Annotated in this window: 51 protein-coding genes and 1 pseudogene (1 of these 52 cut by a window edge); 27 read left to right on the top strand and 25 right to left on the bottom strand. The window is 66.7% G+C overall.

What is annotated here, in order from left to right; translation table 11 throughout:
• Positions 1 to 1992, bottom strand: partial view of an excinuclease ABC subunit UvrC gene (gene uvrC / locus ACQR13_RS30995; RefSeq protein WP_316174352.1) — the 5' portion only. It extends 72 nt beyond the left edge of the window; 1992 of the gene's 2064 nt are visible here — the first part of the coding sequence; the start codon lies at positions 1990 to 1992; the stop codon falls past the left edge of the window.
• A 243-nt stretch (positions 1993 to 2235) separates the two neighbouring features.
• Between uvrC and ACQR13_RS30990 the strand changes: the two genes are divergently transcribed.
• The gene (locus tag ACQR13_RS30990; protein ID WP_315713602.1) at positions 2236 to 2871 is read left to right on the top strand and encodes an outer membrane protein; all 636 of its coding nucleotides are present in this window, start codon (positions 2236 to 2238) and stop codon (positions 2869 to 2871) included.
• A gap of 255 nt (positions 2872 to 3126) precedes the next feature.
• Here ACQR13_RS30990 and ACQR13_RS30985 read toward each other — a convergent pair whose 3' ends face one another.
• The 4 genes from ACQR13_RS30985 to ACQR13_RS30970 all read right to left on the bottom strand — a co-directional run bounded on the left by ACQR13_RS30985 (position 3127) and on the right by ACQR13_RS30970 (position 5891).
• Positions 3127 to 3342: a cold-shock protein gene (locus ACQR13_RS30985; protein ID WP_006612991.1), complete on the bottom strand. Its 216-nt coding sequence runs from the start codon at positions 3340 to 3342 to the stop codon at positions 3127 to 3129.
• Positions 3343 to 3594: 252 nt separating this feature from the next.
• Positions 3595 to 4455, bottom strand: a complete 861-nt coding sequence (locus tag ACQR13_RS30980) for a 23S rRNA (adenine(2030)-N(6))-methyltransferase RlmJ (protein WP_315713601.1) — start codon at positions 4453 to 4455, stop codon at positions 3595 to 3597.
• Positions 4456 to 4589: 134 nt separating this feature from the next.
• Complete coding sequence (locus tag ACQR13_RS30975) at positions 4590 to 5294, bottom strand: ribonuclease T2 (protein ID WP_315754447.1); 705 nt, start codon at positions 5292 to 5294, stop codon at positions 4590 to 4592.
• Positions 5295 to 5426: 132 nt separating this feature from the next.
• On the bottom strand, positions 5427 to 5891 hold the full coding sequence (locus ACQR13_RS30970; protein WP_315713599.1) for a hypothetical protein: 465 nt from the start codon (positions 5889 to 5891) through the stop codon (positions 5427 to 5429).
• Positions 5892 to 6059: 168 nt separating this feature from the next.
• On the opposite strand from ACQR13_RS30970, the gene ACQR13_RS30965 reads away from it, so the two are divergent.
• Positions 6060 to 6365: a hypothetical protein gene (locus ACQR13_RS30965; RefSeq protein ID WP_316166178.1), complete on the top strand. Its 306-nt coding sequence runs from the start codon at positions 6060 to 6062 to the stop codon at positions 6363 to 6365.
• Between the two features lie 83 nt (positions 6366 to 6448).
• A complete protein-coding gene (locus tag ACQR13_RS30960; RefSeq protein WP_315754445.1) occupies positions 6449 to 6997 on the top strand; it encodes a DUF3617 domain-containing protein in 549 nt (182 codons plus the stop codon).
• A 46-nt stretch (positions 6998 to 7043) separates the two neighbouring features.
• On the opposite strand, the gene ACQR13_RS30955 is transcribed toward ACQR13_RS30960, so the two are convergent.
• The 5 genes from ACQR13_RS30955 to ACQR13_RS30935 form a co-directional block, all read right to left on the bottom strand.
• Entirely contained in the window at positions 7044 to 8036 is a 993-nt protein-coding gene (locus tag ACQR13_RS30955) for an NAD(P)H-quinone oxidoreductase (RefSeq protein ID WP_316187097.1), read from the bottom strand.
• An 18-nt stretch (positions 8037 to 8054) separates the two neighbouring features.
• Entirely contained in the window at positions 8055 to 9260 is a 1206-nt protein-coding gene (locus ACQR13_RS30950; protein ID WP_434863540.1) for an ABC transporter substrate-binding protein, read from the bottom strand.
• Positions 9261 to 9342: 82 nt separating this feature from the next.
• Positions 9343 to 10194, bottom strand: coding sequence for a fumarylacetoacetate hydrolase family protein (locus ACQR13_RS30945; RefSeq protein WP_434863539.1), 852 nt, complete (start codon positions 10192 to 10194; stop codon positions 9343 to 9345).
• 31 nt (positions 10195 to 10225) lie between these two features.
• Positions 10226 to 11749, bottom strand: a complete 1524-nt coding sequence (locus tag ACQR13_RS30940; RefSeq protein ID WP_434863538.1) for a bifunctional 3-(3-hydroxy-phenyl)propionate/3-hydroxycinnamic acid hydroxylase — start codon at positions 11747 to 11749, stop codon at positions 10226 to 10228.
• Between the two features lie 69 nt (positions 11750 to 11818).
• Positions 11819 to 12610: a DNA-binding transcriptional regulator gene (locus ACQR13_RS30935; RefSeq protein ID WP_315754435.1), complete on the bottom strand. Its 792-nt coding sequence runs from the start codon at positions 12608 to 12610 to the stop codon at positions 11819 to 11821.
• Positions 12611 to 12750: 140 nt separating this feature from the next.
• On the opposite strand from ACQR13_RS30935, the gene ACQR13_RS30930 reads away from it, so the two are divergent.
• A complete protein-coding gene (locus tag ACQR13_RS30930) occupies positions 12751 to 13734 on the top strand; it encodes a VOC family protein (protein ID WP_316171640.1) in 984 nt (327 codons plus the stop codon).
• A 13-nt stretch (positions 13735 to 13747) separates the two neighbouring features.
• On the opposite strand, the gene ACQR13_RS30925 is transcribed toward ACQR13_RS30930, so the two are convergent.
• The 3 genes from ACQR13_RS30925 to ACQR13_RS30915 all read right to left on the bottom strand — a co-directional run bounded on the left by ACQR13_RS30925 (position 13748) and on the right by ACQR13_RS30915 (position 16539).
• The gene (locus ACQR13_RS30925) at positions 13748 to 15136 is read right to left on the bottom strand and encodes an ATP-binding protein (protein WP_315713591.1); all 1389 of its coding nucleotides are present in this window, start codon (positions 15134 to 15136) and stop codon (positions 13748 to 13750) included.
• 126 nt (positions 15137 to 15262) lie between these two features.
• A complete protein-coding gene (locus ACQR13_RS30920) occupies positions 15263 to 15994 on the bottom strand; it encodes a response regulator transcription factor (RefSeq protein WP_315825365.1) in 732 nt (243 codons plus the stop codon).
• Complete coding sequence (locus ACQR13_RS30915) at positions 15991 to 16539, bottom strand: MarR family winged helix-turn-helix transcriptional regulator (RefSeq protein ID WP_315754431.1); 549 nt, start codon at positions 16537 to 16539, stop codon at positions 15991 to 15993. The genes ACQR13_RS30920 and ACQR13_RS30915 overlap by 4 nt, the downstream gene beginning before the upstream one ends.
• Before the next feature lie 346 nt (positions 16540 to 16885).
• Here ACQR13_RS30915 and ACQR13_RS30910 point away from each other — a divergent pair, with 346 nt between their 5' ends.
• From ACQR13_RS30910 to ACQR13_RS30895, 4 genes and pseudogenes are all read left to right on the top strand, one after another.
• Entirely contained in the window at positions 16886 to 17965 is a 1080-nt protein-coding gene (locus ACQR13_RS30910) for a branched-chain amino acid aminotransferase (RefSeq protein WP_434863537.1), read from the top strand.
• A 363-nt stretch (positions 17966 to 18328) separates the two neighbouring features.
• Positions 18329 to 19888, top strand: a complete 1560-nt coding sequence (gene hisS, locus ACQR13_RS30905) for a histidine--tRNA ligase (protein WP_316201710.1) — start codon at positions 18329 to 18331, stop codon at positions 19886 to 19888.
• 124 nt (positions 19889 to 20012) lie between these two features.
• Positions 20013 to 20219 (top strand): annotated as a pseudogene (locus ACQR13_RS30900) (tautomerase family protein); the annotation flags it as partial.
• A gap of 217 nt (positions 20220 to 20436) precedes the next feature.
• Positions 20437 to 20832: a thioesterase family protein gene (locus ACQR13_RS30895; RefSeq protein WP_315713585.1), complete on the top strand. Its 396-nt coding sequence runs from the start codon at positions 20437 to 20439 to the stop codon at positions 20830 to 20832.
• Positions 20833 to 20842: 10 nt separating this feature from the next.
• Here the strand turns inward: ACQR13_RS30895 and ACQR13_RS30890 are convergent, their stop codons facing one another.
• A complete protein-coding gene (locus ACQR13_RS30890; protein WP_315713584.1) occupies positions 20843 to 21247 on the bottom strand; it encodes a DUF4864 domain-containing protein in 405 nt (134 codons plus the stop codon).
• Positions 21248 to 21485: 238 nt separating this feature from the next.
• On the opposite strand from ACQR13_RS30890, the gene kynU reads away from it, so the two are divergent.
• From kynU to ACQR13_RS30870, 4 genes are read left to right on the top strand one after another with little or no spacing between them, the layout of a single operon-like run.
• The gene (kynU, locus tag ACQR13_RS30885; RefSeq protein WP_434863536.1) at positions 21486 to 22679 is read left to right on the top strand and encodes a kynureninase; all 1194 of its coding nucleotides are present in this window, start codon (positions 21486 to 21488) and stop codon (positions 22677 to 22679) included.
• Positions 22676 to 23515, top strand: a complete 840-nt coding sequence (kynA, locus tag ACQR13_RS30880) for a tryptophan 2,3-dioxygenase (RefSeq protein WP_434863535.1) — start codon at positions 22676 to 22678, stop codon at positions 23513 to 23515. The genes kynU and kynA overlap by 4 nt, the downstream gene beginning before the upstream one ends.
• A 34-nt stretch (positions 23516 to 23549) precedes the next feature.
• Positions 23550 to 24374 carry an alpha/beta hydrolase gene (locus ACQR13_RS30875; protein WP_434863534.1) on the top strand — a complete coding sequence of 275 codons (825 nt, stop codon included), beginning with the start codon at positions 23550 to 23552 and terminating at the stop codon, positions 24372 to 24374.
• Between the two features lie 57 nt (positions 24375 to 24431).
• Positions 24432 to 25553, top strand: coding sequence for a hypothetical protein (locus ACQR13_RS30870; RefSeq protein ID WP_434863533.1), 1122 nt, complete (start codon positions 24432 to 24434; stop codon positions 25551 to 25553).
• A gap of 63 nt (positions 25554 to 25616) precedes the next feature.
• On the opposite strand, the gene ACQR13_RS30865 is transcribed toward ACQR13_RS30870, so the two are convergent.
• On the bottom strand, positions 25617 to 25919 hold the full coding sequence (locus tag ACQR13_RS30865; protein ID WP_315754417.1) for an ArsR/SmtB family transcription factor: 303 nt from the start codon (positions 25917 to 25919) through the stop codon (positions 25617 to 25619).
• Positions 25920 to 25974: 55 nt separating this feature from the next.
• Here ACQR13_RS30865 and ACQR13_RS30860 point away from each other — a divergent pair, with 55 nt between their 5' ends.
• Positions 25975 to 26928 (top strand): threonine/serine dehydratase, encoded by a 954-nt coding sequence (locus ACQR13_RS30860; RefSeq protein ID WP_315754415.1) that lies wholly within the window; start codon positions 25975 to 25977, stop codon positions 26926 to 26928.
• Between the two features lie 61 nt (positions 26929 to 26989).
• Here the strand turns inward: ACQR13_RS30860 and ACQR13_RS30855 are convergent, their stop codons facing one another.
• From ACQR13_RS30855 to ACQR13_RS30830, 6 genes are all read right to left on the bottom strand, one after another.
• Positions 26990 to 28585 (bottom strand): gamma-glutamyltransferase, encoded by a 1596-nt coding sequence (locus tag ACQR13_RS30855; protein WP_315754412.1) that lies wholly within the window; start codon positions 28583 to 28585, stop codon positions 26990 to 26992.
• 137 nt (positions 28586 to 28722) lie between these two features.
• On the bottom strand, positions 28723 to 29106 hold the full coding sequence (locus tag ACQR13_RS30850; RefSeq protein WP_315801983.1) for a RidA family protein: 384 nt from the start codon (positions 29104 to 29106) through the stop codon (positions 28723 to 28725).
• Positions 29107 to 29298: 192 nt separating this feature from the next.
• Positions 29299 to 31632 carry an acetamidase/formamidase family protein gene (locus tag ACQR13_RS30845; RefSeq protein ID WP_316184122.1) on the bottom strand — a complete coding sequence of 778 codons (2334 nt, stop codon included), beginning with the start codon at positions 31630 to 31632 and terminating at the stop codon, positions 29299 to 29301.
• Between the two features lie 282 nt (positions 31633 to 31914).
• Positions 31915 to 33156 carry an acetamidase/formamidase family protein gene (locus tag ACQR13_RS30840; RefSeq protein WP_315713577.1) on the bottom strand — a complete coding sequence of 414 codons (1242 nt, stop codon included), beginning with the start codon at positions 33154 to 33156 and terminating at the stop codon, positions 31915 to 31917.
• 58 nt (positions 33157 to 33214) lie between these two features.
• A complete protein-coding gene (locus ACQR13_RS30835) occupies positions 33215 to 34855 on the bottom strand; it encodes an amino acid ABC transporter permease/ATP-binding protein (protein ID WP_316193643.1) in 1641 nt (546 codons plus the stop codon).
• A 317-nt stretch (positions 34856 to 35172) separates the two neighbouring features.
• Entirely contained in the window at positions 35173 to 36063 is an 891-nt protein-coding gene (locus ACQR13_RS30830; protein ID WP_315713575.1) for an ABC transporter substrate-binding protein, read from the bottom strand.
• A gap of 454 nt (positions 36064 to 36517) precedes the next feature.
• Here ACQR13_RS30830 and ACQR13_RS30825 point away from each other — a divergent pair, with 454 nt between their 5' ends.
• The 6 genes from ACQR13_RS30825 to ACQR13_RS30800 all read left to right on the top strand — a co-directional run bounded on the left by ACQR13_RS30825 (position 36518) and on the right by ACQR13_RS30800 (position 43220).
• Positions 36518 to 37342, top strand: coding sequence for an ABC transporter permease (locus tag ACQR13_RS30825; protein WP_316193644.1), 825 nt, complete (start codon positions 36518 to 36520; stop codon positions 37340 to 37342).
• Positions 37342 to 38406, top strand: a complete 1065-nt coding sequence (locus ACQR13_RS30820; RefSeq protein WP_315713573.1) for an ABC transporter ATP-binding protein — start codon at positions 37342 to 37344, stop codon at positions 38404 to 38406. The genes ACQR13_RS30825 and ACQR13_RS30820 overlap by 1 nt, the downstream gene beginning before the upstream one ends.
• 29 nt (positions 38407 to 38435) lie before the next feature.
• Positions 38436 to 39467 (top strand): ABC transporter substrate-binding protein, encoded by a 1032-nt coding sequence (locus tag ACQR13_RS30815; RefSeq protein ID WP_315754406.1) that lies wholly within the window; start codon positions 38436 to 38438, stop codon positions 39465 to 39467.
• A gap of 81 nt (positions 39468 to 39548) precedes the next feature.
• Complete coding sequence (locus tag ACQR13_RS30810) at positions 39549 to 40379, top strand: ABC transporter permease (RefSeq protein ID WP_316193645.1); 831 nt, start codon at positions 39549 to 39551, stop codon at positions 40377 to 40379.
• Between the two features lie 229 nt (positions 40380 to 40608).
• Positions 40609 to 42213, top strand: coding sequence for an amidohydrolase family protein (locus ACQR13_RS30805; RefSeq protein WP_410052334.1), 1605 nt, complete (start codon positions 40609 to 40611; stop codon positions 42211 to 42213).
• On the top strand, positions 42210 to 43220 hold the full coding sequence (locus tag ACQR13_RS30800; RefSeq protein WP_434863532.1) for a CobW family GTP-binding protein: 1011 nt from the start codon (positions 42210 to 42212) through the stop codon (positions 43218 to 43220). The genes ACQR13_RS30805 and ACQR13_RS30800 overlap by 4 nt, the downstream gene beginning before the upstream one ends.
• Before the next feature lie 192 nt (positions 43221 to 43412).
• Here the strand turns inward: ACQR13_RS30800 and ACQR13_RS30795 are convergent, their stop codons facing one another.
• Positions 43413 to 44234, bottom strand: a complete 822-nt coding sequence (locus ACQR13_RS30795) for an IclR family transcriptional regulator (RefSeq protein WP_316184117.1) — start codon at positions 44232 to 44234, stop codon at positions 43413 to 43415.
• Between the two features lie 179 nt (positions 44235 to 44413).
• Here ACQR13_RS30795 and ACQR13_RS30790 point away from each other — a divergent pair, with 179 nt between their 5' ends.
• From ACQR13_RS30790 to ACQR13_RS30760, 7 genes are read left to right on the top strand one after another with little or no spacing between them, the layout of a single operon-like run.
• Entirely contained in the window at positions 44414 to 45469 is a 1056-nt protein-coding gene (locus ACQR13_RS30790; RefSeq protein ID WP_315713567.1) for an ABC transporter ATP-binding protein, read from the top strand.
• Positions 45466 to 46320, top strand: a complete 855-nt coding sequence (locus ACQR13_RS30785; RefSeq protein WP_316165860.1) for an ABC transporter permease — start codon at positions 45466 to 45468, stop codon at positions 46318 to 46320. The genes ACQR13_RS30790 and ACQR13_RS30785 overlap by 4 nt, the downstream gene beginning before the upstream one ends.
• A 5-nt stretch (positions 46321 to 46325) precedes the next feature.
• Positions 46326 to 47120, top strand: coding sequence for an ABC transporter permease (locus tag ACQR13_RS30780; protein WP_315754392.1), 795 nt, complete (start codon positions 46326 to 46328; stop codon positions 47118 to 47120).
• A 4-nt stretch (positions 47121 to 47124) separates the two neighbouring features.
• Positions 47125 to 47418 (top strand): (2Fe-2S)-binding protein, encoded by a 294-nt coding sequence (locus ACQR13_RS30775; protein WP_316195605.1) that lies wholly within the window; start codon positions 47125 to 47127, stop codon positions 47416 to 47418.
• Positions 47411 to 48805, top strand: coding sequence for an FAD-dependent oxidoreductase (locus ACQR13_RS30770; RefSeq protein WP_434863531.1), 1395 nt, complete (start codon positions 47411 to 47413; stop codon positions 48803 to 48805). Before ACQR13_RS30775 ends, ACQR13_RS30770 begins: the two co-directional genes overlap by 8 nt.
• On the top strand, positions 48789 to 49961 hold the full coding sequence (locus tag ACQR13_RS30765) for an NAD(P)/FAD-dependent oxidoreductase (RefSeq protein WP_434863530.1): 1173 nt from the start codon (positions 48789 to 48791) through the stop codon (positions 49959 to 49961). Before ACQR13_RS30770 ends, ACQR13_RS30765 begins: the two co-directional genes overlap by 17 nt.
• Entirely contained in the window at positions 49958 to 51004 is a 1047-nt protein-coding gene (locus ACQR13_RS30760) for an ABC transporter substrate-binding protein (protein ID WP_434863529.1), read from the top strand. Before ACQR13_RS30765 ends, ACQR13_RS30760 begins: the two co-directional genes overlap by 4 nt.
• 323 nt (positions 51005 to 51327) lie before the next feature.
• Here ACQR13_RS30760 and ACQR13_RS30755 read toward each other — a convergent pair whose 3' ends face one another.
• Positions 51328 to 52050 (bottom strand): pyridoxamine 5'-phosphate oxidase family protein, encoded by a 723-nt coding sequence (locus ACQR13_RS30755; RefSeq protein WP_434863528.1) that lies wholly within the window; start codon positions 52048 to 52050, stop codon positions 51328 to 51330.
• A 64-nt stretch (positions 52051 to 52114) separates the two neighbouring features.
• On the opposite strand from ACQR13_RS30755, the gene ACQR13_RS30750 reads away from it, so the two are divergent.
• A complete protein-coding gene (locus ACQR13_RS30750) occupies positions 52115 to 53563 on the top strand; it encodes a PLP-dependent aminotransferase family protein (RefSeq protein ID WP_315825343.1) in 1449 nt (482 codons plus the stop codon).
• A gap of 719 nt (positions 53564 to 54282) precedes the next feature.
• Here ACQR13_RS30750 and ACQR13_RS30745 read toward each other — a convergent pair.
• Together ACQR13_RS30745 and ACQR13_RS30740 are read right to left on the bottom strand one after the other, a co-directional pair.
• Positions 54283 to 54861, bottom strand: a complete 579-nt coding sequence (locus tag ACQR13_RS30745; protein WP_316184102.1) for a hypothetical protein — start codon at positions 54859 to 54861, stop codon at positions 54283 to 54285.
• A gap of 290 nt (positions 54862 to 55151) precedes the next feature.
• Positions 55152 to 55946, bottom strand: a complete 795-nt coding sequence (locus ACQR13_RS30740) for a class II aldolase/adducin family protein (protein WP_434863527.1) — start codon at positions 55944 to 55946, stop codon at positions 55152 to 55154.
• Between the last annotated feature and the right edge of the window lie 143 nt (positions 55947 to 56089).

The raw sequence follows: 56089 nt of genomic DNA, 5'->3' as shown, positions 1-56089 counted from the left end.
GAGATCGGCGATCGAGGCGCGTTCGATCTCTTTCAAGGTGCCGAAATGGTGCAGCAGCGCGCGCTTGCGCGACGGGCCGATGCCGGGGATCTCCTGCAGGCCGGCCTCGCGGATGTCCTTCTTGCGCAGCTTGCGGTGCGAGCCGATGACGAAGCGATGCGCCTCGTCGCGCAGGCGCTGGATGAAATACAGCACGGGATCGCGCGGCTCGAGCTTGATCGCCTCGCGCTCGGGGATGAACAGCGTCTCGCGGCCGGCGTCACGGTCGGGGCCCTTGGCGACCGACATCAGCGCGACATTGGTGACGCCGAGCTCGGTGAAGATCTCGCGGACGGCATTGAGCTGGCCGCGGCCGCCGTCGATGATGACGAGATCCGGCCATTGCGGCACGTCGTCCTCCTTGGCCGCGCGGGCGACATCCTTCTCCGACGGTGACACCAGCCGCTTGAAGCGGCGCTGCAGCACCTCCTTCATCATCGCGTAGTCGTCGCCGGGCGTCAGCCCTTCCGACTTGATGTTGAACTTGCGGTACTGGTTCTTCATGAAGCCGTCGGGGCCGGCGACAATCATCGCGCCGACCGCGTTGGTGCCCTGGATGTGGCTGTTGTCGTAGACCTCGATGCGCCGGGGGATCTGCGGCAGGCCGAGCGTCGTCGTCATCGCCTCCAGCAGCCGGCTTTGCGTTGCGGTGTCCGCGAGCTTGCGGCCCAGCGCCTCGCGCGCATTGGTCAGCGCATGGATGACGAGGTCCTTCTTCTCGCCGCGCTTCGGGCAGGACACCTCGACCTTGTGGCCGGCCTTGACGCACAGCGCCTCGGCGAGCAGCTCGGCTTCCTCGATCTCGTGCGACAGCAGGATCAGCTTCGGAGGCGGCTTGTCGTCGTAGAACTGCGTGATGAACGCCGACAGCACCTCCTCCGGCAGATAGCTCTTCTCCGCGCGCGGGAAGTAGGCGCGGTTGCCCCAGTTCTGCCCGGTGCGGAAGAAGAACACCTCGACGCAGGAATAGCCGCCCTCCTGGTGGATGGCGAACACGTCGGCTTCCTCGACCGTGCGCGGATTGATGCCCTGCTGCGAGGAGATCGCCGACAGCGCCGCGAGGCGGTCGCGATAGACGGCGGCAGTCTCGAATTCGAGCTCGCCTGACGCCTTCTCCATTTCGGCCGCCAGCAGCGCCTTCACCGCCTGGCTGCGTCCGGACAGGAAATCGGTCGCCTCGCGCACCAGCTCGGTGTAGCCGGGGAAGTCGATCTCCTGGGTGCAGGGCCCGGCGCAGCGGCGGATCTGGTGCAGCAGGCAGGGGCGGGTGCGGCTCTCGAAGAACGAGTCGGTGCAGGAGCGGATCAGGAAGGCGCGCTGCAGCGCCGTGATGGTGCGGTTGACGGCACCGGCCGAGGCGAACGGACCGAAATAGCGCCCCGGCCTGGACTGCGCGCCGCGGTGCTTGAGGATCTGCGGCGCCCAATGGTCGCCGGTGATGAGAATATAGGGAAACGACTTGTCGTCGCGCAGCTGCACGTTGAAGCGCGGCTTGAGCTGCTTGATGAGGTTCGCCTCCAGCAGCAGCGCCTCGGTCTCCGTGGTGGTGGAGACGATCTCGACCGTCACGGTGGCTGCGATCATGCGCAGGATGCGCGCCGGCAGCGGCGCGTTGGCACGCGCATAGGACGACAGGCGCTTTTTGACGTTCTTGGCCTTGCCGACATAGAGCACGTCGTGCGCCGCGTTGAGCATGCGGTAGACGCCCGGCGAGGTCGGCGCCAGCCGCACCGCGTTCTCGATCGCCGCGTGGCCGATCGCAAGCGGACCTTCGCCGACCGCCTCTAGGCTCTCCTCGGCCAGCTCCGGCAGCCGGCCGTCATCGTCCTCGTCCGCAGCCGATGCGGCGGGATCGAGGTCGGGCGTGTCGATGGTCTCGGGCGGCAGGTCGGCCGCGCCACGCCGGCTCGGGGGCGTCGGCGCCTTGGGTGGATCGGAGCTGTGGGTGGTCATGTCCGCAAACTAAGCGCTGCCGCGCCGTCTCGCCAGCTTGCGATGGCGCCATGCACAGGGCAGGGCGGTAACGCTTCGTTAAGCACGTTAATGGCCGGGTAACCCGGCTTAACAACGGCTTAACCTAAAACTCTCGATAAATGCTCACGAAAGAAGCGAGAGTTCCGTAACCACGCCGGCCCGCGCACCACAGTCGCGCGGCGCAGGCTCCGGCGGGTGACGGCGAGTGGCGTGGAGTGAGCGATGAACAGGTTCTTGGTCGGTGCTGCCGCCGCGGCGGGCTTGGGCGCGGCGGCTCTCGGATCGGTCTCGGCGCAGGCGGCGGATCTCGGCTACGGGCGCGGCGCGCCCTATACCGTGAACCAGCCCCTCAACGCCTACAGCTGGGCCGGGCCCTATCTCGGCGGCACGCTGGGCTATGAATGGGGCACCGTCGGCAACAACCCGACCAAGCCGTCCGGTCTCACCGGCGGCCTGACCGCGGGTTACAATTGGCAGAACGGCCCGTGGGTGTTCGGCGCCGAGGGCGACATCAACCTGACCGGCGCCAATGACACCTTCGCCCCGTGGAAGTTCTCGAACCCGTGGTTCGGCACATTGCGCGGCCGCGCCGGCTACGCCTTCAACAACATCCTGTTCTACGGCACCGGCGGCCTCGCCTTTGGCGGCCTGCGCGCCGAGACCTTCGGTCTTTCGGAATCGCACACCACGGTGGGCTGGACGCTCGGTGCCGGCACCGAGTTCGGTCTGGCACAGAACTGGACCGCCAAGATCGAGTATCTCTACGTCGATCTCGACAGCAGCAATTTCGTGATCACGGGGGCGAAGAACGACTATCGGTTTGGAATTGTGCGCGCAGGCATCAACTTCCACTTCTGATGGCAACGAGGGAATAGGAAGAAGAAACGTCCAACGACAACCTCCCGGCCGCTCGCGTGGCCGGGATTTTTTTGTCGGAGCGCTCTGTGCAATCTGGAGACGTGCATCATTGCGCGCGGCCTGCACGTACGAGCCGGCAATGCTGTGCACGCGAGCAGGCGCTGCCGACAGCTTCCAAACCAGCGAAGAGGTGGCGTCGAGGCGCGCCCGGCTGCAATCATGCCGGCGCGTGAACCACCGCCAGGCGGGCTCGCCCTAAGACGACAGCACCAGGTTCACCGCTTTCGGGCCCTTGCCCTTCTTGTCCGGCTCGACCTCGAAGCTGATCCGCTGTCCTTCGGTCAGGTCCTTCAGGCCCGCGCGCTCCACCGCCGTGATGTGCACGAACACGTCGCGTCCACCGTCGTCCGGCTTGATGAAGCCGTAGCCGCGTTCGCCGTTGAAGAACTTGACCGTCCCAGTCATGGCCATCGGGAAACTCCTCCCCCGCAATGCTTCCTCCACTGCGCGCCCTGCGCAGCGTCCGACCGGACATCACTTTGATCGGAAAGCGTTGGCCACCTTAACGCCCAGCGCTCGCCGCGCCGGATCGCCGGATCTTGTTAGGCCTTGATCACCCCGCCGCAACCATTCGCGGAAGCGGAACGTAAAGCCAGTCTTACAATCGGACACAATAATACGGTTCCGCGCCGATTGACTACGGCTTTTCGACCAGTCGCCGTTTCAAGCTTTGGGGAATTCGAGTCGGAAGCGCGCCGCGCCGCCCTGGCCGAGGGGCTTCTGCAGTTCCTGCAGGATGAGCTTCAGCTCGTCATGTAATGTCCAGGGCGGGTTGACGATCAGCAGCCCGGTCGAGGTGAGCGCCTCGCCTTCGATCTGCGGCGCAACACTGAACTCGATCCGCAGAACCTTGCCCGGCGGCTTGGCCGCGGCTGCGAGCGCCGCGACACGATCGCTCAGCTCTTCCGTCGCACGCCGGCTCTTGGCGGGATACCACAGCACGTAGATACCGGTGGTCCACTTCGCGAAGGCCGCGGCGAAGCGATCGGCGAGCCGCTCGAACTCATCCTTCGCCTCGAACGCCGGATCGATCAGCACCACGCCCCGGCGCTCGTTCGGCGGCACGAAGGCGGGCAGGGCGACCCAGCCGTCGAGATCGACGACACGGGCCTGGGTGTCGCGGCGCAACTGATCGATCAACTGCTTGCGGGGGATCGGCGCGAGCTCGCACAGGGTCATGCGGTCCTGCGGCCGCAGCAGCGCGCGCGCGATCAGCGGCGAGCCGGGATAGGCGACCAGTTCGGCCTTGGGATTGAACGATCGGACGATATCCAGATAGGGCTGGACCAGCGCATAGGCCTGATCCGACAGCCGCGCCTGCAGCACGCGGGCGATGCCGGTGAGGTACTCGCCGCTGCGCGTCGCCTCGTCGCCGGTGAGATCATACAGGCCGGCGCCGGCATGGGTGTCGATCACCCGGAACGCGGCGGGCTTCTCCTGGAGGTAGACCAGGATGCGCGTCAGCACGATGTGCTTGATGACGTCGGCGAAGCCGCCGGCGTGGAAGGCATGTCGGTAGTTCATGCCATCCGGTTACGCCGTTCCGCGTCAAAAGGGTACCCCGTCGATGCGCCGGACGCCCTCCGGAGAGCCGCGGATGAGCGCCGCCGCAGGAGGCGCCGCAGGCCGACGCGCTGCGTCGCCCCGATTCGCAGCCGCTAGCCGCCGCGGACCGGCGGCATGTTGACCTCGTCGCGCCGGCAGGCCTGCCGGTCGATCTCGTCGCAGTTGCGAAACTCCAGATCCTTCGACAGACAGATCCGGACCTCGCTCAGCCTGGTGCGATTGCAGGTGACGGCAATGCCCGATGTTGTGAGCTTGGGGTTGGCCTTGATGAAGGCCTCCTCGATCGCCGCCGGCGCCACCGTCTTGGCCTCCGCGAGATCGAGGAATTCCGGGGGGATCTTGATGGCGGCGCGGGCCTTGCGGATGGCTTCGAAATAGGCCTTCGCCGACACGCCGGCGCAGGTGCCGTGCTTGTCCCACTCGTTGTAGATCAGGCCCGGCGCCGGCATCAGGTCGAGCATCGAGGTCATGATGTTGCGGGGCAGGCGCGGCGCCGGCTGCTCGCAATATTCGGGGTAGCCGTTCTCGTATTGCGGCCACAGCCCGTGCACGACGAACGAGTACGGTCGGCCGCTGCATTGCTGGGACCGGCTGCCGCGACCGCCGCGCTCCTCGGCTTCGGCGCAGTACGAGGGCGACCACGACAACGAGAGAACGTAGAAGTCGAACGCGCCCGGCGCATTCTGGCGGCGGTCCTGCGCCTCGGCGGCGCCAGCCGTGAGCACACCGAGCAAGAGGGCAAAGCAGGCGATCGTTCTGGACAACAGGACGGCAGGTCGGCACAGGCAATCGAACATGGCGTACTCCCCGGAAAATGCCAGGAGCCTACCAGCACACGGGAACATTTCAAGAACAAAAATGGCTGCCCCGAGGCAGCCATTCGTCAGCCGGCCGCCCGCGCGAGCGGCCGATACGCCGGGAAAGGCGAATCAGGGCTTGGCGGCGCGGCAGGCCGGATTGAAGGCCCAGTTGCGATCGAGGCCGACGACGCAGAACTCGACGCCCTGGTCATAGCCGGCGAAGCCGCCATCCTCGATGATCGAGAAGTTGACGGTGCGCGCCTTGCCGTCGCTGATCATCACGCTGCCGGTGCAGAAGCGACGCGGAATGTTGTCGGACTGCCAGGGCCGGAAGGCGATCTCATGGACATTGGCGACGCCGGTGATCGTCAGCGAGGAATTCCAGAAGGTGCTCTCCTTGTCCTGGAATCGCGAGACGATGGTCGGAATGGCCGCCTCGCAAGGCGCGACCCGGCCTTCATATTTCGGACCGGACAACCAGAAGTTCATCTCGAGCGGGTTGGCGGCCTGAGCCGGGGCGGTGGCGACGATGGCGGCAAGCAGCGCGCCACAGGCGGCGCCGAACATCTTGAAAGGTGAGCTGAAGTCGCGCATGGGCCGTCCGCAAGGCTGATCCGGGAGCGTGGACCGTGCCGCGGCGGCCACAGGAGGTCAAGTGCAACGCGGCAACACTCCACGATTAGTCCTGTTAACGCGAGGCCGGTGTTCTTTTCTTGACCGGACAGGACCTTTAGAATGGCGGGCCAGATCGAGGAGAATGCAATGCGGACGCTGATGGCCGGATTCGTGAAGACTGCAGGCCTCGTGGCCACTGGGATGGTGCTGGTTGCGGCATCCGCCCAGGCCGACGTGGTGCCGCCCTTCAAGGGCAACGACACCGGCGGCATCATCGCCTTCCAGCTGGCCCAGACCACGGATGCGCGCCAGCTCGCGGTCGATCATTGCGCCTCCTACGGCAAGGTCGCGAAGTTCCGCGCCGTCGATGCGCGCTACGGTGGCTACGTTTCGTTCGCCTGCCGCTGGGTGCCCTATGGCTCGGCGCAGCGGCCGCTGCGGACGCTGTACTGACCTTCCATCAACTGCCGTTCTCCCAATTGCCATTTTTCTGCGGCATTCGCTCCGGCATCGATCAACGAGCCGGAACGGGGCATATGACCTGCACACGCATCGCAATTGGGCTGTTGGCCTGCTGCCTCCTGGGCGTGACCGCGAGCCATGAGGCACGGGCCGTCGACCTACCGGTGCGCAAGGCCGGCCTGTGGGAGCTGAAGATGATCAGATCCGGCGGTCAGCTGCCGGAGGCGACGATGCAGCACTGCACCGACGCGGCCACCGACAAGGAGATGAACAACTTCGCCTCGCCGATGGCGCAGCAGGTCTGCTCCAAGCAGGACATCCAGAAGACCGCGACCGGCTACGTCTCCGATTCGGTCTGCAATTTCGGCGGCATCAATACGACGTCGCATGCCGACATCACCGGCGACTTCAACTCGGCCTATACGGTGAAGACGATGTCGCGCGTCACGGGCGGCGCCGCCGGCACCGGGGTGAAGGACACCGCGATGACGATCGAGGCCAGATGGCTCGGCGCCTGCAAGCCCGACCAGAAGCCCGGGGACATCGTGATGCCCGGCGGCATGAAGATGAACGTCAAGGACATGGCCAAGCTGAAGGCCCTGATCCCGGGCGTGAAGCAGTAGGCGGGCGCTCGTTGCGCGTGGCGGGCGCAGCGACGTGGATCGTCGCTCATTCGCGGACGTTGAGCATGATCTTCCCGATGTGCCGGCCCGTCTCCATGCGTTCGTGCGCATCGGCTGCCTCGGACAGGCGATAGGTGCTGTCGATGTGCGGCCGAATGGCCGTTCCGAGCAGGGACGAGATGCGCTGCCGCAGCTCGCTTGCGAGGCGGCGTTTGATATCGAGTGACGTCGACCGCAGGAATGCGCCGGTGATGCTGGCCCGGCGCGCCATCAGGCTGCGCAGCGGCACCGCCAGCTCCTTGCCATGTCCGGCCGAGAGCAGGGCGATCCGTCCGCCCATCGCGAGCGCCGCAAGGTCCTGCGCAATGTGAGCGCCGGCGGAGGTGTCGAGGATGCAGTCGACCCCGCGCTTCCCCGTCGCCGCGCGGATCTGCTCGGCGAGATCGGGATCGGCATAGTCGAACACGGCGCTGCAGCCGAGCCCGAGTGCCAGGGCGCGCTTCTCTGCGGTGCCGGCGGTGGCCATGACGGGATGACCCAGCGCGCGCAGGAGCTGGATCGCGATCGTGCCGACGCCGCTGCTTCCGCCATGAATCAGGGCGGTCTCGCCGGGCATCATGCGCATCAGCTCGAAGAAATTGAACCAGGTCGTGAACAGCGCTTCGGGTAGGCCGGCGCCTTGGATCAAGTCGAGGCCGCTCGGCAAGTCCAGTGCAAGATGCTGATCGGTGGCGACGTATTGCGCGTATGAACCGCCGTCGGTCAGTGCGATCACCGCTCTACCCAGCCGTTCCGGGGAAACGTTGGCGCCGCAGGCCACGATGCGCCCCGAGGCTTCCAATCCCGGTATGGGATTGGGCTCCCGCGACGGCCCGGCAGCGCGCTGGTTGCAGTCATGACGGTTGATGCCGGCGGCTGCGACCTCGATCAGCACATCGTCTGGTCCGAGGCGCGGGACCGGCCAGTCCTGTCGCTCCGACAGGACCTCCGGGCCGCCCGCGGCGGTGATGATGACGGCGCGCTGATCGTCCGGAATCATGCTTGGTCGCTCATGTGCTCACTTGCTGACCAGGCTGCACTTGCTGCGGTCGAGCGGGCGAAACGCCTGATCGGGGGCGATCTTCGTCACCAGCTTGACGAAGTCCCAGGGGCGCTTCGATTCGGCGGGGGTCTTGACCTGGACCAGATACAGGTCGTGCACCATGCGCTGGTCGTCGCGGATCTGGCCGTGGTCCGCATAGGCATCCGAGACCGGCGTGGCTTTCATTCGGGCCATCACAGTTGCGCCGTCGTCGCTGTCGGCATCCTTCACCGCCTGCAGATAGTGCCGCACGGCCGAATAGACCCCGGCCTGGATCTGTGACGGCATCGCCTTCCGGCGCGCGTAGAACGCGTCGGAGAAGCGGCGCGCGGCGGGAGAGGCATCCTCGAAGAAGCTGGTGACGATGAGATCGCCCTGCGTCGCCTTGAGGCCGATGGCCTCGATGTCGACGTTCTGGAACGACATCGGCACGATCTTCATGCCCTGGGCCGCAAGCCCGAATTCCTCGGCCTGCTTGATGGCCGTGGCATTGTCGCCGGCGACGTTGAGCGCCAGGATCTTGGCGCCGGAGGCCTGGGCCTGCAGCAGGAACGAGCCGTAATCCGGCGTGCCGAGCTGCGCCTTGACGCTGCCGGCGACCGTGCCGCCGAGCTCGGCGATGCGGGCGCGCGCGGTTGCCTCGACCGAATGGCCGAATGCGTAGTCGCCGGTGATGAAGAACCACGGCTCCTTGCTGGTCTGCATGATGCCCGACACGACGGCTGTCGCGGTCGAATAGGCGTCGTGCGTCCATTGCACCGAGGTCGGGGCGCAGGCCTCGTCGGTGAGCTGATTGGCGCCGGCCCCGGAGATGAGAAAGATCTTGCCGTTGCTGCGCACCAGCTCCTGGACGCCAAGGGCCGCGCCGGAGCTGCCGCCGTCGGCGATCGCCTGCACACCGTCCTGCTCGAACCAGCGCCGGGCGATCGCGACCGCGATATCCGGCTTGTTCTGATGATCGGCCTGAAGGATTTCGATCGGCCTGCCGTTGATCTTGCCACCGAACTCATCAGCGGCCATCCGGGCCGCTTCCACGGAGCCGGGCCCCATCGCGGTCGCGAAGATGCCGGTCATGTCGGTGAGCACACCGATACGGATGGCACCCGCCTTGATTTCGGCCTGCGCGGATGAGCCTGCAAGCAGCAGCAGGCCAGCGATGCTGGATCTGAGACAGCGCGACATGATGATCCTCCCCGGATTTGAAGATTTGGTTTTTTGTCGTGTTTGATTGGTGCGCCTCGCGGTTCTCCGCGAGGCGGAAACGTCAGGCTTCCAGTTCGGCAGTCACGGGATTGCGCAGCGCGCCGATGCCCGAGATTTCGACCTCGACCGTATCGCCGGGCTTCATGAACAGAGGCGGGGTGCGCTTGAAGCCGACGCCTCCCGGCGTGCCGGTGACGATCACGTCCCCGGGCAGCAAGGTCATGATCGTCGAGCAATAGACGATCAGATCGGGCACGTCGGTGATGAGGAGATCCGTGGTGGTCCGCTGCACGGTCTCGCCATTGAGGCGGGTCTGCAGCGTCAGCTTGGACGGGTCGGGAATTTCGTCGGCGGTGACCAGCCAGGGGCCAAATGCGCCGGACTGATCGAAGGTCTTGCCCGACAGGAATTGCGACGTGTGGCGTTGCCAGTCGCGGATGCTGCCTTCATTGTAGCAGGAATAGCCGGCGATGTGCGTGAGCGCGTCCTCGCGCCGGACATGCCGGCCGGCTTTCCCGATCACGAGCGCGAGTTCGCCCTCATAGTCGAAATGATCGGAGACACCAGGGCGAATGACCGGTTGCAGATGTCCCACCTGGCTGGTCGGAAAGCGCGCGAACAGCGCGGGCTTCTCGGTGACCGTTCGTCCGGTCTCTGCGACGTGGTCGCGATAGTTCAGGCCGACGCAGATGATTTTGCCGGGATCGGGGATGACGGGCGCGAAGGTGATCGCATCGAGCGGATAGTCGGGCGGTTCGGAGGTGAGCAGCGCGGCGGCGTCGCGAAGCGCATCCGCCTCGAGCAGCGCGCGCAGGCTCTTCGCCGGGAGCCGCCGGCCGAGGTCGACGACACCGTCTCCCTTCACCGCGCCGTAACCGGCACGCCCGTCGATCACAAAGGAAACCAGCTTCATACGTGAACCCTCTCAAAAAGAACGGAAACGCTCAGGCCGCGCTCGGCAGCGGTGCGAGGAAGGCGAGGCCTGACAACAGCGCCGCGGGATCTTCGCCCATGCGGACAGCACCCAGGATGTAGCGGTCGGGGCGCATCAGCACGGCGTCGAAGCCGTGCCGATCGAGCCAGCCGTCGAGGCCGCCAGCTTCCTCGCCGCAAATGACGGCGACGTCGGCGGCCGTCAGGCGGGCATGATGCTGCTCGATCATTGCGGTCCCGAGACCGGACCGGCATAGCAGCGCGAAGCGATAGCCGACGCGGTCGTCGCTGCGGCCGTGATCACGGCTGCGGAATTGCGGCGCCAGTCTTCCCGTCATGCTGCGTTCGCCGCAGGCCAGGCCCGGGCCGAGCACTGGCTTCTGCACGTCGAGCTTGAGCTGGCCGTCGCCCTGTGCCGTGCCGGTCGCAAGCGCCGCCTCGACCGCCTTGGTGTTGATGAGCCCACCCAGCCGGATCGCGAGCTCGATGAATTCGCGCACATGCGGCGCGCGCTCGCTCTGATAGGTGTCGAGAAGATCGGGCGTTGCCTTCCCGGCAATCACATGAGCCAGCTTCCACGCGAGGTTGGCTGCGTCGCGAATGCCGGCACACATGCCCTGACCGAGGAAAGGCGGGGTCTGATGCGCGGAATCGCCTGCGAGCAGGAACCGTCCGGCACGCCATTGCTGGGCGACCGCGGAGTGGAATGTGTAGACGGCGGCGCGTTCGATCTCGGCCTCTGCGGGCCGGAGCCAGGGCGAGAGCAGCTCCCACACGCGCGCCGGCTGGGTGATGTCGACCGCGTCCTCGTCGGGATGAACCGTGATCTCCCACCGGCGCCGGTTGCCGGTGCCGCGAATATAGGTTGCGGGACGCTGCGGGTTGCAGTGCTGGACGCTGAAATCGCCGAGATCGGGCCGCGCCTCGCTCAGCAGCACGTCGCAGACGAGCCAGCGCTCGTGAAAGCCGAGATCGTCCAGCGCCGAGCCGATGAAGCGGCGCACCAGTGAACGTGCACCGTCGCAGCCGATGACATAGGCGCAAGAGATGTCGACCAGCCGGCCGGTGCCGAGGTCCTCATAGCGAACGCGCGCCCCCTCGCGGTCCTGCTCGAGCGCGAAGACATCACAGCGCGTGCGCAGCTCGACATGAGGCCAGCGCTCGAGTCCCTTGTTGAGCACGTTTTCGAGATCGGGCTGGTGGAATCGGTAGCTCAGATTCCAGCCCATCGCGGTCGGCTCGCTGGGGCGCGGCCAGTCGAGCAGCAATCGTCCCCCCGCATCGACGAAGCGCATGCCGGGACTCAATGTAAGGTGGGGCAGGATGGCGTCGGCAAGGCCGATGGTCTGGAACACGCGCATGCATTCGTCGTCGAAATGCACCGCGCGCGGCAAATGATAGGCCTTGGCTTCGCGCTCCAGGATCAGCGTGCGGATGCCGCACAGGCCGAGCAGGTTGGCGAGCGTCGAGCCCACGGGCCCGCGACCGACGATGACGACGTCGAAGCTTCCGGAATGTGCGGCCATGTTGCTCATGGCCGCATCTGTTCCGCAACCGCCTCGCACCTTCAAGGCGCGGTCACGAACTGTCCGCGCAGCGGACGCTCAGGCCTGGACGGGGATCGCGGCCGCGGCGTCGCGCAATGGGGCCGCGTACTGTGCGACAGCCTCCTCGAGGGTCATGGCGGAGCGGATCCAGATGATCGAAATGCAGCCGAACACGACGTCGCCCCGCACGATCGGCACCGCGATCGACGACGTCTTCGGATTGAATTCGCCCTCGTTGCGGATCGCATAGCCGCGCTGGGACGTTTCCGTTATCATGCGCTGCAGCCGCTCGGGCGCCAGGAAGAAGAGGTCCTCGGCATCCTCGATGCGTCGCAGATGGTTGATGATGAGGTCCCGCTCTGCGGGCGGGCAGGCGGCCAGATAGGCCCGGCCGGCCGAGGTGTGCAGCATCGGCAGCCGCTTGCCGATCATGCTGCGGTCGATCGAGAGCGGGCTGCGCGCATGCGTGGTCTCCTGGATGACCATCGCGCCGTTCTCATAAGTCGACAGATCGACCGGCCAGATCAGGCTGCGGCTGAGCTCGGCGAGATAGGGCGCGGCGACCTGGCAGATGAAGATGCCGGGATCATAGCCGTCGCCGAGGCTCAACGCGTGGCGCGTGACCCGGAAGCGGTCGTCGCTGGCGCTGCGCGCCACATAGCCGAGTTCCTCGAGTGTTTCGAGCAACCGATAGACCGTGGGCCGCGGCAGATCGAGCTGGCGCGCCACGTCGCCGGCGCGAATGCCCCCGGATCGATTGACCGCGCGCAGCACGTCGAGCCCCCGCTTGAAGGCGCGGACACCCTCCGCAGGACGGGCCTGCGGAGATCGCGTCCGTTGCTTGGACACTTGGAAAATCCTCCCTGTTCTTCGTTTCCGTCCGCCGATACCGTCTTGAGAACGCGAGCCGGATGCAGGGGCGCCAGTCTACTGCAGGACCGCGCGGAGCTGATACGAAATTCCGCCCGCGCCTTTCGGGAGAAAACAAGATGGAAATAACGGCGCTCGGTTACATCGGCATCAAGTCGTCCCAAGCGGAGCAGTGGGGACGCATGGCGACCGAGCTCCTCGGGATGCAGCGCGTGGATCGCGCAGCCAGCGTGCAGGCCTATCGGATGGATGATCGCAAGCAGCGGCTGATCGTCGATGGCAGCGGCGATGGCGGGCTCGCCGTCATGGGCTGGGAGGTCGGCGACGCTGCCGCGCTCGCGCGGCTCGCGAGCCGTCTCGACGACAACGGCGTGAAGGTGGCCCGCGGTTCGCAGGCACTGGCCGACGAGCGTCATGTCAGCGAGCTGATCTGCTTTCAGGATCCCGCTGGCAACACGATCGAGGTGTTCTGGGGGGCAGCCGTCGCCTCGGATCCCTTCAGGCCGGGACGTCCGATCTCCGGCTTTCGCACCGGGCCGCTCGGCATGGGGCACGTCGTGCTCAACGTCGAGGACGTCGAGCCGCTGCTGCGGTTCTATCGCGACCTGCTCGGCTTCAAGGTGTCCGACTTCGGCCTGACGCCGTACAAGCTCTATTTCTTCCACGTCAACGGCCGTCACCACAGCTTCGCGATGGTCGGCTCCGGTCGCCGCACACTGCATCACTTCATGGTGGAACTAGGTAGTCTCGACGACGTCGGCCAGGGCTACGACCTGGCACAGCTCGACGACGGGCGCGTGGCCTACACGCTGGGCCGTCACACCAACGACCACATGACCTCGTTCTACGTCAACACGCCCTCCGGCTTCTTCATCGAATATGGCTGGGGCGGCCGGGTGATCGATCCCGCGACGTGGCAGCCGCATGAGACCTTCGACGGCCCGTCGCTGTGGGGGCACGAGCGATTGTACCTGCCGGACGAGCAGCGCAAGCGCATGCGTGACATGCGGCTGTCCGCCGCCGCACGCGGTGTCCGTGTGCCGGACCCACGCGTTCCGCCGCTGAACTGCGCCTGGCTCGACGCGGTGATCGCGCAGGAATGAGCTGTGCGGCGCGCTACACCGGAATGCGCACGCTCGCCCGCAACCCGCCCATCGGGCTGTCGCCGAGGGTGATGTCGCCGCCATGGGAGCGGGCGATGTCGCGGGCGATGGCGAGGCCGAGGCCGGTGCCGCCCTCGTCCTGGTTGCGCGCGTCGTCGAGGCGCAGGAATGGCTTGAACACCTCCTCGCGCATGTCGGCCGGGATGCCCGGGCCGTCATCGTCGACGGTGATGGTGAGGTAGCGGTGGTCGCGATGGCCGGTGATGGCGATCGCGTCGGCGTGGCGGGCGGCATTCGAGACGAGGTTGCCGAGGCAGCGCTTCAGCGCCTGCGGCTTCACGGTCACCACCGGCAGGCCGTGGAACGATACCGTGGCGGAATGGCCGTTGCGCTCGGCGTCGCTCCGCAGCTCTTCCAGCGCGTTGGAGATGTCGGTCGGCTGCGCGATCTCGCCATTGTCGCCGCGTGCGAAGGCAAGATAATCCTCCAGCATGTGCGACATCTCGTCGACGTCCTTGCGCATGGCGTCGATCTCGGGACTGTCGCCGAGCAGCGCCAGCTCCAGCTTGAAGCGCGTCAGGATGGTGCGCAGATCATGGCTGACGCCGGCCAGCATCGCCGTGCGCTGCTCCAGGGTGCGCTCGATGCGCGCCTTCATCTCCAGGAAGGCGTGCGCCGCACGCCGCACCTCGCGCGCGCCGCGCGGCCGGAAGTTCGGCACCTCGCGGCCTTTGCCGAAGCTCTCGGCGGCATCGGCGAGCCGCAGGATCGGCTTGATCTGGTTGCGCAGGAACAGCACCGAGACGATCAGCAGGATCGACGACGTCCCGACCATCCAGAACAGGAAGATGTCGGTGTTCGACGCATAGGCCGCGCCGCGCTGCGCGAACACGCGCATCACGGCATCATCGAGCGCGATGCGGATCTCGACCAGGTTGGAGCGGCCGACGGTGTCGATCCAGAACGGACGGCTGATCTGGCGGCCGATCTGGCTCGACAGCGACTGATCGAGCAGGTTGAAGAACGGTTTTGGCCCCGGCGGCGGCATGTCGCCGGCCGGCAGGAAGTCGACCACAAGGTTGAGCCGCTGCTGCGCGATCCGGCGCAGCATGGTGCGGTCCTTGTCCTGCGGATAGCCCTTGTAGATGTCGATCAGCGCGGCGACGTCCTGCACCACGGCGGCGGACAGCCGTCGTGTCACCGTGTTCCAGTGCCGCTCCATGAACACGCCCGCGACCACCGTCTGCAGGATCACCATCGGCACGATCATGATCAGCAGCGCGCGCGCATAGAGGCCGGTCGGCATCCAGCCCTTGAACGCGTTGCCGACGATGCTGTTGGCGCGCGAGACGCGGCGGGATGCGGTGCGGATGAGGGTGAGGCCGGTGTCGAGCGTGCTCATGCTGGGACGCCCTCGCTGCTTCCGTCATTGCGAGGAACGAAGCGACGAAGCAATCCAGAGTCATCGCGGGCCTCTGGATTGCTTCGTCGCGCTCGCAATGACGTCGAGACCTTCACCTGCACCGCCTCAGCCCGTCACCATCAACCGATAGCCGATGCCGCGCACGGCCTGCAGGAACAGCGGGTTGGCCGGATCGCTTTCGAGCTTGCGGCGCAGGCGGTTGATCTGGACGTCGACCGCGCGCTCGTTGACGGTGCCGTTGCCGGTCAGCGCGCCGCGCGGCACGGTCTCGCCGCGGGCATTGGCGAGGATGCGCAGCATCTCGCGCTCGCGGTCGGTGAGGTGGACGATCTCCTCGCCCTGCTTCAGCTCGCCGCGCGCCAGATGATAGACGAACGGGCCGAACGCGATCTGCTCGACGACTTCCTCCGCCGGCGGCGGCGCGGCGCGCTTGAGGATGTTGCCGATGCGCAGCGCGAGCTCTCGCGGTTCGAAAGGCTTTGCGACGTAGTCGTCGGCGCCGAGCTGCAGGCCCTCGATGCGGCTGTCGGGCTCAGCGCGCGCGGTCAGCATCACGATCGGCACCGACGATTGCGTGCGGATGAAGCGGGCGAGGTCGAAGCCGCTTTCGCCGGGCATCATCACGTCGAGGATCAGGAGATCGAAATGCAGCCCGGTGAGCTTGGCGCGGGCATCGCTTGCGCTCGCTGCCGTGGTGACGCGATAGCCTTCGCCGCGCAGGAAGCGCGACAACAGATCGCGGATGCGGCGGTCGTCGTCGACGAGCAGGAGATGCGGTGCGTCGTCGGCCGGCGTCTGCGGCGGATGCGGTGCGATGGCGGCGATCGTCACGGTCACTCCTTGGCGGCGGCGACAGGCGTCTTGAAGATGGCTTCCAACACCTTGTCCGGATCGTCGCGATCGATCATCGCGCGCAGGAACTGCCGGACCTTTTCGGCGCCGGCCGGCCCGATCTGCTCCAGCGCATGATCGATGCGCCGCGTCTGCAGCCCGGCCAGCTTGGCGACCAGCGCCTCGCCCTTCGGCGTGGCGAAAAGAAGGCGCTGGCGGCGGTCGTTGTTGCCCGTCTTCTGCACGATGTAGCCCTCGTCCAGCAGCTGCTTGAGCACGCGGCCGAGCGACTGCTTGGTGATGCGCAGAACGTCGAGCAGATCGGCGACCTTCAGGCCGGGATAGCGTGTGACGAAATGCATCACGCGGTGATGCGCGCGGCCGAATCCGAACGCTTCCAGCTCGTGGTCGGCATCGCCCACGAAGTCGCGATAGGCGAAGAACAAGAGCTCGATGATGTCCCAGCGCAGCGGCTCGCCGGCCGTCGCGGAGGGCTCAGCCGCGCGCAGCTCGGGGCTCAACGTCGGAGACGAGAAATTTATGTCAGCCATATTGACGTTTCTGCGGTTCAATGTTACAAAACAATCGCCCGTTGCGAAATTTTAGATCGTTTCATCGGCGGGCAATGGTCTCCAGGCGTGTCTCAACGGGCCGTAGGCAACCCCGACGGGCATCCTTGGGCGACGTATCGAACAACCGTGTGATGTCGAGCGGCATTTCGGCAAACCATACTGGACTTCCGCCGGGCGCAAAAGCATGTCCTGTGGTGGCATGCTTGCCCGGTGACCGGCTCAAGGCCGGTCGCGGCAGGTCCGAAATTCAGAAAGCCGACTGGCCCGATCGGACGGGTCGGCGCCAGAACTCGCGAATGGCGATCAGAGCGGGGGAAGCAAGGACATGACTTTGACATTCGACATCAAGCCGACGACGAACCCCACCTCCGACCAGGAGCGCGCCGCCAAGCTCGCCAATCCGGGCTTCGGCCGGGTGTTCACCGATCACATGGCCGTGGTCCAGTACAGCCAGGACAAGGGCTGGCACAGCGCGCGCGTCGAATCCCGCGCCAACTTCCCGCTGGATCCCGCGGCCGCCGTCCTGCACTACGCGCAGGAGATCTTCGAGGGCCTGAAGGCCTATAAGCGCGACGATGGCGGGGTGAACCTGTTCCGCCCGGATGCCAACGCAAAGCGCTTCTGGAATTCGGCCGAGCGCATGGCGATGGCGCAGCTGCCCGAGAGCGTCTTCATCGAGGCGGTCGAGCAGCTCGTCCGCATCGACCGCGCCTGGATCCCGGGCGGCGAGGGCAGCCTCTATCTGCGCCCGTTCATGATCGCCAACGAGGTGTTCCTCGGCGTGAAGCCGTCGGCGGAATACATCTTCGCGGTGATCGCCTCGCCGGTCGGCTCCTATTTCAAGGGCGGCCCTGCGCCGGTCTCGATCTGGGTCTCGGAGATCTACACCCGCGCCGCGGTCGGCGGCACCGGCGGCGTCAAATGCGGCGGCAATTATGCCGCGAGCCTCAAGGCGCAGGCCGAGGCGATCGCGCATGGCTGCGACCAGGTCGTGTTCCTGGACGCGATCGAGCGCCGCTATGTCGAGGAGCTTGGCGGCATGAACGTGTTCTTCGTGTTCGACGACGGCTCGCTGTCGACGCCGCCGCTCGGCACCATCCTGCCCGGCATCACCCGCGATTCCATCATCAAGCTGGCGCGCGACGCCGGCCGCGAGGTGCGCGAGGAGGCGTACTCGATCGACCAGTGGCGGGCGGACGCCAAGAGCGGCAAGCTGAAGGAGGCGTTCGCCTGCGGCACCGCCGCGGTGATCTCGCCGATCGGCAAGGTGTGCTCGGCGAGCGGCGACGTCCTGATCAACGGCGGCGAGGCCGGCCCGGTCGCCATGGGCCTGCGCAAGCAGCTCGTCGACATCCAGTACGGCCGCAGCCCCGATCCGCATCAGTGGATCAGGGATGTGAAGTAGGGGCTGGGCGCCCCACGGACGGTCGACTCCCCTCCCCCTTGCGGGGAGGGGTCGGGGGTGGGGGTCCCAGCAAAGACTGCCCGTGTGGACCCCCACCCCCAACCCCTCCCCGCAAGGGGGAGGGGGCGCACCGCAATCGGAGCGAATGCTCGGCTCAAATTCACAGGCCGCAGCCGAGCCAGCGCGCCCCGGGCCCAACCCTGCTTCGGGTTGCCGCACCTCGCCCTGGCTGCTACCAACCCAAACAACGCATTCCATCCCGTAGGGTGGGCAAAGGACCGCGACAGCGGGCCGTGCCCACCGTTCCGGTCTTTGTCAGCCGTGGGCACGCTGCGCTTTGCCCGCCCTACGTTCCGGTCCCAGATGTCCGACAAACCCAAGAAACCCCAGAAGCTGAAGGCGCGGCTGCCGCGCGGGCTGGAGGATCGCGGCCCCGCGGCGATCGCCGCGACGCGCGAGATGGTCGAGAAGATCCGCGCCGTCTACGAGCGCTACGGCTTCGAGCCGGTGGAGACGCCGGCGTTCGAATACACCGACGCGCTCGGCAAGTTCCTGCCCGACCAGGATCGTCCGAACGAGGGCGTGTTCTCGTTCCAGGACGATGACGAGCAGTGGATCTCGCTGCGCTACGACCTGACCGCGCCGCTCGCGCGCTACGTCGCCGAGAATTTCGACGCGCTGCCGAAGCCGTATCGCAGCTATCGCGCCGGCTACGTCTTCCGCAACGAGAAGCCCGGCCCCGGCCGCTTCCGCCAGTTCATGCAGTTCGACGCCGACACCGTCGGCTCCGGCTCGCCGGCGGCCGACGCCGAGATGTGCATGATGGCTGCCGACACCATGGAGGCGCTGGGCATTCCGCGCGGCTCGTATGTCGTGAAGGTCAACAACCGCAAGGTGCTCGATGGCGTGATGGATGCGATCGGCATCGGCGGTGATGAGCACGTGGGCCGTCGGCTGACGGTGCTCAGGGCAATTGACAAGGCCGACAAGTTTCCGATTTCAGAGATCAAGAAGCTGCTCGGCGAGGGCCGCTGGGACGGCGGCGAGGTCGGCAAGGGTGATTTCACCAAGGGCGCGGGCCTGACTGAAAGTCAGATCGACGCCCTGCTGGCCTTCTTCGAGATGAAGGTCGCGGAGCCGCAAATCCAAGGTGAGGAGCAGGATCTGCAGTTCAACGCTCAGGTCTTGGCGAGCGTTGCTCAGCGGACATTGTTCATGTCCTCGCCGGCCTATGTGGAAGGCGTCAACGAGCTGACCGAGATCGCCAGGCTGTGCAGCGCGGCCGGCTACGGTTACAGCCGCGTCCGCGTCGAACCCTCCGTCGTCCGCGGTCTCGAATATTACACCGGCCCTGTCTACGAAGTCGAACTCCTGCTCGAGACCAAGGACGAGAAGGGCCGTCCGGTGCGCTTCGGCTCGGTCGGCGGCGGTGGTCGCTATGACGGTCTCGTCTCGCGCTTCCGCGGCGAGCCGGTGCCGGCGACCGGATTCTCCATCGGCGTGTCGCGCCTGCAGGCGGCGCTGACCTTGCTCGGCAAGCTCGACACGCGCCCCGCCTTCGGGCCCGTGGTCGTCACCGTGTTCGACCGCGACCGCGTCGCCGACTATCAGAAGATGGTGTCGACCCTGCGCAATCACGGCATCCGCGCCGAGCTCTATCTCGGCAATCCGAAGAACATGGGCAACCAGCTCAAATATGCCGACCGCCGCAACGCGCCCTGCGTCATCATCCAGGGCTCGGACGAGAAGGCGCGTGGCGAGGTGCAGATCAAGGACCTGATCGAGGGCGCCAAGGCGGCCGCCGCGATCGCCTCCAACCAGGAATGGCGCGAGAGCCGCCCGGCGCAGGTCTCAGCCAAGGAGGACGAACTGGTCGCCGCCGTCCGCGAGGTGCTCGCGCGTCATGACGTGAGCTGGGGGTAACAAGACTCGTCATACGCGGGCTAGACCCGCGTATCCATCTCTTCAAACGACGCCATCGATTTCAGAAGATGGATCGCCGGGGCAAGCCCGGCGATGACGCAGCAGAGACAACAACAGGGAGCAACGAATGCCCGAGATCACCGTGAGCATGGCCGCCGGCCGCACCGACGAGCAGAAGGCCAACATGATGCGCGACATCACCAAGGCGCTGGTGACGCATCTCGGCGTCGATCCGGAAGCGGTGGTGATCCAGATCAACGAGGCGCCGCTGACGCACAAGATGAAGGGCGGCAAGACCTTCGTCGAGCGCCTGGCCGAGCAGAAGAAGTAGTTGGCCGTCGTCCTGGCGAAAGCGAGGCTATGACATCTGTCTCGACGATCACCGCGGTCGTCCCGGCGAACGCCGGGACCCATACCCCCAAGGGAGCGGCTCGAGGCACGCTGGTCATTGGCCCTTCGCCCATCACGACCGCCACGGCGTATGGATCCCGGATCGGCGCGCGCGTGCCGCGCGCTTGTCCGGGACGACAGCACAGTTCGGAGCAGTCATGGACGCACGTGAGATCATCAAGCCGGGCATGCGCGCCGAGCGCCTGCTGGTGGTGCCGCCGGAGCGCACCGTCGGGCATTTCGTGCCGCACATGCCGATGGTCTATGCGACGCCGATGATGATCCTGGAGATGGAGATGACGTCGGGCGACGCCATCAACCCGGCGCTGCCGCCGGGCTGGGTCACGGTCGGCACCGAGGTCAACGTCCGCCATCTCGCGGCGTCGCCGGTCGGCGCGACCATCCGCACGGTCGCCGAAGTGATCGAGGTCGAGCGCCGCGTCATCCGCTTCTCGGTCGAGGCCTATCATGGCGACGTGAAGATCGGCGACGGCCGCCACGGCCGCGGCCTCATCAATGTCGAGCAGTTCAAGAAGCGCTTCGGCGTGACGTAGCCGCTCAGCGCTAGACCGACTGGCCCGTCTTCAACAGCGAACAGCCGGTGATCCTGAGGCTGCCGTCGGGCTGGGTCCGCAACGTGTACAGAGCCTCCCACGCCTCGCCTTCGGCATCGACGATGTGCACGCGCTGCGCGATGCTGCCGTCCTCGACCTGCGCGGCGCCGAATTCGAAGCTGCGATGGCGATAGACCGGCGGATAGCCGCTTTTGACCATGCTCATGAAGATCTCGACGCTCGGAAACAGCGCCTGGATCTCCGGCGCGGCTTGGGCATAGGCGGTCGCTCCGTCGTCGCGCGCCAAAGCCTGTTCCTGGGCGCGAATGACGCTCTGCGCCGCGCTGGCGTCGGCAGCCTCGGCAGGGTGCATCAGCAGCGCCATCAGCAGGACGAGCGGCACCAGAATGCGCATGTTGGGCTCCATCGGCAGTTCAGATCGATCTATCATGCGCCACGCGCCGCCCGTGACAAGCCTGCCGTGGCGCGTCAATGTCACCGGCCGGCGGCGATCGACCGGCTGGATTGTGTCGCCATCGTCACGTCTTCGCGAGCCATGCGGCCCGCGCGGTGCCGGTGGCGATGGGACCGGCTTGATCTGGCCCGACCCGGCGCGAATCATGCATTCAGGCCGTGAACGAAGCAGGAGCCGCATGACCGATTTTTCCAGGACCCGATCGCTCTTCACGATACCTGAAGGGGTCATCTATCTCGATGGCAATTCGCTCGGTGCGCTGCCGTCGGCCGTGCCCGCCCGCGTTGGCCGCATGATCGAAGCGGAGTGGGGACAGGAGCTGATCCGCGGCTGGAACACCGCCGGATGGATGGTGCAGCCGCGCCGGGTCGGCGATCGCATCGCCCGGCTGATCGGGGCCGCGCCCGGCACGGTCGTGATGGGCGATACGCTCTCGATCAAGGTGTATCAGGCGCTCGCCGCGGCGCTGTCGCTCAATCCGGATCGCCGCGTGATCCTGTCCGACAGCGGCAACTTCCCGTCCGATCTCTATATGGCGCAGGGCCTGGTTCGCATGCTCGGCGACCGCGCCACCTTGAAGGTGGTCGAGCCCGAGCAGGTGGAGGCGGCGATCGACGACAGCGTCGCCGTGCTGATGCTGACCGAGGTGGATTACCGCACCGGCCGCATGCACGACATGGCCGCGCTGACGAAGAAGGCGCACGCGGCCGGCGCGCTCACGGCGTGGGACCTTGCGCATTCCGCCGGCGCTGTGCCGGTGGATCTCGCGGGCGCGGATGCCGACTTCGCGGTCGGCTGCACCTACAAATATCTCAATGGCGGTCCCGGCGCGCCGGCCTTCATCTATGTCGCGCCGCGTTACGCAGACATCGCGCCGCCGGCGTTGTCCGGCTGGATGGGGCACGAGGCGCCGTTCGCCTTCGATCTCGACTACCGCCCCGGCGGCGGCATCGAGCGCATGCGCATCGGCACGCCGCCGATCATTGCGCTCGCCGCGCTCGATGCCGCGCTCGACGCCTGGGACGGCGTGTCGATGCCGGACGTGCGCGCGGCTTCGATCGCGCTGTCGGAATTGTTCATCGCCGAGGTCGAGAAGCGCTGTCCGTCGCTGACCTTGGCGTCACCGCGTGATGCGACGCAGCGCGGTAGCCAGGTGTCGTTCCGCCACCCGGACGGCTATGCGATCATGCGCGCGCTGATCGCGCGCGGCGTGATCGGCGACTTCCGCGCGCCGGACGCGCTGCGCTTCGGCTTCACGCCGCTCTATATCGGCGAGGCCGAGGTGCGCGGCGCCGTGGGCATCCTCGCGGAGGTCCTCGACAACAGTCTGTGGGACAGGCCCGACTATCGCCAGAAGGAGCTCGTGACGTGAGCAGCGCGCCCTACGATCCCGCCACCGAGGGTGCGCGGATGAACTTCAAGGGTCGGATGTCCTATGGCGACTATCTGATGCTGGATCGCCTGCTCGATGCGCAGGCGCCGCTCTCGACCGCGCATGACGAGCTGCTGTTCATCATCCAGCACCAGACCTCCGAATTGTGGATGAAGCTCGCGATCCACGAGATCAAGGCGGCGATGGCCGCGATCGCCAAAGACGACGTGCAGCCGGCGTTCAAGATGCTGACGCGGGTGTCACGCATCTTCGAGCAGCTCAACGGCGCCTGGGACGTGCTGCGCACGATGACGCCGAGCGAGTACACGTTGTTCCGCGACAAGCTCGGCGAGTCCTCCGGCTTCCAATCGTTCCAGTATCGTTCGATCGAATTCCTGCTCGGCAACCGCAGTCTCGCGATGCTGCGCCCGCATGCCCATCATCCGGAGCTGACCGCCGAGCTGGAAGCGATCCTGGCGAAGCCCAGTCTGTACGACGAAGCGCTGCGACTGTTGGCGCGGCGCGGCTTCTTCACCGGCGCCGACGGCCAGCGCACCGACTGGCGCGGCACGCGCGCTGAGAGCGCGGAGGTCGCGGCGGCCTGGACCAGCGTCTACCGCGATCCGCAGCGGCATTGGGAGCTGTATGAGCTCGCCGAGAAGCTGGTCGATTTCGAGGATTATTTCCGCCGCTGGCGCTTCAACCACGTCACCACGGTGGAGCGCATCATCGGCTTCAAGACCGGCACCGGGGGCACCAGCGGCGTCAACTATCTGCGCAAGATGCTGGAGATCGTTTTGTTCCCCGAACTCTGGAAGCTGCGCACCGGGCTGTGAGCCCGCGCGCACATCAATCGATCAGGAGATCCTCATGCTCTATGCCGTCAAGGACTGGGACAACGCTTACGCCAACGGCCCGAACATCGCCGGCGGCGAGCGCTGGCCCGGGCTGTGGGTGGCGCCGGCGGAGAGCTATCGCGCCGACATGGTGGGGCAGGGCCGTGCCAAGCTCGACATCGCCTATGGCGCGCATGACCGGCAGCGCCTCGATCTGTTCCTGCCGGAGGGGGCGCCGAAGGGGCTCGTCGTGTTCGTGCATGGCGGCTATTGGATGCGGCTGGACAAGAGCTTCTGGTCGCATCTTGCGCGGGGGCCTATCGCGCGCGGCCATGCCGTGGCGATGCCGTCGTACCGGCTGTGTCCCGAGGTCGGCATCGCCGATATTTCGACGGATGTGGCGCAGGCCATCGCGCGCGCGATGGACGAGGTCGCAGGTCCCGTGGCTTTGACTGGCCACTCCGCCGGCGGCCATCTCGTCAGCCGCATGATCTGCCGCGGCGCGCCACTGCCGCCCGAGCGACAGGGGCGCATCACCAGCGTGGTCTCGATCTCCGGCCTGCACGATCTGCGCCCGCTGCAGCGGACCGCGATGAACGACACGCTGCACATCGACGACGCCACGGCTGCGAAGGAGAGCCCCGCGCTGCTGGTGCCGGTCGACGGCGTCAAGGTCACCGCCTGGGTCGGCGGCGCCGAGCGCAACGAATTCCGCCGCCAGGCGCAATTGCTCGCGAATATCTGGATCGGGCTGGGGGCGACGACCGCGTATGTCGAGGCGCCGGACCGGCACCATTTCGATGTGATCGATGAACTGGCGGATGCGGACAGCGCGTTGATGACGGCACTGGTCGGATAATGTCGGTGCCGCCGTTCGCAATTGCAGAGACTGCTGGTCGAGAGTGAGCTTGAAGCGATGACGCCTGATCAGTTCGTCAAGGTCTTCGATGTCCTCGACGCGGGTTTCATGGCCTCGTGGATTCCCGCGACCGGCCTGCTCTTCATCGTTCTGACCGGATTTCTCGCGGCGCTTCCCCGCGGGCTGCAAGCTCTAGGAATTCCGTATCTCCCGAAGTCGAATGTCGTGCGCTATGGCCCGGTCGTGTTCGCGACGATTTGGACCGTTGGGGCCTTTGCGTTGACCTTCGTCCCCTATCACCGTCATCACAGGCTGGCCGCGAGCGGCGAATGCCGGATGGTCGAGGGGCCCGTCGAGCAGTTCACGCCGGGGCCGCTCGCGCGGCGTTCGAGCGAGTCGTTCACGGTGTCGGGCGTGCCGTTCCAATATTCGGCCATGGATCTCATTGAGGGCTTCCACGCGACGGCGGCCCGCGGCGGCCCGCTCACGCCCGGTGCTTACGTCCGGATTTGCTACGACCCGTCTGACAGCGTGATCCTACGCCTGGAGATCCGCGGCTTTGCCGGACCCGTGCCGAACCAGGTCGGACGTCCATCTCTTCAGCCTCACGATCCTCCGTCTGCGGCTCCCACCCCGGTCGATCTGCCGTCCTGGCTGGCGCCTTTGCTGTTTGGCACTGTGATTTTCGACCTGATCGCAATCATGGCCCTCTACCGGCCCTATCTCGGAGCCTTCCTGCGGATCGGGCGGGAGCGGGATCGATTTGTTCTTCAATCCGAACTGGCGGCGGGCAGGAGAGTCAAGCTCAGCACCTGCACCGTCTACTGGGACGAGAGGCATCGTGTGATCTGGCTGCGGCCGCGCGGATTGATTCTGATTCAGATTCCCCTCGTCGTCGGCAGGCTGCATGTCGACGCAACCGAGCGTTCCGTCATCGGGTGGGACATCTGTCTGGCGCCGGCGAGCTGCATTGCTGTCGTGGTGGTCGCAGCCGGCTTGTTCGGTCCGGCGCTCGCCGCAGTGGGGGGCCAGACCTGGTCCTTGCCGACGTTGCTCGTCGGCGGCTTGATCGGGCTTGCGCTCGTTGGCTTGAACGTGGCCGCGTTCCGCTCCCGTATGCGGGCCTTCTTGCGGGCAAGCTTTCCGCAAATCGCCGTGCCGTCACCGCCGACCGTATGACAGTGCTAGCGCGGCTGCCGAGCGTCCGCCCAATGAGAGCGTTTGTCACGCCTCTCGCCAGGTCTAGAGTGCGGCGGTGAGCAGGCGTCGCGCTGTCTTGAGGCCTTGTTCGTCGCGCTTGTAGAAGGTCCAGCCCTTGGCGCGCTTGGCCTTCACGAGCCCTGCGGCCGTCAGCACGCGCATGTGCTCGCTAAGCGTCGGTGCCGACACGCTGAGCTTGTCGGCGATGAAGAGCCCGCAGACGCCATCCTTGACCAAGTCACCGTCGCGCTGCGGCGGGAAATGCCGCGCGGGATCACGCAGCCATTCCAGGATCTGCAGCCGCTTGTCGTTGGCCAGGGCGCGAAACACGAGGTCGGGAGCCATTTTGTAACTTTGCCAATTAGCTAAGCTATGTCAAGATGCGCAGGAGAGGTGCGGCATGTCGGAAACGTCCACGGCGTTTACGCGGGAGCGGATCGCCACGACCCACGAACTCATCAGGCCCCATGTCCGGCACACACCGCTGATCACGATCGCGGGCGGCGACGTCGGTCTCTCGGCTCGCCCGTTGCGGCTCAAGCTCGAATTCATGCAGCATGGCGGCTCGTTCAAGGCGCGCGGCGCATTCGCCAATCTCCTGATGCGCGAGGTGCCCGAAGCGGGCGTGGCCGCGGCGTCGGGCGGCAATCACGGCGTCGCGGTGGCGCTGGCAGCCCAGCGTCTCGGCCGCAAGGCGGCGATCTTCGTGCCGAGCATCGCCTCGCCGTCGAAGATCGATCTCATCCGGCGTTGCGGCGCGGATATTCATGTCGGCGGCGATCGCTACGCCGATGCGCTTGCTTCGAGCGAACGGCATGTTGCGGCCACGGGTGCGATGCCGATCCACGCCTTCGACCAGCCCGAGACCATGCTGGGGCAGGGGACGGTCGGCTTGGAGATCGAGCGCGACGCGCCCGAGATCGACACGCTGCTGGTTGCTGTCGGCGGCGGCGGACTGATTGCCGGCATCGCCGCTTGGTATGAGGGGCGCGTCAAGGTTGTGGCGGTGGAACCCGAGGGTGCGCCGACGTTGCGCGACGCGCTGGCGGCAGGGCATCCGGTCGATGCGCCGGCCGGTGGCATCGCCGCTGACAGCCTCGCACCGCGCCGGATCGGCGCGCGGGTGTTTCCCATCGTCCAACGCTTTGCCGCGCCGGATGTCGCGGTCGTCAGCGACGACGCCATCCGCGCCGCGCAGCAAGCGCTCTGGACGGCGTTGCGCATCGTCACCGAGCCCGGCGGAGCCGCGGCCTTTGCCGCGTTGCTGTCCGGCGTTTATCGTCCTGCACCGGCCGAACGCGTCGCGATCTTGATCTGCGGCGCGAACACCACCGCCGTGAATTTCGAGAATTGAGGAAAGGGTCGACGAACTTGCCGTGGTAGGAGCGCGCGACGCGTCGGGCCCCCGGACCTCCTCATCGCTCCGCCACCGCATCGCTCCAGGCGTGGAAGATTTCCGTCGCGCCGCTGTTCACGTCGCCCTGGCGCAGCACGATGCTGGGGCAGGCGAACTTCATCGGCATGGTTTGCACCGGCGCCGGCACGGTCTCGAACTTCGCTGTCAGCACGTCCATCACCTCCGCCGGCAGCCGGGTGTCGGCGCCGACCACGTCACCTTCGCTGGCGTCGATGCGCGGCTGGTGGATCGCCGTATCGAGATCCATGCCAAAGTCCATCACGAAGGACAGCATCTGTGCCACGGCGGGCAGGATGCGGCGGCCGCCGGAGGCGCCGAGGGCGAGGCGACGGCCATCGGCGGCCTGCGCCACCACCGGCGTGTAGTTGGTGAGGCAGCGCTTGCCCGGAGCCAGCGAGTTCGTGGTGCCGGGCGTCGGGTCGAACCACATGATGCCGTTGTTCATCATGATGCCGCTCTGCGGCGCCTGGAATTTCGAGCCGAAGCCCGACAGCAGCGTCTGCGTCACCGCCGCCATGTTGCCGTCGCGGTCCACCACCGAATAGTGCGTGGTGCAGGCCGGCGCGAGATATTCGGCGCCAAGCGCGCGCTTGCCAGGCGCATCGCCCATGTCGTTCAGCCGTTCGCGGTACGCCGACTGCACCGCCTCGGCATAGGCGATGAACGTGCTTGCATCCGGAGCCTTGCCCGATGCCGTCACGCGCGCCTGCATCAGCCGCAGCGCGTGAGCCAGCGTCGGGCCGGCCGTCAGCTCCGGCGTCGCGAACACCGTGCCGCCGCGATAGGGGATGCGCAGGGGATCGCGGACATGCGCCTCGAACGCGGCGAGGTCATCCACCGAGAGCGCGCCGCCGGCGGCCTGGATGTCGCGGGTCAGCGAGCGGGCGATGTCGCCGCGGTAGAAGTCGCGCGCGCCGGCGCTGGCAAGATGTGCCAGCGTCGCCTTCAGCTGCTCCTGCGGCAGCCGCGTCACCGCCTTGGCGCCCCATTGCGGATTCGGCGGCAAGCCATCCTTCAGATAGGCCGCGGCGCTGCCGGGATAGCGGCGCAGGTCGGCGGCGCAGCTCGAGATCATCACGGTGGTCCACCAGTCCACCAGCAAGCCCTCGGCGGCGAGCTTCACGCTCGGCGTGACGAGATCCTGCCACGGCAGCCGCGCGTAGCGGCGATGCGCCGCCTCCATGCCCGCGACGACGCCGGGCACTGCGATCGCGCCGGGGCCGTGCAGATTGCGGTCGTCCTTGACGCGGGGCCAGGGAAAGATGTCTGCCGCGACGCTGCCGTCATTGGCCAGCGGATAGTCCGCGGCATCAAGGCTGTCGGGCGCGCGCATGCCGTAGTCGATCACCTCGACGTGGTTGTCCCTGGCGCGGTACAGCAGCATGGCGCCGCCGCCGCCGAGGCCGCTCATCCACGGCTCGAGCACGCCGAGCGCAAAGCCGGTCGCCACCACGGCATCGACGCAGTCGCCGCCTGCGGCCAGCACCTCGGCCCCGACCTCGGCGGCGCGCCGTGACTGCGCCGCGACAATGCCGCCCTTGCTGGTCACCGCCGGCTTGCGGATCTGCTGACGATTGGAAAACTGATACGGCATGGCACTCCCCGATCCCGCCTGATGGTCCGGCGAATTGACACCGCCGGGCCTCGGCACACAATCGGCAACAGCGGGACGCTCCCCAGCCCGGATCGAATGACGGGGCCTCGCGTTGAGGAGATGTTTACCAATGGGTACTATGGTCTTCGGCAGACCAGATCGATCTCGATCAGCGCGTCATAGGCAAGACCGGTGACGCCGACGCAGGTGCGGGCCGGCAGCCGGTCCGGCGGGAAGAATGAACGATAGGTTTCATTCATCGCCGCGTAATCGCGCTTGAACTCGGTCAGGTAAATCCGAGACATCACAATATGTTCGAGGCCAAGGTTGAGACCTTGGAGGATGTACTTCAAGTTCTGCATCACCGCCTTTGTCTGATCCACGATCCCCTCCGGCAGCACGCCCGGCGCCTCCGGCGAGTCCGGCATCTGGCCGGTGACGAACACGAAGCCGTCGGTTTCGACCGCGTGGCTGAACGGCGCCACCGGCCTGGTCGCACCGGAGATCATGTGGAACTGCATAGGGATGGTCCTTTGTTCGGGGCTTCGCTCGAAACACAACATTAGTCGTCATTGCGAGGAGCGAAGCGACGAAGCAATCCAGGGCCGAGCGTGACGCCCTGGATTGCTTCCGCCTTCGCTCTTCGAGCTTCGGCGGACAAGTCGCTTCGCTCGCAATGACGGAATTCCGGGACGCAGCGATTGGATCGAGAGTCAGCCCGCATCCTCGAACAGCCGCTTGCTCAGGATCGCGTGCACGCCCCAATTGCCGTCGACGACCTGCGTGACGCCGAAGTCCACCGCCGCCGACATCAGCGCGACCGCCTCGTCCTCGCTGAGGCCTTTGATGTGCATCAGGAAGCGGCGCATCTTGCGGAAGGCATCCTTCATCGCGAGGTCGAGCGAGGAGGTCGCGTAGACCTCGCTTTGGCCTTGCGCGCCGAACTCGGCGAGATAGTTCGGGTGGCTGAAGCCGGTCAGCACCCAGTCGGTCGCGGTCTCGATCAGCGGGTAAGAGAGATCGGCGAACGGCTTCCCCGCGAGCTGCGCCTTCTTGTGCAGGATGACCTGGAACGTGCCAGTCATCGAGCATTCGATCGCCGTGCCGCCGAGCTCGCCGTCGCCTTGCGTGGCGTGGGGGTCGCCGACCGACAGCAGCGCGCCGGGAACCGCGACGGGGAGATACACGGTCGCGCCCTTGCCCAGCCGCCAATTGTCAAGATTGCCGCCGAAATAGGACGGCGGAATCGAATCGACGAAGTCGACCTCGCGCGGCGCCACCGCGATCACGCCGAAATGCGGCCGCAGCGGAATGCGGATGTTGTCGAGCACGCCGTGGCGGCGCTTGATGCTGCCGGGCGCCACCGGCACACCGGGATAGTCGTAGGTCGCGTGGACGACTCCGGCCGGATCGGTCTGCGGCTCCCAGCGGTAGGAATAGAGCGCGCGCGCATGCGGCTCGGGATCGCCGGCAAAGATCTCGTAGATCGTCACCGCCTCGCGCGGCGCCGGTGCTGCAATCAGTTCGTTGTAGTGATAGCCCCACCACGCCGCGACGCTGGAGCCGAACACACGGCCTTCATGCGTCCTGCTCTTGCTTGGCCGCGGCACGATGTCGAGGATGCGAACTTCGAGCACGTCGCCGGGCTGCGCGTCCTTGATCGCGACCGGGCCGGTGCAGATGTGGACGCCAAAGCCTTCGCCGGCGCCGCGGCCGAACACGCTGGCGTCCATCGGACCGGCGCCGCGGCGGTCGACGTTCTTCTTGGCCTTGGTCCAGCCGAACACGCTGAGCGCAGCGGCATCGCCTGCGATCATCAGCTCGGGATCATCGGAGGCATGCTGGGTCAGCGTCTCCACCGTGATCGTGTCGCCGGATGCGATTTCGATCTGCGGCGGCAGCGAGCGGCTGAAATAGCCCCAATGCACCCGTTCGGCCGACACCGCGAGATGATGGTGATGCCGCCGCGCATCCTGGTCGTTGGCCGGCGCGGGTAGGGCGATGTCGCTCCTGGTTGACGCCGGCCTCTCGCAGACGCGCTGCTGCGCCAGCGCGTCCTGCGGCCAGCCGCGCTGGCCGCGCGGAGTCGCCGACGTGATCGCCTGCTCGGCCTTCTGCTGCCGGAACTCGCGCGGCGACAGGCCGAAGCGGGCGCGGAAGCTGCGGCTGAAATGTGCCGAATCGGCGAAGCCGTAGCGATAGGCGATCTCCGAGATCGAATGGTTGGCTTCGGCCGGATTGGACAGGTCGGTCCAGGCCCGCTGCAGCCGCCGTTCCCTCACGTAGTGACTGAAATTATCACCAGCGCCTTCGAACAATTTCTGCAGATAGCGCTCTGAGATGCCTTCGGCCTGGGCCACCCGCGCCGGCGTCAGCTCGGCATCGTCGAGCCGCCGCTCGATGGTCTGGCAGATCCGGTGAAGGATCGCGGCCTGCGTCGCGCTGCTGCCGGCCTCCGTTGCCGGCACCGCTTGTTGATGGGCGAGCGTCAGCAGCAGATCGACCAGGCTCTGTGCGACCGTGCTCCATTCGGCATCGCTGAGGGTTTCGAGCGCCCGCGCGGTGGCCTCGATGGTGCGGCAGACCACGTCGGCAAGACCGCTCGGCGCGATCACCTGGGGCCTGGCCAATTTCAGCTTGCCGCTGATGCGGCCATGCAGGGCGTCCGCCGTCACCGACAGCACGATCGCGCGCAGGTCGCGCTGGAAGGCGATCCCCCAGTCTCCCGTGCGCGGCAGCAGCATCAGATGCCCCGCGGGCACGATGCGGTGGCTGTCGCCGCTCCGGAGCACGGCGCCGTCCTCGATCGCCAGCAGCACGATCGGCAGGTCTTCGTGGGGCTGCGGAACCGCAGTGACCACCTGCGCGCCGGCCGACAGCCGCGAGAGCGCGATGCCCGGCGCATGGCGATGCGAGGCGGTGGCATGGCCATCATAGAATGGCGTCTTCGCCGCGGGCTGCAGCCCGACCGCATTCAGCACGTCGCGCCACGCCTCCGGACGCTCGCCCTCGGAATAGGATTCGCTGGTGAACGGACGAAAACTCATGGCACGCCCCGGGTCCGGGAACGCGAAGCAACCCCCGTGCCAGATGAGCTTGACCGTTTGTCGTTTTGGCATCGGCGTTTCGGTGCGCGTCAGTCGTCGGCTCCTGGTGTCGTTGTCGCTGTCGCCGCGCGCGCGGTCTGTTCCCCTCCCCCTTGCGGGGAGGGGTTAGGGGTGGGGGTCCACAGCGGCGGTGTCGCTTGGGGCGCCCCCACCCCGACCCTCCCCCGCAAGCGGGGGAGGGAGCGCACCTTGCGCTGGGCGAGAGGGTGCCCGACGTCGACCTCACTCACACCGGAACACGTTCTTGCGGATCGTGCCATGCACGCCCCAATTGGCGTCCACCACCTGGGTGACGCCGAAATCGGCGCCGACCGACAACAGCGAGATCGCCTCGTCCTCGCTGAGATGATGCACCGTCATCAGGAAGCGGCGCAGCTTGCGGAAGGCGTCGCGCATGGCGCGGTCGAGGCTGGAATGGTTGGCGATCTCGGTCTGCGCATTGGCGCCGAGTTCGGCGAGATAGTTCGGATAGGTGAAGCCGTAGACCGACCAGGCGTCGTTGGTCTCGAGCAGCGGATGTGTGAGGCCTTCGAGCTGGGTGCCGCCGAGATCGTTCTTCTTGTGCAGGATGAACTCGAAGTCGCCGGTGAGCGAGGTCTCGATCGCGGTGCCGCCGAGCTCGCTGTCACCTTGCGCGGCATGAGGATCGCCGACCGAGAAATAGGCGCCGGGCACGGCGACCGGATAGTACATCCGCGCGCCCTTGCCGATGCGCCAGTCGTCGATGTTGCCGCCGGTGTAGCTCGGCGGGATCGAGGACACGTAGTCGGCTTCCGATGGCGCGAGCCCCATCGTGCCAAAATGCAGCCGCGCCGGCACCTTGATGCCCGGCATGATGTTCTCGCGCTTCCTGATCGTCGCGTGGTCGACCGGCACGCCGGGATAGTCGATGGTCGGATGCACAATGCCGTCGGGGTCGGTCTGCGGCGTCCAGACGTAGTTGTAGACCGCCCTGGCGAACGGCTCCCCCGCGGTGTCCAGCTCGTAGATGGTGATGACCTCGCGCGGCTTCGGCTCCTCGATCAGGTCGTGATAGTGAAAGCCCCAATTGGCGGCGGCGTTGGAGCCGAAGCATCTGCCGGCATGGCAGCCGCACTGGCTCGGCCGCGGCCTGATGTCGAGGATGCGCACCTCCAGCACGTCGCCGGGCTCGGCGCTCTCGATCGCAACCGGGCCGGTGAGCAGATGCACGCCGATGCCCTCGCCGGAGCCGCGGATGAACGGGCCTTCGGTCGGGCCGGAGCCGCGCCGCGCGACGGCCTTGTGCTCCCTCGTCCACTTGAACACGCTCTCGGCGCCGGGATCGTCCTTGATCATGCGCTCGTAGTCGTCGTTGGCGTGATGCGTCAGCGTCTCGATCGTGGCGCGGTCGCCGGAGCGCAAGGTGAGAGCCGGTGTCACCACCTTGGAAAAATATCCCCAATGGATGGTCTTCGGGGACACCGGCAGCAGATGGTGCTTCATACAAGGGCCTCATGAAAGATCGGACGCGAGATTGTTGATGTTGACGTGAAGAATGAACTCATGCGACCGCATCCTTCGGCCGCTCGGCGTCCATCACCGAGAGGAAGCGCGCAGTCAGCGGGTGACGCGGATTGGAGAGCACCTCGTGCGCCGGACCCTGCTCGAGAATGACGCCGCCGTTGAGGAAGGCGACGCGGTCGGCGACCTCGTCGGCGAAGCGGATCTGATGCGTGGAAATGATCATGGTGAGCCCATCGTCGATGGCGAGCCGGCGGATCACCTCCAACACCTCGCCCACGAGCTCGGGATCGAGCGCTGAGGTCGGCTCGTCCAGCAGCAGCACGCTCGGGTTCGGCGCCAGCGCGCGGGCAATCGCCACGCGCTGCTGCTGGCCTCCGGACAGATGGCGCGGCAGCGCATCGGCGCGATGCGACAGGCCGACGCGGTCGAGCAGCTCCGCCGCGCGGCGCTCGGCCTCGAAGCGGCCCAGGCCGTGCACCCAGCGCAAGGGACCTGCGACATTTTCCTTCGCGGTGAGATGGCCGAACAGGTTGAACTGCTGGAACACCATGCCGACGCCGACGTTGGCGCGCTCATTGGCGATCGCGCGCGGCGACAGCTTGCGGCCGGCCTCGTCAAAGCCGAGCTTGCGGCCGCCGACGCGGATCTCACCGGAATCCCAGTTCTCCAGGTGATTGATGCAGCGGAGCAGCGTGCTCTTGCCGGAGCCTGAGGGGCCGAGCAGCGCGATCACCTCGCCGATGCGCACGGTGAGATCGAGCCCGTCGAGCACGGTGTGGCCGTCATAGGCCTTGCGCAGCCCGGTGACCTCGACGGCGACATTGTTGCGGGCGACCGTCGCCGCGCGCCTGGCGCGATCCTCGATCGACAGCGCTAGCCGCGGCGTTTCTTTCAGTTCGGCGGGCTCCGGCGGCGCGGCCTCGATGGCAGGGGCTGTTTTCTCGGCGAGTTCCAGCTTCGTCGCGTGGCCGATGCGGCGCCAAGGTAGCAATAGCGCAAGGTAGTCCGCCAGCTTGCGCTGCTTCGCCGTGCGGTCGAGATCGAGCAGCCATTCCAGCGCGAGCTGGATGACGCTGATCGCGCCGGTCAGCACGAGATAGATGAGACCCGAGGCGAAGAAGATCGAGAAGAAGTCGAAGGTGGACGACGCGAGCTGCGTCGAACGCAAGGTCAATTCCTGCACCGCGATGACGGAGGCGAGCGAAGAGTTCTTCAGCGCGCTCACCGCCTCGTTGCCGAAGGCGGGGATCATGGTGCGGATCGCCTGCGGCGCGATGATGCGGCGCATCAGCACTGATGGCGTCATGCCGAGCGCCTGGCCGGCCAGGAGCTGGCCGCGATCGACGCCGAGCACGCCGGAGCGCAGCATCTCGGCGATGAACGGCGCCTCGTTGCAGGCGAGTGCGAGGCCCGCCGCCAGCACCGCCGGCAGCTTGATGCCGATATGCGGCAGCGCGTCGTAGGCGAACACCATCTGCAGGATCAGGGGTGTGCCGCGGAAGATCACGGTGTAGCCGCGTGCGATCGCCGCCAGCAGCCAGAACCGGCTGAGCTGCATGGCCGCGAGGACGAGGCCGAGGATTAGTCCGCCGATCAGGCCGAGCGCGGTGACCTGCAGGGTCAGCTCGATGCCCTGTATCATGTACGGCATGCTGAGATAGTGCAGGAAGAGGGACATGAGGGGGCGGCCTGCTGGATGCGTAGGGTGGGCAAAGGCGCGACGCGCCGTGTCCACCGTGGTGTTCGGGAAGAAATACGGTGGGCACGCTTCGCTTTGCCCGCCCTACGAAGTTGCCTCGCGCACGAGTCGCCAAGTAACTGGTGCGCTCCCTCCCCCCTTGTGGGGCAGGGGTGGGGAGGGGGGTACCCAGCAAAGAGTCATCGTGTGGACCCCACCCCGACCCCTCCCCGCCTAGCGAAGCTCCGCTTCGCGCGGGGGGAGGGGAGCGCAGCGCGCGCGCGGCCGCGGTTCCGCCTTGAGACGATTACGAGGCATTAGTCCGCCGTGAGAATATCCGGCTCCTTGAAGTTCGCCGGATCGAGCTGCCACTTCTTCAGCAGCTCCTGATGGATGCCTTCCTTCTGCACCTCGATCAGCGCGGCCATGACGGCGTCGCGGAACTTCGGCTTGTCCTTGGGAACGGCGATGCCGACCGAATAGGGGATGGTGACCGCGATCGCCTTTTCGAGCTTGTCCGGATAGGCCTTCACCGCCTGGTCGACCGTGTTGACGTCGTTGACATAGGTGTCGGCGCGCCCGGCCAGGATGGCTTGGATACAGTTGGCGTTGTTGTCGTAGAGCTGGATCGTCGGCTCAGGCTTTCCGGCTTCCTTGCATTTCGGCGCGAGATCCTGGATCAGCGGCACCTCGACGTAGCCGGTGTTCTCGGCCGCGGCCGCGCCGCACATCGACAGGTTGATGCCGTTGATGCCCTTCGGGTTGCCCTTGGCGACCAGCACGCCGTCGAACACCTTGGAGTAGGTGATGAAGTCGGCGGCCTTGGCGCGCTCCTTGGTGGCGTAGATGTCGGAGATGACGATGTCGGCCTGGCCGCTCGCCAAGGTCGTCAGCAGCGCGGCGAAGGTCACCGGCTTGTAGGTCAGCTTGAAGCCGAGACAGTCGCCGATGGCCTCGCCGAGATCGATGTCGAAGCCGACATATTTGCTCGGGTCTTTCGGGTCGATCGACTCATAGCCCGGCGTGTGCGGATTGATCGCGTTGACCAGCGTCTTGCCCTTCCAGTCCGGATATTTCTCCTTCAGCGCCGCGCAGCCCGCGGGCGTCGCCGCCTGCGCGTCGATGGGGGCGAGAAGTCCCGCCGCGATGATGGCGCCGAGCGCGGCAAGCCACGCCCGCCGCGCTCCAGTGAATAGCCTCGTCTGCATGTTGCCAGCTCCTTCGAACGATGATGTCGCGCTGGTCCGGCGGTGCATTGGTGCCGTCGCCCCGGTCCAAGCTCGAAGGCAAGCTTAGGTGCGGGCCTGCGCGGATGGCTTGTCCGTGGGCGCACAAAATATTGGATCGTGCCGGTGCAAGAATTGAGCACGCATTGCTCAAATCCGCGCCGTTGCGACGGACCGTCGCGCAGGCGTCAAGTCCGCCTGCTCGGTCCTCGAAGATTCCGAAAGTCGGAAATCGAGCGCGCCGGCGACGGTTTCACGTGCGCACGGGGCTAGCGCCAAGATGGCGCTGCCGCCGCATCACGCGTCAGGATCGCCGCGTCGCTGCGCCCATGCGAATGTGCATTGCGATAACTCGTGGCACAGGCTTGGCGGCAGCGGAGCTGCCGACTACGATGCCGCTGCACAAGTCGCTGATCTGTTTGTTGAGGTGTCTGCAATGCTGTTCCGTTTTACGGGACAAATATCACTCGGCCAATTCGCAGTGCGGACACTGATCGTCGTCGCCTACGCAATCATCTTCGCGCCCGTCGTCATGATCGTCGTGACCAGCTTCTTCGCGCAGGAGATCGTGAGCTTTCCGCCGCCGGGCCTGTCGCTGAAATGGTACGCGAACGCGCTGAGCAAGCCGGAATTTCTGCGTGGCCTCGTGACCAGCTTCCAGGTCGCGCTGCTCGCGACCGCGATCGGCGTGCCCATTGGCACTGCGGCGGCGCTTGCCATCGTGCGGGGCGAGTTCCGTGGCCGCCAGGCGCTGTCGTCGTTCCTGCTGGCGCCGCTGGCCGTGCCCGGCGTCGTCGCCGGCTCCGGCCTCTACATGTTCTATGTGCTCGCCGAGGACCTGCTCGACCGCGACATCAAGGCAACCACGGAAGGCCTCGTCGCCGCGCATACGCTGCTGGCGATTCCGTGGACGGTGCGGCTCGTGGTCGCCAGCCTGCAGGGGCTCGACCGTGCCGCCGAGGAGGCCGCCGCCAATCTCGGCGCCAGCCCGTTCACGGTGTTCCGCCGTATCACCCTGCCGATGATGCGCTCCGGCATCGTCGCGGCGGCGATGTTCTCGTTCATCCAGAGCTTCGAGAATCTCGATCTGTCGATGCTGCTGGTCGGTCCCGGCCGGATCACCTTGCCGGTTGCGATGCTGAACTACCTCGAATTCCGCATCGATCCGACGCTCGCCGCGGTCGCCACTGTGCAGATCGCGCTGGTTGGCATTCTGATGGTGGCGACCGACCGCTTCGTCAAGCTGTCGCGGGTGGTGTGATGGCGCAGCTCACCCTGGAGAAGCTGACCAAGCGCTTCGGCACGTCGATCGGCGTGGAGGGGCTCGATCTCGCCGTCGGCGAGGGCGAGCTGGTCGCGCTGCTCGGACCCTCCGGCTGCGGCAAGACGACGACCTTGCGCATGGTCGCCGGCTTCCTGCCGCCGACCAGTGGCCGCGTGCTGTTCGACCGCGAGGACGTTACGCATCTGCCGGCCTACAAGCGTGCGACCGGCATGGTGTTCCAGTCCTACGCGCTGTTTCCGCACATGAGCGCGGCCGACAATGTCGGCTTTGGCCTGGAGATGCGCGGCATCAGTGCGGCCGAGCGCAAGACGAAGATCGAGGAGGCGCTCAGGCTGGTGCGGCTGTCGCATCTCGCCGACCGGCTGCCGCGGCAATTGTCGGGCGGCCAGCAGCAGCGCGTCGCGCTGGCACGGGCGCTGGTGATCAATCCGCGCATCTTCCTGCTCGACGAGCCGTTGTCCAACCTCGATGCCAAGCTGCGCGCCGAGGTGCGGCTCGAGATCCGCGCGCTGCAGCAGCGGCTCGGCCTGACCACCTTGATGGTGACGCACGACCGCGAGGAGGCGCTGACGATGGCCGACCGCCTCGTGGTCATGGAGGGCGGCCGCGTCCGCCAGATCGGCACACCGCAGGAGCTGTATGATTCGCCCAGGGATGCCTTCGTCGCCGACTTCGTCGGCCGTTGCAACATCCTGGCCGGCCGGCGTGCGGACGCCAATAACTTCCGTACCAGCGCTGGCCTGCTGCTGCCGGTCGATGTCGCCAGCGGCGAGCGCGGTGATGCCGATGCCTTCGCGCTGCGGCCTGAACGCATTGCAGTGGTGGCCGGCGAGTCCGGCGAGGTGCGCGGCCGCGTGCTGGCGATCACCTATATGGGCGCGCAGAGCGAATATGTGGTGGCGATCGGCGACGAGACGCTGGTGGCCGTCAGGCCAACGCCCGACGCGAGCGAGCCGCTGGCAACACTCAAACCGAACGATCCCGTGTCCCTGCAGTGGGACCGCAAGGTCCCGCGTCTCGTGCCGCAGACATCTTCGTAACGCATCCATCCACAGCGAGAGGTTCTCCCATGATTTCGCGACGACATTTTCTCTCCGCCAGCGCCGGCGTCGCCGCGCTGGCCTCCGGCATGCCCACTGCCCGCGCCGAAGGCGGACAGGTCGTGGTCGGCACCTGGGGCGGCGACTACGGTCAGTTGCTCTCCGACATCATCGATAAGCCGATCATGACGCCGAAGGGGTTCGAGATCGTGCAGGACGTCGCCAACGCCGATCCGCGCAAGACCAAGCTGCTGGCCGAGCGGCAGAGTCGCCGCGGCTCGATGGACGTGTCGTGCCTGTCCGACAACGATACCTACATCGTGTCGCAGTCGGACGTGTTCGAAAAGGTCGATGCAGCCCAGGTGAAGCGGCTCGACAAGGTGTTCCCGGAGCTCAAGAGCGACATCGCGATCCCGCACATCTATTCGGCGCAGGTGATCCTCTACAATACCAACCAGGTGAAGACGCCGCCGCAATCCTTCGCCGATCTGTGGGATCCGAAATGGCGCGGCCGCATCGGTCTCGCCGACATCCTCTATCCCAACAACACGCTGGCCGCGGCGCTCGCCGGCGGCGGCGGCGTCAGCAATCTCGATCCGGCCGAGAAGAAGCTGATGGAATGGCGCTCGCTCGACGTGAAGATCTATCCTTCGAACGAGGCGCTGGCGGCGGCGCTGAAGTCGGAGGAGGTCTGGATCACCACGATGTGGCTTGCCCGCGGCTTCATGTGGAAGAAGTCCGGCATTCCGCTCGCCCATGTCGTGCCGAAGGAAGGCACGCCGGCGATCGTGTTCCAGGCCGCGGTGCCGAAGAACGCCAAGAACAAGGCCGGCGGTTTCGCCTATCTCGACGCGATGCTGGACGCCAAGGCGCAAGGCGGCTTCGCCGACAAGATGGGCTATGTCCCGACGGTCACCGATGCGCCGCTGCCGGAGGATCTCGCCAAGCAGGTCAGCCTGACCGAGGCCGAGCGCGCGCGGCTGCTGAAGCCGGATTATGCCTACGCCGCCGGGCGTGCGCAGCGCACGCTCGACTTCTGGAACAAGGAGTTCAAGGCCTGAGCCTCAAAACCTCGCTCCTGCGGCACCGGCCGCAGGAGCACGCGGCCGATGCGCCGCTTATCTGCAATCGGAGCTCGCGCGATGGCGCTGCTGGTCGTTCCTGCCTGTCTGCTGGTCCTGGCGCTGCTGGTCGGGCCGATGATCCTGATGTTCCGGATCTCGCTCAACCAGTTCAGCCCGACCCAGCTGATGGTGCAGGCGCTGTCGCCGGACAACTACGTCAAGGCCGCGACCGATCCGTACTACCAGCAGATCATCCTGGCCACGCTGGGCATCGCGCTGCTGTGTACTTTGCTCACGCTGATTCTCGCCTTTCCGGCGGCCTATTGGCTCGGCCGCATGGAGAGCCGCTGGAAGAGCCTGGTCGTCATCGCGACCCTGTTTCCGCTGCTGGTCGGCAATGTCGTGCGCTCGGCCGGCTGGATGGCGCTGTTCGCGCGCGACGGGCTCGTCAACACGGTTCTGATGAAGCTCGGCCTGATCTCCACGCCGCTGGAGATCATGTACACGACCAAGGCGGTCATCATCGGCATCATCGCCGTCGTGCTGCCCTACATGATCCTGACGCTGTCCGCGGTCATCGAGAGCATCCCCCGCGACCTCGAATATGCCGCCGCCAATCTCGGCGCCTCAGGCGCGCGCGTGTTCTGGCGGGTGATCCTGCCGCTGTCGGGTCCCGGCGTCGCCGCCGGCTCGATCCTGGTGTTCGTTTTGTGCATGAACACCTATGCAACGGCGGTGCTTCTCGGCGGCCCGCGATTCAAGATGATGGCGCCTGCCGTGTACGACCAGTTCGTGCGCGGCAACAACTGGCCGATGGGCGCCGCCCTCGCCTTCATGCTGCTGGCGGTGACCATGGCCTTCACGGTGTTCGGCAGCGTGGCGTTCGCGCGGAAGTACAGGGCGGGGTGACGGTAGACGCCGTCATTGCGAGAAGCGCAGCGACGAAGCAATCCAGACTTGCTTCCTGGCCCTGGATTGCTTTGCTCCGCTCGCAATGACGGGAAGACGATGCGTAGGGTGGGCAAAGGCGCGCAGCGCTGTGCCCACCATCTTGGAAGAAAGCAGACGCATGGTGGGCACGCTGCGCTTTGCCCACCCTACGGTCTCAAATGGAGGACACGCCGTCGTGACGGAACAGATGCTCCCTGGCGATGAGCTCGCCTTCATCCGGAACAAGGGCGCGGCGCCGATCGTGCCGAAGGCGACGACGCGGGATCGCGGGATCGGGCCGTTCAAGCGGCTGGCGCTGCGCAGCGCCACTGTCATCGACGGCACCGGGGCGCCGCCGATCGGGCCGGTCGACATCATCGTCGAGAACGGCCGCATCGTCAGCATCAAGAAGATCGTCGGCTATGGCTATGCCGGCAACGCTGGCGAACCGGCCGATCACGAGATCGACTGTCGCGGAAAATGGGTGACGCCGGGCTTCGTCGACTGCCACGCCCATGCCGGCGTTGCCTATCACTCCGCCAATGGCTGGGTGCCGCCGGTCGACTACGTCTACAAGCTCTGGCTGGCGCATGGCGTCACCACGGTGCGCGAGATGGGCTCGATGAACGGGCTGTCCTGGATGCTCGACCAGAAAGAGCGCGCCGAGAACAACACGATCGCCGCGCCGCGGCTGCTCGCCTATGCCTATTTCCCGGCCGTCAACGACATGGTCAAGACGATCTACACGCCGGAGCAGGGGCGCACCTGGCTGCGTCAGGTCAAGGAGCGCGGCGCCGACGGCATCAAGTTCTTCGGCGCGCCGCCCGCGATCATGGAAGCCGCGCTCGACGAGTGCAAACAGATCGGCCTGCGCACCGGCTGCCATCACGCCCAGATGGCGGTGTCGCGCATGAATGCGCTGACCACGGCGAAGTGGGGCCTGACGAGCGCGGAGCATTATTACGGCCTGCCGGAGGCGCTGTTCGAAGACCGCGTGATCCAGAACTTCCCGCTCGACTACAACTACACCGATGAATATTTCCGCTTCTCGGTCTCGGGGCAGATGTTCAGGCAGGGCGCCGAGCCCGGCTCGGCCAAGTGGAACGAGGTGCTGGAGCAGTTCCTGGAGATCGGTTTCACCTTCGTGCCGACCTTCACGATCTACGACGCCAACCGCGACCTGATGCGGGCGCGCCAGGCCTATTGGCACAAGGAGTACACCTGGAAGTCGATGTGGGACTACTTCACGCCGCAGCGCGGCGGCCACGGCTCGTACTGGTATCGCTGGTCGACCCAGAACGAGATCGAGTGGAAGGAGAACTACCGGCGCTGGATGGCGTTCATCAACGAGTACAAGAACCGCGGCGGCCGGGTCTGCACCGGCTCGGATTCCGGCTTCATCTACCAGATCTTCGGCTTCGGCTATGTCCGTGAGCTGGAGCTGCTGCAGGAGGCGGGCTTCCATCCGCTGGAGGTGATCCGCTCGGCGACCTCGCAGGGCGCCGCGCTGTGCGGGCTGCAGGACGAGATCGGCACCATCGACATCGGCATGCGCGCCGACATGCTGGTGCACGACCACAATCCGCTGACCGATTTCAAGCTGCTCTATGGCACCGGCGCGATGCGCTTCAACGACACGACCAACGCGGTCGAGTGGCACCGCGGCCTCAAATACACGATCAAGGACGGCATCATCTACGACACCGAGGAGCTGCTCGCCGACGTGCGCGAGCTGGTCAAGGCGAGCTGGGAAAGCGACGTGCCGGAGAAATACGCCGCCAAGGATAAAGACAAGGACGCCGCGGCGCCATGAGCGTCGGCAGCATCGACTTCTTCGTCCTCACCGGCTTTCTCGGCTCGGGCAAGACGTCGCTGCTGCGCGATGTCCTGAGCGCGGAAACGGCGTCGGACACCGCTGTTATCGTCAACGAGGCCGGCGAGGTCGGCCTGGACGGCGTGCTGCTGCGCGAGAGCGGCGACGACGTGCCGATGGCGACGCTGTCGAACGGCTGCGTGTGCTGCCAGATCGGCAGCGATCTCGCCTTCACCATCGACCGCCTGATCATGGCGCCGCGGCCCGCCGGCCTGCCGCCGTTGCGCCGGATCATCCTGGAAACCTCGGGCCTGTCGATGCCCGGCCCCGTGCTGCGCCAGCTTGCAACGCTCGCCGAGCATCGCATGCGCGTTGCGGTCATCGCAACCTATGACCTCACGCGCGGGCTGGCCGTCGCCGCATTCGAGGAGGCTGCGGCGCAATGGGCCGCAGCGCACCGCATCGTTGCGACCAAGGCCGACCTTGCGCCGGCCGCCTTGGCTGGATCGCCGGTCTCGATTGCGCAGCTCAATCCTGTCGCGGAGCCCATCGCCAACGCCGATCGCGCCGTGATCGTAGCGGCTGCGTTCGCGCCACTCACGGCTTCGCTGCCGCTGCGCGAGGTCACGCCTGATCTGACCGCCGCGCATCCGCGCCTCGCGCTCTGCCTCGTCCGCCCGCGGGCGGAGATCGCCTATGCCGATCTCGCCGGCTGGCTCGACAATGTCGCAGGCCGGCTCGGCGAGCGCCTGCTGCGGATCAAGGGCCTGGTGAAGATCCACGAGGCGCCGCGGCCGCTGCTGGTCGAAAGCGTCGGCACGGTGTTCTCGCCGCCGCGGCAATTGAAGGTCGAGAAACCGCCGGCGCCCTTCATCGTCGTGATCGCGCGCGACATTGCCCGCGATGAGCTCGAACAGGTCGAGCCGATGGGGTTGTTCACCTTCGCCTGGCGCGAGCCCGAGCGCGAAGTTGGGAAGGGCGGCATCCGCGCGGAGTGGGTGACCTGAGCGCCTAACGTAAGTTGCACGGCGCCGAGCAACTCACCGTCATTCCGGGGCAATCGTGCACACGCGACGGCGTGTGCGCGATTGAACCCGGAATCTCGAGATTGTTGGAAACGAACGCAAGGCAGCGTCGAGATTCCGGGTTCAAGGCCTGCGGCCTTGCCCCGGAATGACGGTGGTCGTGATGGAGAAGGACTAATTCCCCCCGATCGTGCTCAAGCTCCGTGATGGATAGCGCAAAGCCACGTCGAACGGGTTGAGCTTGCCGGCCAGCACCTGCGCCTCGCCCTGCAGGATCTTGACCACATGCGGCAGCCGGTCCGCGTTCAGCCGCTCCGCCAGCGTGCCCACGCTGAGCGCAGCCACCGCGTTGCCACGCGCGTCGAGCACGGGCACGCCGACGCCGGCCATGCCGGGAATGAGGCCGGTGCTGGTATTGACCCAGCCTTGCGCGCGCGCCTGCGCCAGCGCACTGCGCAGCGAGGCCTCGTCGAGGAAGCCGCGATCGAGCAGGCGCGGGATGTTGAAGCGGATCACGGCCTCCTGCTCGTCCTCGGGCAGGTTGGCGAGAATCGTGAGGCTGCCCTGGCCAAGCCCGAGCGGCACCTTGCCGCCGATGTCGCCGGTGAAGGAGCGGATTGGAAACGGTCCTTCGACGCGGTCGAGACAGACCGCATCGAAGCCGTTGCGCACCAAAAGGAAGATCGTGTCGCTCAAGGTCGCCGACAGCCGCAGCAGCGCCGGCCGCGCCGCCTCGCGCAGGCCGCTGGCTTGGCCCGCGCGTGCGGCGAGCACGTAGAAGTCGAGCGCCAGGCGATAGCGCTTGCCGGCGGCCTGTTCGGCGAAACCCTCGGCGGCGAGGTCCTGCAGCATGCGATGCGCGGTCGGCTGGCTGCAGCCCGCGGTCTCCGCGATGTCCTTCAGCCGCAGCCCGTCGGGGTCGCCCTCGGCGAGGATGCGCAGCAGCTTTAGGGCCCGGCGAAGGCTGGAGGACGAATCGGTGTCGGCTGTCGTCATCTGATCTGGTGAATGATGGAGTCAAATTCGTCGCACAGATTTCATATATCAGAATTTTAGACAGATAAATTCAGGATATCGGAATACATGATTGACCATCTGCGTTGCCCGCCGGCATGAAAGAGCCCCAGGGCGGCAATCCCTGCTGATGGCGAAGGGAGCCTCCCGCGCGAGGACGCATGGGTTTCCTGACGCTGGACGGTCTGACGAAGCTCTACGGCGATGTCGCTGCGGTCAGCGACGTCAATCTCAGCGTCGCCAAGGGCGAGTTCATCTCGCTGCTCGGCCCCTCCGGCTGCGGCAAGACCACGACGCTGCAGATGATCGCCGGCCTGGTCGAGCCGACGTCGGGGCGCATCACGCTCGACGGTCGCGACATCACCCACGAGAAGCCCGATCGCCGCGGCCTCGGCATCGTCTTCCAGAGCTACGCGCTGTTTCCGCACATGACGGTGGCGCAGAACGTCGCCTTCGGACTCGAAATGCGCAAGGTGATCAGGGCCGAGCGCGAGGCGCGCGTCAAACAGGCGCTGGCGCTGGTGCAACTCGCCGCGCTCGCCGACCGCTATCCACGCCAGCTCTCCGGCGGGCAGCGTCAGCGCGTCGCGGTGGCGCGCGCGCTCGTCATCGATCCGCCGGTGCTGCTGCTCGACGAGCCCTTGTCCAATCTCGACGCCAAGCTGCGCGAGGAGATGCAGTTCGAGCTGCGCGGCATCCAGCAGCGCGTCGGCACCACCACGATCATGGTGACGCACGACCAGAGCGAGGCGCTGTCGATGAGCGATCGCGTGGTGGTGATGGAGCAGGGCCGCATCATGCAGATCGACGCGCCCTATCGGCTCTACGAAAATCCGGTGACGCCGTTCATCTCCTCCTTCGTCGGCAAGATGAACCGGCTGTCCGGCGTGCGGCGCAACGGGGGCGTCGAGATCGGCGGGCGCCTGCTGCCGTGTGAGGGGGCTGACCTCACCGACGGCACGGCCGCCGTGCTCGCGATCCGGCCGGAGAAGATCGGCCTGACAACTCCCGGCGCCGGCGTGCTCGATGGCCGCATCAGAGCGCGCTTCTTCCTCGGCAGCACCTGGTTCTTCACCGTGGAGACGCCCGCCGGATTGATCGGCGTCGCCCTGCCCAATGCGGGCGAGGAGCCGGCGTGCGAGGGCGATCAGGTCGGTCTCGCCTGGAGCAGCGCCAGCGCGCGCGCGTCGAAGCCCGATGGAGCGCAGTCGGCATGAGCGGCACGCGCGCGACGACACCATGGCTGCTGGCGGCGCCGGGCGCGCTGCTGTTCACCGCATTGGTGGTCGTGCCGCTCGGGCTCACCCTGGCGCTGTCGTTCCACGTCTATGACGCCGCGACCGGCGTCAAGGACGAGACCACGCTGGCGCACTACATCGGCATCCTCTCCGACAGCTACTTTCTCAATATCTTCTGGCGCACGCTGCGGCTCGCCGCGCTGACCACGCTGATCTGCGCCGTGATCGGCGCGCCCGAGGCCTACATCCTGGCGCGCATGCGCGAGCCCTGGCGCTCGGCGTTCCTGCTCGCGATCATCGGCCCGCTGCTGGTTTCGGTCGTGGTGCGCGCCTTTGGCTGGAGCATGCTGCTCGGCCCCACGGGCCTCGTCAACGAGGCCTTCCGTGCGCTCGGGCTCGGCACGGTCAGGATCCTCTACACCGAGACGGCCATCGTCATCGCGCTCGTCCATGTGATGCTGCCGTTCATGGTCATCCCGGTCTGGACCTCGCTGCAGAAGCTCGATCCGATGGTCGAGGCCGCCGCCTGGACGCTCGGCGCCTCGCGCTTCACGGCGCTGCGCCGCGTAGTGCTGCCGCAGGTGACGATGGGGCTGCTGTCGGGCAGCCTGGTGGTGTTCGGACTTTCGGCCTCGGCCTTCGCGATCCCCGCGCTGCTCGGCGGCCGGCGGCTGAAGATGGCGGCGACGCTGGTCTATGACGAATACATGCACGAGCTGAACTGGCCGCTGGGGGCCGCCATCGCGATTCTCGTGCTGGTGATCAATCTCGTCATCATGCTGGCCTATCAGCGCGTCGTCGAGGCGCGCGCCAGGCGGATGTTGGGGTGAGCGGCATGCGCCACAACGGTCCGATCGCCCTGGTCTTTCATGCGCTCGTCACTGGCTTCGTGCTGGCGCCGCTCATCGTGATCTGCCTCGTCGCGTTCACGCCGGCCAACACGTTGACATTGCCGACCACGCAGGTCTCGCTGCGCTGGTTCACAGCCGTGTTCGCGCATCCGGATTTCGTCGCCTCCTTCCTCAACAGCCTGTGGGTTGCGGCAACAGCCGCGACGATTGCGGTCGTGCTCGCGGTCGCCGCCGGCCTCGCGCTCGATCGCTACGACTTCCGCGGCCGCGCGGCGCTGAACGCGCTGTTCCTGTCGCCCCTGATGATCCCGCATCTCGTGCTCGGCGTTGCGCTGCTGCGGCTGTTCGCGCTGCTCGGCGCCACCGGCAGCCTGCTGTGGCTGACCGCAGGTCACATTGTCGTCGTCACGCCTTATGTGCTCCGCTTGGTTCTGGCCGCCCTGTCCGGCCTCGACCGCAGCGCCGAGCAGGCGGCGGTGACCCTGGGCGCTTCCGGCTGGATCGTGTTCCGCCGCATCACCGTGCCGATGATCCTGCCCGGCATCACCGGCGGCTGGCTGCTCGCCTTCATCAACTCCTTCGACGAGCTCACGATGTCGATCTTCATCACTTCGCCCGCCACGATCACCCTGCCGGTGCGCATGTACATGTACGCGACCGAATCGATCGATCCGATGATGGCTGCCGTATCGGCGCTGATGATCGCGGTGACGGCGGCGGCGATGCTGCTGCTCGACCGCATCTTCGGCCTCGACAAGATCCTCGTGGGGCAGGGCTGACACCATGCCGCTGTTGCATCGTCTCGTCCGCAACGACAGCGCCGTCATCTCCTTCGCGATCGATGGCGTGCCCTGCGACGGCCGCGCCGGCGACACCGTGCTGACGGCCATGCTCTGCCAGGTCGACCGGCTTCGCTACAGCGAGTTTTCCGCCGCGCCGCGGGCCGGCTTCTGCCAGATGGGCGCCTGCCAGGACTGCTGGGTGCAGCTCGCGAGCGGCGAGCGGCTGCGCGCCTGCACGACGCCGCTTACCGAAGGCATGGACATCATCACACGACGAGGGCGCGGCCATGGCTGAGCGCGCATCTCCCCTGATCGTCGGCGCCGGCCCGGCCGGCATCCGCGCCGCGATGACATTGGTCGCGGCCGGCCTGCGGCCGATCGTGGTCGATGAAGGCCACGCCTGCGGCGGCCAGATCTATCGCCAGCCGCTGAGTCCCGACGGCCGCGATGCCACGGCGCGCTACGGCTCGGAGGCTTCGAAGGCCGCGCGGCTGCATCACGACTTTGCGGCGCTCGGCACCGCAATCGACTATCAGTCGAACACGCTGCTGTGGAATCTGCGCGACGGCGCGGCCGCCATTCTCCGCGACGGCATCAGCCATCGCATCAATTATGATGGACTCATCCTCGCGACCGGGGCGACCGATCGCGTGCTGCCGATCCCCGGCTGGACCCTGCCGGGCGTGTTCACGCTCGGCGGCGCGCAGATCGCGCTGAAGGCGCAGGGCTGTGCGATCGGCCGGCGCGTGGTGTTCGCTGGCTCCGGCCCGCTGCTCTATCTGGTCGCCTGGCAATACATGAAGGCCGGCGTCGACGTCGCCGCCGTGCTCGACGCGGCGCCCTTGTCTGCGAAGCTCAATCTGCTGCGCGCGTTGCCGCTCGCGCCGGGCATCGTGCTGCGTGGGTTGCGCATGGCGCTGGAGTTGACGCTGCGCGGAACGCGCGTGCGGTCCGGCGTGTCCCGGCTTCGGATCGAGGGCGAGAGCCGGGTGGCGCGCATCGTCTATCGGGCCGGCGGGCGCGAACACGCGATCACCTGCGACGGCGTCGGCTACGGCCTCGGTCTGCGCTCGGAGACTCAGGCTGCTGATCTCGCCGGCTGCGCCTTTCGCTTCGATGCGCGCGACGGCGCGCATCGTCCGGTTCGCGACGCCGGTGGCCGCAGCAGCATCGCGGGCGTGTACCTCGCCGGCGACGGCGCCCGCATCGCCGGCGCCGATGCCGCGGAAGCCGCCGGCGAGCGGGCCGCGCTGGCATTGTTGGAGGATCGGGGCCTGCCGCATGATTCGGTGCGCGCCGCCACCCTCGAACATGCGCTGGCGCGGATCGATCGCCTGCGCGATGGGCTCGAAGCCGCCTTTCCCTATCCATCGCATTGGGCGGGCGACATCGCCGATGACACGCTGCTGTGCCGCTGCGAGGAGATCGATGCCGGCGAGGCGCGGCGCGCGATCAGGGATTTCTCGCTCACCGAGATCAATCGCCTGAAGGCGGTGACGCGCATCGGCATGGGCCGCTGCCAGGGCCGCATGTGCGGCGTGGCCGCCGCGGAGCTCTTGGCTGCGCAGACACGCCGCGACGTCGGCGCCGTCGGCCGGCTGCGCGCGCAGGCGCCGATCAAGCCGATCCCGGTGGCCGTGAGTCTGTCCCTCGACGAGAGGCAGCATGACCCGGCGCATTGACTGCGATGTCGCGATCGTCGGCGGCGGGCTGGTCGGCAGCTCCGCCGCGCTGGCGCTGCGCGGCATGGGCTTCTCCGTCACGCTGCTCGACAAGGGCTTCTGCGGCGCTCAGGCGAGCGGCGTGAACTATGGCGGCGTGCGCCGCCAGGGCCGCCCGCCCGAGCAACTGCCGCTGTCGCAGCGGGCGCATGCAATCTGGCCGCGGCTCGCGCAGCTCATCGGCATCGACGGCGAGTTCCTGCGCTCCGGCCATCTCAAGCTCGCGCGCTCGCCTGCGGACATGGCGAGCCTGGAGCGCTACGCCGTCGAGGTCGCGCCGTTCGGGCTCGCTCTCGAGCTGATCGGCCACAATCAACTGCACGAGCGCTTCGGCATCGCGGGCGGCGTCGTGGGCGGTTCGTTCTGTCCTGGCGACGGCCACGCCAATCCCCGGCTGGTCGCCACCGCCTTCGCCGCAGCGGCGCGTCGCGCCGGCGCCGAGGTGCTGGAGAACACGGAGGTTACGGGCGCCATCAGGACGTTCGAGGGCTTCGTGATCGAGGCCGGCGACGTTGCCATCAGGACGCGTACCGTGATCAACAGCGCCGGCGCCTGGGCCGACGGCTTGGCGCGCGCGTTCGACGAACCAGTGCCGCTGGAGCGCACCTATCCGTCGATGATCGTGACCGAGCCGCTCGATCCGTTCCTGACCGTCAACATCGGCATCGAAGGCGGCGGCATCTATGCGCGGCAGGTCACGCGCGGCAATGTCGTCGTCGGCGGCGAGCGCGCCGCGCCGCTCGCCGATCCCGACTATTCGCGCCCGCGCAGCGACGGCGTGCTTGCCATCATGCAGCGCGCCAGCGAGCTGTTCGGCCCGCTGCGCCATGCCCAGGCAATCCGGTTCTGGAGCGGCACCGAGGCGACGATGCCCGACCGCAATCCGGTGATCGGGCCGAGCGCGACGACGCCGGGACTGATTCACGCCTTCGGCTTCTCCGGCGCCGGCTTCCAGATCGCGCCGGGGGTCGGCGAGGTGCTGGCCGAGCTGGTGCGCGACGGCGAAACCTCGACGCCGATCGTCCCTTTCGCCATCACCCGTTTCTCACCTGCATCGCAGCCGGGCGATGCCTCTCAAGCAGCAATGACGACAGGATCGAAGGAGACCTCGCCATGATCGATGCTCGCGCCGCGCTCGGCTCAGCCTTTGCACTCATCCTCGCTGTATCGGCCGCGCATGCGGAAACCAAGACGCTTTATGTGGGCATGAACGGCGGCAATTTCGAGCGCACCTATACGCAGGCGGTGTTTCCGGACTTCGAGAAGGCCAACGACGTCAAGATCGTCGTCGTGCCCGGCACCTCGTCGGAGATCCTCGCCAAGGCGATCGCGGCGAAGGACAAGCCGCAGATGCACGTGATGTTTCTCGACGACGGCGTGATGATCCGCGCCGCCGGCCTTGGTCTGTGCGAGAAGCTGAAGCCGAGCGAGGCGCTCGGCCAGCTCGAGCCGTTCGCGCGACTCAAGGACGACAAAGCCGCCGGCATCGACATCGGCATGACCGGCCTTGCCTACAACAAGAAGCTGTTCGACGAGAAGGGCTGGGCGGCGCCGACCTCCTGGCTCGATCTCGCCGATCCCAAATTCAAGGACAAGGTCGTGTTCCAGTCGGCCTCGGTCTCGACCTTCGGCCTGCACGCCTTCCTGATGATCAACCGTATCAACGGCGGCAGCGAGGCCAATGTCGAGCCGGGCTTCAAGGCGTTTCCCGACACGATCGGCAAGAACGTGCTCGAATACATTCCGAACTCGGCCAAGATCTCCGAGATGGTGCAGACCGGCGAGGCCGCGATCTTCCCGCTCACGCCGACCGCGGTGTCGACCTTGAAGGAGAAGGGCATCCCGGTCGAGTATGCGCAGCCGAAGGAAGGCTCGGTCGTGCTGATGGTCGCCGAATGCGTCATCGCCAACAACTCCGAATCCGAGCTGGCGCAGAAGCTCGCCGCCTATCTGCTGTCGCCAGAAGCGCAGGCCAAGGCGCTGGCGGCCGGCAACATCGTGCCGTCCAACACCACCGCGAAAGCCACGACGCCGGCGGCCGAGCAGAAGCTCGCGACCTTCCACGGCTACATGAAGAGCGCGATCACGCTCGACTGGGACGTCATCAACGCCAGGCGCCCCGAATGGAATACGCGCTGGAACAGGATGATCGAGCGGTAGGCAGGCTTCGTTCCGTCGTCATTGCGAGCGAAGCGATTCAGACCTTTCATGCGGCCCTGGATCGCTTCGCTGGCGCTCGTGATGACGGCCGGGGAGCCAGCGCGTTTGCAGTTCCATCGTCATACCCCGCCAAAGCGGGATATCCAGTCCGCCGCTGCTCTCGATGCCATCACGGCCGTCTCGGCGTACCGGATCGCCCGGTCGAGCCGGGCGATGACGGAAAGTGGCGCTACGCCTGCTCCGATCGTCATTGCGAGGAGCGTAGCGACGAGGCGATCCAGGGTTGCGCAAGGCACCCTCGGATCGCGTGGTAGCTACGCGCATTACCCCGCCGGATAGCTCGTCGCATACGCCTCCGTCAGCGCCTCATCGAGCCGCCGTCCAGCGCTGAAACCTGACAGCGTCGCGGGACGGGTGACGCCCGGCAGCAATCGGCCATCGGGCTCCGGCGACCCGATCAGGGTGTGCACCGGAATGCGCTCGGCATAGATCGGCAGCGCGTAGTCCTCCTCATCGTCGATGACGCCCGCGGCGCGGATCTTCGCCGATGCCTTTTCGATCTCCATGGTCACGACCGACGTGGCCTTGAGCTCCTGCTCGGTGGTCGGGCGCAGACTCGCCGTGCGGCCGGGAAACAGCCGATCGACCATCATCACCAGCGCGCGTTCCTTCTCCGCCTGATCCTCGATCAGCCGGGCATGGCCGAACGCCATCACCGAGCGATAGTCAGCCGAGTGATGGAAGGCGCTGCGCGCCAGCACCAGGCCGTCGAGATGGGTGACGGTGAGACAGGCCGGCTGTCCCTCGGACAGGCTGCGCAACATGCGGCTGGCGCTCGAGCCATGCCAATACAGCGTCGTTCCCTCGCGCCAATACAGCGTCGGCGTGCAATAGGGCTGGCCGTCGATGACATAGGAGACGTGGCACAGCGTTGCGGAGTCGAGCAGGGCATGGACGGTCGCGTGATCGTAGTGGGCGCGCTGATGCCGCCGCTTGACCCGGTTGGTGTCGTCGACGGGATAGCTCGGCATCTGTTGCTCGGACATCGTCAGTCTCCTGTTTCCGTCGACGTCATGCCATGGCAAAGTGGTTGCCGGGAGTTCCACTTCGATGCGAAAGCAGACAACCACTTCGCGGCGCCGCGACGACGTGCTGGCGCTGCCGATCCGGCTCGACCGCACCATCCGCAGCCAGTCGCGGCAGGTGCACGGCGCGCTGCGCACCGGCATCGTCGACGGCCTGCTCGCGCCCGGCCTTCGTCTGCCTTCGACGCGCGGGCTCGCCGAGCAGCTCGGTGTTCGCCGCAACGCGATCGTCGCAGCCTATGAGGCGCTGCTGTCGGATGGCCTGGTCGAGGCGCGCCACGGCGCCGGCACCTATGTCGCGGCACGGCTGCCCGCACCGCAGGTCGCCGCACCAGTTGCCGAGCTGGACATCCGCATTCCGCCGCGCCGGCCGTTCGCGCTCGGCTGCACGCTGGTCGATCCCGTGCTCTTGCGGCGACTCGCCGCGGCCAGCCGTCGCCGCATCGCCCGCGCCGCGCCGGATGAGCTCGGCTATGGCGATCCGCGCGGCAGCCTGCATCTGCGCAGCCAGGTCGCGCACTACCTTGCCGCCAGTCGGGGCGTACGCTGCGACCCAAGCTGCATTCTCATCGTGAGCGGCACCCAGCATGGCTTGCGGCTGTGCATCGACGCGTTGCTTGCGCCGGGCGATCCCGTCTGGTTCGAGGATCCGGGCTATGTCGCCTCGCGCCATACGTTGAGGACGACCGGCGCGAAGCTGGTCCCGGTGCCCGTCGATGATGAAGGAATCATAGTGAGCTCGGGCGAGGCGGCGTACATGGCGGCCAAGGCCGCCTACGTGACGCCATCGCATCAGTTTCCGACCGGCGTTGCGATGAGCATGGCGCGGCGCATCGCGCTGCTCGACTGGGCGCGCAGGGCGGACGCCTACATCTTCGAGGACGACTACGACAGCGAGTACCGCTTTGCCGGCCCGCCGCTGACGGCGCTGGCCGGCATCGGCGGCGAGCGCGTGATCTATCTCGGCACCTTCGGCAAGACGCTGTTCGCGGGACTGCGGCTCGGCTACCTCGTGGTGCCGCCGGCGCTGGTCGCGCGGGTCGTCGCAGCGCGCGCGGCGCAGGACCGGTTTCCGCCGGCCTTCATGCAGGACGCTCTGGCCGACCTGATGGCCGACGGCGTGCTCGCAGCCCACATGCGGCGGCTGCGCCCGCGCTATCGCCAGGCGCGCGACGTCGTCGCCGAGGCGCTCGCCAAGCACGGCAAAGGCAGCCTGCAACTGGCCGCGCCGTCGCAAGGACTGCATCTGCTGGCGACCTTGCCGCCGGCAGCGCCGAAGGGCACGGCGAAACTGATCCGCGACCGCGCCGGCATCGAATGCCGGCTGCTGTCGGATGCGCGGATCGTGCAGCGCGGGCCCGACGGTTTCATCCTGGGCTATTCGGGCTTTGCGGCGAAGGATCTCGCCGATGCCGCCAGGCGGCTCGGGCGCGCCACCCAGGACATCCTGGGCGCGGCGGCGCGCCCGCGCTGAGCATCATCGATGCCGCGAGTGTGGCCGAGCCGGCACGTCGGGCAAATCAGCAGGGCCATGAGCTTTCGGGAATCTACACAGAGGCTCCGCTTGCGTGTCGCGCGCAACGCGCCGGTCTGGATTTTGTTCAGTTCGTTCAACGCGCTCTTGACGACCGATCGCGCGCCTGCATTTTCTTCTTTCGTTTTTTCGAAAATCGTGCTTTGGTAGCGCATCCCGCCTCACCGCAGAGGGGCGTAGCGCGCGATCGTCACGACACGCGAGGTGGGGATGCGATGGCCGCGCTGTTGCCGCAGCATGCTTGTCCAGCGTGCGGACGAACGGCAATGCGCGGACGTGAAGTCGCAGCGTCCTGATACCCCGATGCTGGTATCACGCGCAGTGCGCGCAAGCGCATTGTCGCAATGGTGGCCAACAAGCCCGGCGCACCAGGGAGACTGCGTATAAGCGTGAAGACCATCGCGCAGGGAATGCCGGGTTGAACCGGCTTTGCCTGTGGTACCTGCCGCCTGCATTTTTTTCGCAGGCGGGCCATGGGTGGGGCCTTCACCCGGCATTCCCTGCGCCCTTTGCACTCCCGAGGGCGAGACGGATCGTAAGCCTCGGGCATCATCTGCCGCGAGAATGCGCCCTCATGTTCATGGCTGTTCGAGATGCGGATTGGAGCAGATGCGCGTCAGGCGACGCGGATGCGCGCGGTCGCCGCAATCGCGACGCGCTCATTCATAGGGATTGTGCTCGGCGTTCGTCATCGTCTGGCGCACCCGGCGCAAGGTGATGGGCGTGCCGTCGGAGACGAACTGCAGCTCATAGGCGCGGCCGCTGTCGTCCTTGGCGGAGCAGGTCACGCTCGTGACCTTGAGCATCGCGAAGTTGCCGACCTGACGGCACATGCCGGCCGAGCTCTTCGTCACCGGCACCGGAATGCCATCGACCTTCGGGCGATGCTTGGAATTCAGCAGCATCCTGTCGATCGGCAGTTCGTAGACGTTCTGGATCGACCTGCGGCCATTGATGCCGGAGAACGCGATGATGTGGCTCTCGTCAGCGGGATCGTCGAGCGCGACGGTGAAATGGGCGCGCCCCTTCTCGCTGTGAAAGAACGCCACCGTCTTGCAGGAAAATTCGCGGCCGTCGACCTTTGCGGTCCGGCAGGTGCCGGACATCAGCGCGTAGAGATCGATGTCGGGCCGCTCCTCCGGCGAGCTCGTCACCGGCATCGGCTGCTGAGCCAGGCAGGGCGCACTCAGGCAGAGACCGAGCGCAACGGCAGCAAGACGAGGAAAATGCAGGGGCATCCGCGGGAGTGAGCCTGGAGGAATCATGACGGCGCGACAGGTTAAGCGATATGTGTCAGCTTTGCGGCAAAAAGAGGTCGGACACCAGTGCAGCAGTGCACATCGCGCCAGCGCAAGCCCGGCGCTGTACGGCACGGTCGGCCGATACCGTAAAAGGAATGGAAAGTTCCGTGCGCACGCCGCGCACTCGCCCGCGCTCCATGTCGAGACGGAAGGCGTGGTGCAGCGGGCTCGGCGCGTCACAGGATTCCGGGGCGGCGCTGCCCCGGAATGATATTCAATCTCCGGGACTATTTCGCCGACTGCGCCTTCTGCTTCCACAGCGCCCAGGCGCGGTCCATGATCACCATGTTGACCGCGTCGGCCTTGGCGGCCTCCTCGGCGCTGAGATAGGTGACGTCTCTGCCGAGCCCGATCGCCTGCGCCTGCAGCTTCGCATTGACGTCGGTGTAATAGGCGCGGAACACGGCGGCCTTGACCGACGGTCCAACCGCGACGTCGCCGTGGCCGCGCATCAGCACCACCGATTTGTCGCCAAGCGTGGCCGCCAGCGATTTGCCGATCACATTGTTGCTGACCAGCATGTTGGTGGCGCCGAACTCCTTGCCGATGTCCCATACCGGCGCGCCGGTGCCGAGGAAGGCGGCGTTGTGATACAGCGGCTTCAAGGGTGTATGGCTGACGCTGAACGGCACGACGCCCGGCGAATGCGTATGCACCACCGCGCTGACGTCCGGACGCGCCTTGTAGATCTCGGCATGGATGAAGCGCTCGAGGAAGACGGCGCGGTTCCTCGCATCGACCGGTTCGCCGTTCTCATCGAACTCCATGATGTCATTGGCCGTCACCTGCGCCGGCGCGATCGAGCGTGCCATCAGGAAGTGGTGCGGATTGGTGGGATGCCGCGCGCTGACATGGCCGAAGGCGTCGACGACGCCGAGATCGGCGAGGATGCGGCTGCCGGTCGCGATGTCCTCGAGCAGCTCGCGGGGGACACCAGGGATGGCGTCTTGGGCGCGGGAAGGGCCAGCGGAGAGGAGGAAGGCTGCTACGGCAATCGCGGCGAAGCGGCTGAAGCTGGACATCTGGCTCTTCCTCCCGGCCTTCGTTGTCTAGGCTCGTTGCTTCAACATACGCGTCATTGCGAGCGAAGTGTTCAGCCCGGGGACATAGCTGACGGGTGTTCGGGGAGATGGTTGACACTTCAAAATCGGCTCGATTCGTCAAG

It is taken from the genome of Bradyrhizobium sp. HKCCYLRH3059 (assembly GCF_051168035.1).
In the GTDB taxonomy this organism is placed as follows: domain Bacteria; phylum Pseudomonadota; class Alphaproteobacteria; order Rhizobiales; family Xanthobacteraceae; genus Bradyrhizobium.
This window is presented reverse-complemented; position numbering and strand designations above follow the sequence as displayed.

Bases quoted from the DNA above. Each gene is read 5' to 3' on its own strand.
- ACQR13_RS30890 (WP_315713584.1), bottom strand. From the start codon at position 21,247: ATGCGCATTCTGGTGCCGCTCGTCCTGCTGATGGCGCTGCTGATGCAC.
- ACQR13_RS30770 (WP_434863531.1), top strand. From the start codon at position 47,411: ATGGCTGAGCGCGCATCTCCCCTGATCGTCGGCGCCGGCCCGGCCGGC.
- ACQR13_RS30975 (WP_315754447.1), bottom strand. From the start codon at position 5,294: ATGTTCGATTGCCTGTGCCGACCTGCCGTCCTGTTGTCCAGAACGATC.
- ACQR13_RS30745 (WP_316184102.1), bottom strand. From the start codon at position 54,861: ATGCCCCTGCATTTTCCTCGTCTTGCTGCCGTTGCGCTCGGTCTCTGC.
- ACQR13_RS30750 (WP_315825343.1), top strand. From the start codon at position 52,115: ATGCGAAAGCAGACAACCACTTCGCGGCGCCGCGACGACGTGCTGGCG.
- ACQR13_RS30945 (WP_434863539.1), bottom strand. From the start codon at position 10,194: ATGAAGCTGGTTTCCTTTGTGATCGACGGGCGTGCCGGTTACGGCGCG.
- ACQR13_RS30925 (WP_315713591.1), bottom strand. From the start codon at position 15,136: ATGAGCACGCTCGACACCGGCCTCACCCTCATCCGCACCGCATCCCGC.
- ACQR13_RS30850 (WP_315801983.1), bottom strand. From the start codon at position 29,106: ATGCAGTTCCACATGATCTCCGGTGCGACCAGGCCGGTGGCGCCGTTC.
- ACQR13_RS30780 (WP_315754392.1), top strand. From the start codon at position 46,326: ATGCGCCACAACGGTCCGATCGCCCTGGTCTTTCATGCGCTCGTCACT.
- ACQR13_RS30820 (WP_315713573.1), top strand. From the start codon at position 37,342: ATGGCGCAGCTCACCCTGGAGAAGCTGACCAAGCGCTTCGGCACGTCG.
- ACQR13_RS30840 (WP_315713577.1), bottom strand. From the start codon at position 33,156: ATGAAGCACCATCTGCTGCCGGTGTCCCCGAAGACCATCCATTGGGGA.
- ACQR13_RS30985 (WP_006612991.1), bottom strand. From the start codon at position 3,342: ATGGCCATGACTGGGACGGTCAAGTTCTTCAACGGCGAACGCGGCTAC.
- ACQR13_RS30970 (WP_315713599.1), bottom strand. From the start codon at position 5,891: ATGCGCGACTTCAGCTCACCTTTCAAGATGTTCGGCGCCGCCTGTGGC.
- ACQR13_RS30930 (WP_316171640.1), top strand. From the start codon at position 12,751: ATGGAAATAACGGCGCTCGGTTACATCGGCATCAAGTCGTCCCAAGCG.
- ACQR13_RS30855 (WP_315754412.1), bottom strand. From the start codon at position 28,585: ATGCCGTATCAGTTTTCCAATCGTCAGCAGATCCGCAAGCCGGCGGTG.
- ACQR13_RS30895 (WP_315713585.1), top strand. From the start codon at position 20,437: ATGGACGCACGTGAGATCATCAAGCCGGGCATGCGCGCCGAGCGCCTG.
- ACQR13_RS30940 (WP_434863538.1), bottom strand. From the start codon at position 11,749: ATGAGCAACATGGCCGCACATTCCGGAAGCTTCGACGTCGTCATCGTC.
- ACQR13_RS30835 (WP_316193643.1), bottom strand. From the start codon at position 34,855: ATGTCCCTCTTCCTGCACTATCTCAGCATGCCGTACATGATACAGGGC.
- ACQR13_RS30830 (WP_315713575.1), bottom strand. From the start codon at position 36,063: ATGCAGACGAGGCTATTCACTGGAGCGCGGCGGGCGTGGCTTGCCGCG.
- ACQR13_RS30955 (WP_316187097.1), bottom strand. From the start codon at position 8,036: ATGATTCCGGACGATCAGCGCGCCGTCATCATCACCGCCGCGGGCGGC.
- ACQR13_RS30790 (WP_315713567.1), top strand. From the start codon at position 44,414: ATGGGTTTCCTGACGCTGGACGGTCTGACGAAGCTCTACGGCGATGTC.
- ACQR13_RS30795 (WP_316184117.1), bottom strand. From the start codon at position 44,234: ATGACGACAGCCGACACCGATTCGTCCTCCAGCCTTCGCCGGGCCCTA.
- ACQR13_RS30740 (WP_434863527.1), bottom strand. From the start codon at position 55,946: ATGTCCAGCTTCAGCCGCTTCGCCGCGATTGCCGTAGCAGCCTTCCTC.
- ACQR13_RS30825 (WP_316193644.1), top strand. From the start codon at position 36,518: ATGCTGTTCCGTTTTACGGGACAAATATCACTCGGCCAATTCGCAGTG.
- ACQR13_RS30910 (WP_434863537.1), top strand. From the start codon at position 16,886: ATGACTTTGACATTCGACATCAAGCCGACGACGAACCCCACCTCCGAC.
- ACQR13_RS30875 (WP_434863534.1), top strand. From the start codon at position 23,550: ATGCTCTATGCCGTCAAGGACTGGGACAACGCTTACGCCAACGGCCCG.
- ACQR13_RS30760 (WP_434863529.1), top strand. From the start codon at position 49,958: ATGATCGATGCTCGCGCCGCGCTCGGCTCAGCCTTTGCACTCATCCTC.
- hisS (WP_316201710.1), top strand. From the start codon at position 18,329: ATGTCCGACAAACCCAAGAAACCCCAGAAGCTGAAGGCGCGGCTGCCG.
- ACQR13_RS30755 (WP_434863528.1), bottom strand. From the start codon at position 52,050: ATGTCCGAGCAACAGATGCCGAGCTATCCCGTCGACGACACCAACCGG.
- ACQR13_RS30815 (WP_315754406.1), top strand. From the start codon at position 38,436: ATGATTTCGCGACGACATTTTCTCTCCGCCAGCGCCGGCGTCGCCGCG.
- ACQR13_RS30870 (WP_434863533.1), top strand. From the start codon at position 24,432: ATGACGCCTGATCAGTTCGTCAAGGTCTTCGATGTCCTCGACGCGGGT.
- ACQR13_RS30805 (WP_410052334.1), top strand. From the start codon at position 40,609: ATGCTCCCTGGCGATGAGCTCGCCTTCATCCGGAACAAGGGCGCGGCG.
- ACQR13_RS30965 (WP_316166178.1), top strand. From the start codon at position 6,060: ATGCGGACGCTGATGGCCGGATTCGTGAAGACTGCAGGCCTCGTGGCC.
- ACQR13_RS30845 (WP_316184122.1), bottom strand. From the start codon at position 31,632: ATGAGTTTTCGTCCGTTCACCAGCGAATCCTATTCCGAGGGCGAGCGT.
- ACQR13_RS30960 (WP_315754445.1), top strand. From the start codon at position 6,449: ATGACCTGCACACGCATCGCAATTGGGCTGTTGGCCTGCTGCCTCCTG.
- ACQR13_RS30950 (WP_434863540.1), bottom strand. From the start codon at position 9,260: ATGTCGCGCTGTCTCAGATCCAGCATCGCTGGCCTGCTGCTGCTTGCA.
- ACQR13_RS30765 (WP_434863530.1), top strand. From the start codon at position 48,789: ATGACCCGGCGCATTGACTGCGATGTCGCGATCGTCGGCGGCGGGCTG.
- ACQR13_RS30775 (WP_316195605.1), top strand. From the start codon at position 47,125: ATGCCGCTGTTGCATCGTCTCGTCCGCAACGACAGCGCCGTCATCTCC.
- kynU (WP_434863536.1), top strand. From the start codon at position 21,486: ATGACCGATTTTTCCAGGACCCGATCGCTCTTCACGATACCTGAAGGG.
- ACQR13_RS30990 (WP_315713602.1), top strand. From the start codon at position 2,236: ATGAACAGGTTCTTGGTCGGTGCTGCCGCCGCGGCGGGCTTGGGCGCG.
- ACQR13_RS30980 (WP_315713601.1), bottom strand. From the start codon at position 4,455: ATGAACTACCGACATGCCTTCCACGCCGGCGGCTTCGCCGACGTCATC.
- ACQR13_RS30860 (WP_315754415.1), top strand. From the start codon at position 25,975: ATGTCGGAAACGTCCACGGCGTTTACGCGGGAGCGGATCGCCACGACC.
- ACQR13_RS30785 (WP_316165860.1), top strand. From the start codon at position 45,466: ATGAGCGGCACGCGCGCGACGACACCATGGCTGCTGGCGGCGCCGGGC.
- ACQR13_RS30865 (WP_315754417.1), bottom strand. From the start codon at position 25,919: ATGGCTCCCGACCTCGTGTTTCGCGCCCTGGCCAACGACAAGCGGCTG.
- ACQR13_RS30810 (WP_316193645.1), top strand. From the start codon at position 39,549: ATGGCGCTGCTGGTCGTTCCTGCCTGTCTGCTGGTCCTGGCGCTGCTG.
- ACQR13_RS30800 (WP_434863532.1), top strand. From the start codon at position 42,210: ATGAGCGTCGGCAGCATCGACTTCTTCGTCCTCACCGGCTTTCTCGGC.
- ACQR13_RS30915 (WP_315754431.1), bottom strand. From the start codon at position 16,539: ATGGCTGACATAAATTTCTCGTCTCCGACGTTGAGCCCCGAGCTGCGC.